This window comes from Verrucomicrobiota bacterium (genome assembly GCA_037139415.1).
In the GTDB taxonomy this organism is placed as follows: domain Bacteria; phylum Verrucomicrobiota; class Verrucomicrobiia; order Limisphaerales; family Fontisphaeraceae; genus JBAXGN01.
This window is the reverse complement of the sequence record JBAXGN010000038.1, coordinates 1-46679: the sequence shown is the minus strand read 5'-3', so window position 1 is coordinate 46679 and position 46679 is coordinate 1. Positions and strand designations below refer to the sequence as shown.

Here is a 46679-nt window from a genome sequence, read left to right as displayed (position 1 = left end):
ACCCGCGTAGCCGCCGCACGTCAGTCGGCGCTGAATCATTTCCCGGTCTTTTCCCCTTTCGCGTGGTCTGCGTGTTTGGCGGTCCAAATTCCCTTGGCTATCGGCGATCAACGATTGGCGATTTTGTATGGTCCCCAAATTTGCATTTTACAATTTTCAATTTGCAATGCTTGGTTTTCTACTCACCCCATCGCTCCCATTCGTCCCATAACTCCTCTGAAATTTGGAATAACTGATGACTGATAACTGATGACTGATAACCGGTTACTTCTGCTTTATACTTTTCCAATGCTGCTCCGCTCCACCATTCGCCGCCACGTCCGCCGCATTATCCGCGTCATCCGCCGGACCGCCGCCAGCACCGCCCAATCCAGCATCACCAAATTGGTTACCTTGCGCGAACGCGCCGAATCCGCCCTCAACCTCCTGCGGGCCAAGCCCCTGCCGCAGGACTTCAACGCCTTGTTCCTCGACCACCTCAAACTTCGCCTCTTGGAATTCATCCTCCAACCTTCACCCTCACCCGCTATGCTCCTCAAATACTTCGAGTTGTGGGCCAAGTACCTGGCCAAGGCTGCCACGCCCGGTTCGCCGCCCGCACCCTTGCCGGTGTTTCCCGATCCTAACGCCGGCATCAAACCGGAAACCCTTGCCTACATTGAGAAAACCCTGAAGTTGATGTGATCATTACCAATTTTTCGGCTTGATCGGTTTGGATACGTCCGAATTCATGGTTCCGTTTGATTCCTCGTTTATGAGTAAAAGTCGATGAAAAAGGTCTCCTTTAACTCGGTTATCAGTGGAAAGCTCAAACCCGCAACTGCACCGCAGTCACGGCACGACCGGTGGGTTGGTGGTTTGCAAACTCACCGTGCCATGGTAATTGGCGTTCAGGAAGCAGCCCAGGCCGGTGCCGCCTGACAATGTCCCACCGGTATAGGATTGCACCACCACGCCCCTGAACAAGACTGTTTTTTTGGTGGGTGGATACAGGAAACTGCCCAGGATCTGGCCGGTTCGGGGTTCCACGTACACGCTCAAGTTGGTCAGCGTTACGGCGCCGGGAATAATCGTGACTTTGTTCCTGGCCACGGTGATTTCCGCTGTGACCGGCGCCAGGTTATCACCCTGAGCCGTCAAAATGCCATTGGTCCATACGGTTACAGTTTGGTTCGAAGCGGGCGCGGTGTAACGGGACACCTGCACCGGCGGATTCATGGAAAATCCGTTGGTTTCCTTGCCATCCACCACTTTTTGCCAATGCACCTCACCAGCACCCGTGGTGGCGCAATGAATTCGTCCCAGCAGCATTCCCTTGCCGCCATACAGGGACTGGTTGAATACCCAATCACCATTGGTATCCAGCCCGGAAACGCTGTTGATAATTGTGCCATCGGTGAGCGTGCCCGAAAGCACCACCACACCCGCTGGTAATACATTGAAACTCAGTACACCCTGGACGTTGGTGATCTCCCCCAATCCGACGTTATAGATGCCTTTATACCCCTCGGTTTTAGTGAGCGAACGCTGACCAGCCCACAGTTCGGCAGTCCAACCGCCGCTTTGGCTCACCGCACCGGTCAGGGCCGCCTCATTGGCCTGAAAGTTCATGGCCAAGCGGAGCGTGGTAGCGGCATCCACCTTGACGGCCACCAAGGCCGCGCCGTTGGTCTCAAACGCGCCGGAGAAGGGACGCGGTTTGCCCTGATACGACAAGAGTCCCGTGAACGTGCCTTTCTCGTTCACAAAAACTTTCGCCGTACCGGAGTTGGTCCAATCCGTTGTGACGATGGCAGCCCCATTCGTATCGTGAGTAATCGGCGGACGAAACAATCCGTTGTACTCGCCCTTAAGCGATTTGAAGTAATTGAGCACGACGGCGCGTGGCGTCACTTGGAGACGCACCCAAGGACTGATCACCGCCCCCACCGCATTACTGACCACGACTGCATAGTAACCGGCGTGGTTGGTGCCAACCATCGGCAGCGTCAGGACTGGCGAGCGCTGGCCCGGAAGGACCGTGCCGGCATACCATGGATAAATCATGGGGTGAATATCATATGTTGGGTCATGGTCCGCATAGCGCCAGTGATACGTGAACGGCGGCGTGCCGCTGACCGCAGTTTTGAACTGCACCGTGGTTCCTGCAATCACGGATTGGTTGGTCGGCTGGACGGTGACGGCGGGCGGTTGTTGGATACGCAGGATGGCAGCGGCACTCGTCGCGGTACCCACCGCGTTGGTAATGCGCACCGAGTAACGCCCCTGATCATTGGTCTGGACGTTGGACAACACAAGCGTATCAGAGGTTTCCCCCACCAAATCCGCGTTATCTTTACGCCACTGGTAAACGAGCGGTGCGGAACCCACCGCTGTGACCGTGAAGGTCGCCGTGTTATTCAGCTCCACGAACTGGTTGCGCGGCGCGAGAATAATCACCGGCTTCACCATGACGCGCAGGCTGGCCACGAAATTGGTGACCACCCCCACCGCGTTGGAAATCACCACGGAATAATTACCCATCTGATTGGTGGTGAGACCGGACAGGAGCAACGTGGAACCGGTTTGCCCCGTCAACTTCCGGCCATTATGCAACCAATAGTACTTCAGGGGCGGTGTGCCATCCGGCTTGATATTCAACTTCAACGTTCCGCCCGCCAGAATGTTGGTGGAGAATGGGGTCACATTGAGCGAAGGGGCATTTTTGACATCCAGGATGGCCGGCGCGCTCTGCAAGGAACCCAACGCATTTTTAATCAGCACGGTGTATCTGCCAAGGTCACTGACATGGATGTTGGTCAGATTTAAAACCGCATTCGTGGCCCCGGGAATCGTCATCCCATTTTTGCTCCACTGAAAGGAAAGGGCGTCACCCGTGGCGGTGACCGTGAAGGTGGCATTGGTACCCAAGGTCACCGTGCTGTTCACCGGCTGACCGGCGATAATGGGACGGAGCAGCGTGGTCAGTTGCGCCACCGTGCTGGTGGTAACCCCAAACAGGTTGCTGATAATGACCGAGTAGTTGCCCAGCAAATTACTGTTGATGGCGGGCAGGTTCAACACCAGCCCGGTCTGACCGGTCAACGGCAAGCCGTTCAACAGCCATTGGAATGCATTGGTTCCGCCAAGCTGAAGTTTCAGCGTGGCGGGATCGCCCAGGTTCACGTTGTAAGCTAACGGCATGACAATGGGCCAATCCACCAATTCAAACGTAGCATCCCCGCCAATGGCAACTGCCCCATCCGCAAACACACCCGTGCCACTGGCTTGGTAGGTGCCAGCGGGGCCATCTACCTGATAGGAGAGCGTCTGCGGCTCGGCATTGCTAAACGGCCCCCACACCAACTTATGGTTGGCATCATCCCAACTGGCCAAAGCATCAGAGGACCAAGCGGTTAACTCAGCCGGGACCACTTCTTCAACCGTATAGGCGGTCACGCCCGGAGCGGGAGTGATTTGAATGGTCACTTCACGATCAAAAATCGTGCGGTACAACCCTGCTTTGCCATCGCAGCTCATCAAGGCGCTGGCCCCGATAATGCTGCTGTTCATGACTGGCTGGTAGAAATCCGGCGTATTCCCAGCTTTGTAAATCGTGACATCCCCACCACCACTCCAATAATCAGAAGCGTCACTCAGGCTTCCATTCAAAAGCCCGCTGCCGCAAGCAGAATAGGTCAGCGTTCGCGATTGTGTGTCGGTGAACGGTCCCCAAGTGATCGTCTGAGTATCGGCATCCCATTGTCCAGCCTGCCCAATGTCTTGCGGGACCACGCCATTCGGCAAATACTCCTGTACCGTATAATTGGTCACCCACGCCCATGGATTGACGGTGATACTGATATTTTTCCCCTGAATCGTGCGGGTGGCAGGGTCAGCATAGACCCAGAGCGATACATTCTGATCTCCCGTCACCGGTGAATTGGTTCCATCCATCACCACCACGCCCTCCACTTGATAAAAACCATTGGTCCCGCTCACCGAATAAAAGAACTGGCCGGCCTGGTCACCGGAAAATGGCCCCCAAGTGATGGTTCGCGCGGTGGCATCCCATTGTCCATTCGTGTCTAAATTGACAGGCGACAACCCATCCGGCAGCGTTTCAATCAGGGAATAGACGTTGGTGGAGAACGGCGGCGTGACCACCACCGTGACATTTGAATCATAGATGTAACGGATTGCCAACGGCACCGGTTCCACATAGAAGGAAATGGTGCTGTCGCCGGCGATGGCCACCGTGCCATCCGAAAAAATGCCGCTGCCGCTGACCGCATACGTGCCGGAAGGACCATCCACACCATAACTTAACGTCTGCGGCACATCATTGGTAAACGGCCCCCAAGTCAAGGTGCGCGTACCGGCGTCCCACTGAACCGTCTGGTCATAATATGCAGGACTCAGGCCGTCTGGCAGCACCTCGACAACCGTGTAGCCAGTTGCGCCCGGAATGGGCGTGACCTGAATGGTGATATAACGATCGAAAATGCTGCGGAACAGTCCGGCCTTGCCGTCGCAGCCAACCAGCGCCGTGGCACCGACGGTCATCGCGTTATATCCCGGCCAATAAGCGATGCATCGTTCCGGCTTGCTTACCACGTTTACCACCGAGGTAGCAACGCAGCCACCGGGAAGAATGGAACTATTCGCACTCAGACCCGTCATGGTCCGATACATGGGAAGGTTGGTCGTCCCATTGTAAGGCATGATAATGGGACCACCCCAGCCGTAGCCACCGTTTTGACTTTGTATCGTCCCACTCACCAACCCGCTGCCACAAGCGCTATAATTAAGCGTGCGCGGCTGATCATCCACAAAAGGCCCCCATTGAATCGTCTGGCTGGCGGCATCCCAGACACCACCCTGATCCAGATTTTGCGGGGTGACACCCACCGGCAGGATTTCCTGCACCACATAGTTGGTGCTGCCAGTTGGCGGCGTCACCTTCACCGAGACATTGGTGCCTTGAATCACGCGCTCCGCCGAGAAAAACACCGGCCACGGCATAATGTTTGTGCTGATGATCGAAAGGTCATTAACCGTCGGCGGCGTTATCCTCCCGGGCATGGCAGTCCCACCCGAGGACATCCCCCCCATGATTTGCCGCACAGGCTTACGCGCCGCAGGCGCTGCGAGCAGACTGGCTTGGAGCATTGAAAGAAGGAAGATAGCCATCCAGAAACCAGACCGGCTTCCTGTGGAAACAGGCAGTGTTTTCATAAGCAAAATAAGTTCGTTTGTTGTCGCAAACTAAACCACGAAAATGATCGGTCACGGATCACTTTTTCAGGCACAGGGCTTTTCGTCCCTGAACCTACCGAAATATATACCTCCTTTGTGAGATTTTGCAAGTAAAAGAACGTTAAAGTGCGGGCTCAGGACCCCCAAGAAAACGGCTGGCGCAAATCCACCGGAGCTGCTACGTTTATGCTTCGTTGTTATGCAGGATTTTTTGGATAACTGGGTGTACGGATCGCTGCGCGGGTTGGGCCGGATTGCCCTCCTGGCGTTTGAGTGTTGCCGTGCCTTGGTGAAGCAGCGGCCCAATCGGCGCGATGTGACGTACCACATGTATCACATCGGGGTCAAATCGCTCTCGGTGGTGCTGATCACCGGCGCCTTCACCGGCATGGTGCTTTGCGCTCAAACGTTTTTTCAATTCCATCGGGTGAAGATTGACACGGCGACCTTGGCGGTCGTCAGCGTCTCCATGTGTACGGAGCTTGGGCCGGTGCTGGCCGGACTGATGCTGGCCGGGCGCGTGGGGGCCTCCATGGCGGCGGAGCTGGGCACCATGAAAGTCACCGAGCAAATTGACGCCTTGCGGTCCATGGCGACGCATCCGGTGGATTATCTGGTGGTGCCGCGCGTGCTGGCCTCGGTGGTGACAATGCCGCTGCTCACGATCGGCTCGATCACCCTGGGCATTGTGGCCGCGTATTTGCTGGGCGTGTGCCTGCTGGGCATTGACCCGGCATACGGCTGGTACAACATGGTACGGTACACCACTCCCCAGGATGTCCTGATGGGGCTGTGCAAGTCGTTTTGTTTTGGCATCATGGTGTCGTTAATCGGTTGTTACAAGGGCATGTATTGCCGCGAGGGGGCGGAGGGCGTGGGCCGGGCCACCACCGAAGCGGTGGTCTATGCTTCGATCAGCATTCTCATCAGTAACTTTTTCCTGACGCTGCTGCTGCAAAAGGTGCTCAAGTAATCCAGGATGATCATGATCGAAGTGCGCGACATTTACAAAAGCTTCGGCCCCCAACGGGTGCTGGATGGAGTGAGCCTGCGGATCGCGCCGGGCGAGGCGGTGGTGATCATCGGGCGCAGCGGCGGCGGCAAAAGCATCCTGCTCAAACATCTCATCGGCCTCATTCAGCCGGATCGCGGCCAGGTGCTCATCGAGGGACAAGATATTTCTCACCTGACCGAGCGCCAGTTGCTGGTGGTGCGGCACCGGTTCGGCATGGTATTTCAGGGGGCGGCCCTGTTTGACTCGATGACGGTGGCCGAGAATATTGCGTTCCCCCTGCGGCGCGAAAATAAATGGAGCGAGAAGGAAATTGCGGAAAAGGTGGAGGAAGCGCTGGCGATGGTGGACCTGCCCGGGGCGGGGGTGAAAAAGCCATCGCAACTTTCGGGCGGAATGCGCAAGCGGGCCGGGCTGGCGCGGGCGATTGTGTACCGCCCCGAAATCGTGCTGTATGACGAGCCGACCACCGGGCTGGACCCGATTGTCTCCGACAGCATTGACCAGTTGATTGTGCGCGTGTGCGACCGCCTGAAGGTGACCTCGGTGGTGGTCACGCACGATATGCACAGCGTCCGGACGGTGGGGCACCGGGTGTTGATGCTGCACCAGGGCAAGATTCACGCGTCCGGCACGCCGGAGGAAATTTTTAAATCCGAGGATCCGATTGTCCATCGGTTTGTGAATGGGATATCGGACCCGAAAGCAATGGAATTTTGATATGAACGATTCAAAGCTGACCACGCGAGTGGGTGTGTTTGTGTTCATCAGCCTGGTGCTGTGCGCGGTGCTGATGCTGGTTTTCAGCAAGGGCGGTTCGCTGACCAAGCCGGGCTACACGCTGCTGATGCAAACGCCCAACGTCGGCGGCATCCGCCCCGGCGCGAGCGTCATGATGGCGGGTGTGCCGATCGGTTACGTGCGAGACTCGGACCTGATGCCGGACGGCAAATTGGTGGTGGTAACGCTGCGAATTTACGCCCGGTATCCCATCCGGCGGGATGCCAAGTTTTCCATCGAACAGGCGGGGTTTCTGGGGGATCAATACGTTTCCATCGAACCCCAGTCAAACCAGGGGGCGCTCCTGATTGAGGGGGACAAGGTGGGCTGTGACGCGCCCTTCAACATGCAGGAGACCGCGCGAGAAGCGGGGATTGTCTTGGAGAAGGTGAGCCAGGCGGTGGAAAAGATCAACGGCGGGGTCAGCAACGTCAGCAGCATCCTGCTGAATCCCGCCATGCTGGCGACGCTCTCAAACAACCTGTCCACCAGCATGCGCAATATTGAGTCCATCTCCGCCAACGCCCGCAGCAATATTGCGGTCACACTGACCAACCTGAGCGAAATGTCGGATCGCGCCCGGTTGACGGTGGGGGACCTGCAATTGCTGGTGCAGGGCCAGACCAATACGGTGGCGTTGGTGGTATCCAACTTCAACCTGACCTCGAGTAATCTCACCCAATTCTCGGATAACCTGCGAAACGCCAGCGCCGGCATCAATGTCCTGGTGGCCACCAACGGCTCGAATATCGCCAACGTCATTGGCAATGTTCAGACCGCCACACGGCAAATCACGAATTCACTTGCGAGCTTGCAGACGGACCTTGATGAGGGTAAAGGGTTGTTGGGCAGTCTGCTGAAGGACGAGCAAATGAAGCGGAAAACGGATTTATTGATGGGTAACCTGCTGGATGTAAGCGCCAATCTGGAAGTGGCCACCAGCAATTTAAACCGGAACGGCATCTGGTGGATGCTCTGGAAACAGAAGTTGCCGAAGACGAACCAGACCGGCTCGAACAGCGGCAGAAAAACTACCGATAACTAATATTACTATGTCATTTTGGGCCATCCGGATTTTGTTTTTGCTCCTGTGCATCAGCGGGGGCGTCATGGTGAGCTTGGTGCGCGAGGAATTCATCGCGCACTGGTATCTGGGCGCCATAATCGGCTTTGGTTTTGGCGGGCTGTTGATTGCGGTGGATGAGATGCTCAAAGGCTTCTCGTTACGCGCCTTTTCGGCATCCACCTTCGGCCTGCTGCTGGGGTTCTTCATCGCCTGGCTGGTGGACAAGTCCGGCCTGTTCATCTACGTGGAAGAGCGTCTGCTCTGGCTCATCCGCCTGTGCCTGTTCATCGGGTTCGGTTATCTGGGCATGGTTCTGGCCATGCGCAGCAACAAGGAGGATTTCTCCCTGATTATTCCCTATGTGCGCTTCACGCGCCAGAATGAGCTGCAGAACCTGGTGTTGCTGGATACCAGCGCCATCGTGGACGGGCGCGTGGCGGATTTGATCGAGCACAAGTATGTCGAGGGCATTATCATTGTGCCCCGTTTTGTGCTGCGCGAGCTGCAACAAGTAGCGGATTCCAGCGATGCCATCAAACGCGGACGTGGACGCCGCGGCCTCGAAATGCTCAACCGTATTCGCCGCAACGCCGTGTGCGAGGTGAAAATCCACGAGGCGGATTTCCCCGAGGAAAAAGAGGTGGATGCCAAGCTGGTGCTGCTGGCCAAATCGTTGAACGCGCGGCTCTACACCACGGATTATAACCTCGGCAAGGTGGCCGAGTTGCAGGCCGTCAAATACCTCAACCTCCAGGAACTCAGCAATCTGCTGAAGACGGTGATTTTGCCGGGCGAAAATTTCAACTTGCGCATTGTGCGCGAGGGGAAGGACAAAGGCCAAGGCGTCGGGTACTTGAACGACGGCACCATGGTGGTTGTCAACCAAGGGCACTCATTGATTGGCCAGCAGGTGCAGGTGCAGGTGCAAAGCTTGCTGCAAACCGGCGCGGGCGTCATTGTCTTCGCCGATGTCAAGAGCAACAACCCTGCCTGATTAGACCATTACTTATGTTTGCAGATCCCATTACCGTTTATCGCGCGTTGAATATCGCCGATGCTGAACTGGTCCGCGCCCGCTTGGAGGCGGCGGGTTTTATGGCGTCGGTCAGCCACGAGCTGGCCGCGTTAAGCATGGAAGGCTACGCCCAGAGCACAGGGGGCGTGCGCGTGGAAGTCCCCGGAGACGAAGCCGAGGATGCCCGTGAATTTCTCGCCGCCCCCCCTGAATCCTCTCAATCTGATTCATGAAGGCTGTTTCAAAAACTCAATACCGGCAGTTGCAACGGCTCCTGCCGAAGGACGAACTCACCCTGGACCCCGCCGTCATGGCCAATTATGCCGGGGATAAATGGTTTGCCTCGCGCCAGCCTGATGCCGTGGTGCTGGCACGTGACACCGCCACGGTTTCCCGCACGCTGGCGTTCGCCCATAAACACGGCATCCCGGTAACGCCGCGCGGCGCGGGGCATGGGTATGTGGGCGGCTGTGTGCCGCAATTGGGGGGCGTGGTGCTCTCGCTCGAACGCATGAACCGCATCAAAGAAGTTCACGAAACCGATTTCGTGGCCGTGGTCGAGCCGGGCGTCATCACTGCCCAACTTCAGGACGCAGTGGAAAAATGCGGCCTTTTCTATCCGCCGGACCCCGCCAGCCGCAAGGATTGCAGCCTCGGCGGCAATATTGTCTCCAATGCCGGCGGCCCGCGCTGTTTGAAATACGGCGTCACACGCGACTATGTGATGGGCGTTGAAGCGGTGCGTGCGGACGGCACGGTGTTGCGCTTGGGCAGCCGCACCCACAAAAACAAGACCGGGTTTGACCTCAGCCGTCTTTTTGTCGGCAGTGAGGGCATGTTGGGGGTCATCACGGAAGCCACCTTGAAGCTGTTGCCGCTGCCGCCGCATCGCGCCCTGTTGGTGGTGGGTTTTGATTCCATGCGGGCGGCCGCGCAGGCCATCCGCGCCATCTTTGCCGCCGGTTTCCTGCCGTGCGCGCTGGAAGTAGCTGATGAATTCACGCTGGCCGCCGCCCGTAAACGCACCGGGAGCCGCCGCCTGGATGGGTGTCGCGCCTTGATTTTTGTCGAACTCGATGGCCGCACACGCGCCGTCAACGCCGATTTGGCGGATCTTTCCCGGTTGTTGCGGCAACGTAAACCGCTGTTCATTGATCGCGCCATCGGGGCGGATGCCTGTGAAAAACTATGGCAGTTGCGGCGCGAATTTTCCTATGCGCTGCGCGATACCGGCCTGACCAAACTCAACGAAGATATCGTGGTACCGCGCGGACGGTTGGAGGACTTGTTCCGGTTCACCGCCGGGTTGCAAAAGAAATACGAACTGGCGGTGGCCTGCTTCGGCCATGCTGGCGACGGCAATATCCACGTCAACATCATGGTGGATTTCAATCTCCCAGGCGTCAAAGCCCGGAGTGAAGCCGCCTTGGACGAACTGTTCCAACAGATCATCGCCTGGCAGGGTGTCATCACCGGCGAGCACGGCATTGGCCTTGCCAAGAAACGCTGGTGGCCGTTGGCTGTGTCCCCCGAGGTGCGCCAGTTCCACTTGGATATCAAGCACGCATTGGACCCCAAAGGAATTTTGAATCCAGGCAAGTTTTTGTCCTGAGAGTGACATTTTCCGTGGGGTTATAAACCATGAAAATAACCGCCATGAAAAGATTCTATCTGCTTGCTGCCATCGCCGCACTGGCGCTGCCTGTGCCTAATCAGGCGGCTGACACGCCGAGGAAACCCAACATTCTCTTCGTGCTCTCCGATGACCATAGTTATCCCTTCCTGGGTTGCTACGGCACCGCTGAGATGAAGACGCCTAACCTGGACCGGTTCGCGGCTGAAGGCATCAAGTTCCATCGCATGTTCACCACTGCCCCGCAGTGCGTGCCCTCCCGGGCTTCGATCATGACCGGTCGGTCTCCGGTGGCCTGCCGCATCACACGGTTTAGTTCGCCGTTGCCACGCGAGGAAGTCACGTTCCCGGAACTCCTCAAGAAGGATGCCGGTTACTTTGTCGGGGTCCTGGGGCGCACGCATCATCTCGACGGTTCGGGCAACGGGCCCGAGGTCAGCGAACGCGTCTTCCAGGAAAATCGCATGCACACCTTCAAGACTCGTTTCGACTACGTGGATGTTTCAAACCAGCAGATGGTGCCGCAACGCATGAAAGAGTTTTTTGATGTGCGGCCCAAGGACAAACCGTACTTCCTGTGGGTAAACTTCAATGATCCGCATCATCCTTGGAATACCGGCAAACACCCGCCGGACCCGGCCACGCTTAAAGTGCCGGGTTACCTGCCTGACCTGCCCGGGGTGCGGAAGGATCTCTCCCTTTACCTGGGTGAAATCGAGCATGCCGACGAAGACTTTCAAACGGTGCTCGACATTGTGAAAGACCGGGCGGGTTTGGAAAACACGCTGGTGTTCTTCATGGGTGACAACGGGTTGGCGTTTCCCAGCGGCAAAGGTTGCCTGCATGATCCGGGCTTGAATGTTCCGCTGCTGGCCTGGTGGCCTGGCGTGATCAAGCCGGGCGGTGATTCCCGGGTTATTCTTTCCGGGGAGGACATTGCACCAACCTGCCTGCAAGCCGCTGGTCTATCCGTGCCGCCTTTTATGAGCGGGGTGAGCTTCCTGGCGGAACTGAAAGGCGAAGTCTTTACTCCCCGGTCATTTATTTTTGCCGAACGCGGTCCCCATGGCGGTGCCGCCTTCACTGAAAAAACCGCTGCCAATGCTGTGGACTACAGCCGCTGTGCGCGCAGCGACCATTACAAGCTGATCTATAACGTCACACCCAACCTCCGTTATCTCCCGGTGGATAGCGCTGGCGACTCCGGCTGGCAGGAGATCACCAAGGCGCACGAAGAACTGCGGCTCGCCACGGAATTCGAGACCCTGTATTTCACCAGTCCCCGTCCGGTGTACGAGCTTTATGACCTGCAAAACGACCCGAACGAACTGCATAACCTCGCCGGGCGCGAGGAACTTGCTGCCGTCGAGCGCGAATTGAAAGAGGCCTTGCAGAAAAAGATGATCCTGGATTTCGACTACCTGCCTTTACCCATCCCCAACGACCGGAAGCCTGGCGCCGCCAAAGCCAACGCGAACCGGCAAAATAACGCATCGCGCGAAGCACTCTTTGAAAAATTGGATGCCAACCATGATGGCAAGCTCAGCTTCGAGGAATTTTCGGCGAACCGCGATCGCGCCGAGGCCGAGGCATGGTTCAAGGCCCGCGATACCAACAGCGATGGTGTTTTGGACAAGGAGGAATTTTTGCGCGCCACGCTGCCCAATGCCCCCTTGCGGCAACGCAACAAGTGACTATAGCCCCGTTGGATAATCAATAAACTGCCAGGGGATTTTGAATTTTTGGGAGAGTTCCGCCGCCAGTGCCTTGACTCCGAACGTCTCCGTGGCGTAGTGGCCACCGTAAAAAACATTCAGGCCCAGCTCCTCCGCCAGTGCATAGGTCCAGTGCGGTCCTTCGCCGGTGATAAAGGTATCCACGCCTTCTTTGGCGGCAAGTTTCAACTGGCTGCCTGCCCCGCCGGTGACGATGCCGATGCTGCGGCAAAGCTCCGGGCCACCGGGTAATAGGATGGGCGGATGCCCAAGCACGGCAGATAATCTGTTTCCCAACTCGGCACGTGAAATCCGGGTGGTTGCCTTGAAGCCCAGGTACTGACCTTTCTCAAAGAAAAACGGTTGGCGTTTTTTCAAACCCAGCGCGTCGCATAACTGTGCGTTGTTGCCCAGTTTTGGGTGGGCATCCAATGGCAAATGCGAGCTGTACACGGCCACGTTGTTGGTGATCAACAATTCCATCAACTCCCGCCGTCGCCCGGTCCAGGGATGGGTGGGGCTCCAGAATAGTCCGTGATGCACCAGCACCAGATCCGCTTTGGCGGCGACCGCCAGCTTGAGGGTGGCCAGGCTGGCATCCACCAGCGCCACGATGCGGCTGACCTGCCCGTTATTTTCCACCTGTAACCCGTTGACCGCTCCCTCGTAATCCTGGATTTCCGAGGTGCGCAACCGGCGATCACAATATTGCACCACTGTTTTGAGCGGGACCGTTTTCATCCAGGCACTCTAGTGTGGCTATGAATAAAAAGCGAGTACTTTGGAATAATCGCTGAGCGGATGCATACATCGAGCCAAACTACGGTTTGACGCCATCTTCCGTATTTCACTCAGTTGTTTACCTTGTGCTACAACCGCAGGTGCGATACTTTTAACGAGCTGCATGGAATCATTAAAACCAAATGAACAGCTCATCGGAAAGCAAGTCGGCCAGCGCCGACGCATGACTGAAGGCTTGTCCCCCCAAAACAGTTCCAAGGCCAACGCAACTGCCTGGCGCCAGGCTTTTGGGGGAGTACATGTTCCCAAAGGAGTATTTCGCTTTCGTTCCCACGAAGAGGCTGATGAATGGCTATGGAAAATGATCACTCGCCCGCGCCAGAGCTAGAGCCTTGCGAACCTACGGTGGAAGACTTGGCCGGTCTGTGTCGCGAACTGAACCGGCTGGAGGCTCGCTATGTCATCATTGGCGGATTTGCCATTCGGGCCGCTGGGTTCGTCCGCCAAACGATGGATATTGAACTGATAGAATTTTCAGATATGATCTGCGGCAAATTCGACGCCTAATTGTACCAATCCATTTTTGCGCCATTTCCCGCGGCGGGCCATCTTCAAAATCAAAGGTTTTTCAATTTTTTTGCCAGCTAATTTTTTTGCCATGGTCCGTTCCGTTTTTCGCCTCTCAAAATCAGCATGTTTATGCTGCATGTTTATGCTTGCGTGGGGCGGGTTGGGTTTGGTAGCGTCCTCACAGATTATATTTTGAAGTGGGCGGGCTCCTGTTGGCGGGATGGCGCGTGGACGCGTTAAAAAAGACGAAACGTGACAGGGGACGCTTGATGGTTTTTAACCGGCGGCGATTTAATTGAATATGAAAAAATTGACTTTAGCTCTGGGTCTCATGGCCTGCATGGCGGTTTCAGTGGTGGCTGATCCAGGGTATTTTCTTTTCCAAAATTCTGTGGGAACAAATAAGATATTCAATGTAAACGAAGTCGCATCTCTCACGGGTACATCTACAATCAAATCCAATGCGACTTATGGCAGTTTAAGATTGGCCATCTACTACAGCACCAATGCTATCGCCACCAATCTAACGGATCGGCGTGCTTATACTTGGCCCGACAACGCCAGTAGTGGCATCACCGGGACCGCACTGTACACGAATACCAGTGGCATTATTGGGTTTAATTCATTATTCGATGGTCGCTTTACTGCTGGGAATGCGTCGAATACGGCTTACAAGGTGGAGGCGGCGGTCACCAATCATTTTCAAGTGCGGGTATGGAACAGCACGTACGGGGCTACTTGGGAAGCGTTCAAAACCAACATGGATGCCGGAAACGTACCAGTTGGCACATTATATGGGTTATCGCCGTTATTTAGTTTTCTACCGCCAGACGTGTTAAAAGTTCCTGCAATTATTCCTCCAACTTTGGGTTCTGGAGGAATGCCTTACTGGAACTTGACCGCCTACAGTCCGCCAAGCCCCCCCGCTCCCGCCATCACCACGCAACCGCAGAGCATCACCAATTTGTTGGGCTCCAATGCGACGTTTACGGTATCGGTTTATAGCACCAATGCGTTTGTCTATGCGTGGTACTTTAATGCCACCAATGTGATTGCGGGGGCCACCAATGCGTCCCTTGCCTTAACGAATATCCAGACTGCTGCCGCTGGCAACTATCAAGTGGTGGTGGGCAATATTTACGGTTCAGCCACCAGTGATGTTGCGACGCTTACTGTGCTGGTGCCGGCGATGATCACCGCATCCCCTACCAACCAGGCTGTGGCGACGGGTGACACCGCCACGTTTGCGGTTTCCGTAGCGGGTACCGCGCCGCTGTCGTATCAATGGTATTTTAACGGGACGAACGTGCTGGCGGGCATGACGAATGGCACCTTGATTCTGACCAATGTCCAGGTGACGCAGGCCGGTAGTTACCAGGTCATCGTCACCAATGCGTATGGCAGCGCTACCAGTGCGGTGGCGCTGTTGGCCGCCAACCTGGCGCCAGCCATTGTGGCCAACCCGGCGGACCAGTCCGCGTTGGCCGGCAGTATGGCCTCGTTTACGGTCAATGCCATGGGGACGGCGCTGTCGTACCAATGGTTTGTGAACAGCACGGTTCTGGCTGGCGCGGTCAATGCGAGCTTAACCGTGACCAATGTGCAGGCTTCTGCCAGTTACTATGTGGTAATCACCAACCAATACGGCGCGGTGACCAGCACGGTGGCAGCGTTGACATTGGTGCAACCGCTGACGATTACGCTGAATCCCATCGGCCAATCGGTGGTCGTGGGTGGGACGGTTCATTTCAGCGTGGCCACCACGGGCACGGCGCCGAACTATCAATGGTTTAGATCAGTTATCAGTAATCAGTTATCAGTTATCAGTGGGGCCACGAACAGCCAATACGCCATTACCAACAGCCAAGCGGGGGACGCCGGGAATTATTTTGTGGTGGTGACCAATCTGTACAGTTCTGTCACCAGTGCGGTAGCCACCCTGACCGTGCTCCTGCCGCCGACCATTACTGTCAACCTGACCAACCAAAGTGTGCTGGCTGGGAACACCGCCGCATTCGTGATCGTTGCGTCGGGTCCGGTGCCTTTCACGTATCAATGGTTTAGATCAGCTATCAGTAATCAGTTATCCGTAATCAGTGGGGCCACGAACAGCCAATACACGATTGCCAACAGCCAAGCGGCGGATGCCGGTAACTATCAGGTGGTGGTCGCCAATGCGTACGGTTCGGTAACCAGTGCGGTGGCGGTATTGACCATCCTGGAGTCGCCCCTCATCGCCTCGAGCCCCACCAATCAAACCGTGTATGTTGGGGGTACGGCCCAATTCGCTGTGACCGCGACTGGTACCACGCCGTTCACCTATCAGTGGTATGGCCTTGGTTCCTTGCTGACGGGGGCCACCAATGCGGCGCTGACCCTGACGAACGTGCAAAAAGTCGGTGAAGGCAGTTATTATGCCGTGGTGGCCAATGCTTACGGATCGGCGACCAGTGCGGTGGCCGTGCTGACCGTGTTGCAGACGCCGGCGATTTCGGCGCAACCAACCGATACTTCCGTGTCCCTGGCTGGGAGTGCTTCATTTACGGTGGGTGTGCTGGGCGAACCGCCGTTTGCTTATCAATGGTACAAATCAGTTATCAGTAATCAGTTATCAGTTATCAGTGAGGCTACGAACAGCCAATACAGCATTACCAACAGCCAAGCGGGGGATGCTGGGGATTATGTTGTCGTGGTGACCAATCTGTACGGTTCCGCCACCAGTCTCGTCGCCAAGCTTCAGGTGTTCGATGCCCCCGGTATTACCGCACAACCGAAGGATACCAACGCGCTTGTCGGCGGCAGTGCGTCTTTCACGGTTACCGCTCTGGGGGCGGCGACGCTGTCGTATCAATGGGTCTTTAATGGTACGAATCTGTTGGGTAATGAAACCAATGCCACGTTGTGGTTGACGAATGTGTCTGCCGCCCAGGTTGGCAGCTATCAGGTCGTGGTGACCAACGCCTCGGGTTCGGTGACCAGCGCCGTGGCGGCATTCAGTTTGTTGTTCAAGCCGGGCATCACCCTCCATCCAGTTGACCAGGCGATTTTGGTGGGTGGCTCGGTCAGTTTCACCGTGGATGGTTCAGGCACGGCTCCGCTCACTTACCAATGGTACAAGGGTGTCACGCCCATTCTGGCTGCGACCAATCTCACATTACAATTGACCAATCTGCAGGCGGCGGATGCAGACGGTTACTTGGCGGTGGCGTCGAATCCTTATGGCTCGGCCACGAGTTCGGTGGCCGTGCTGACCGTGTTGTTGCCGCCCGCCATCACGCTTAATCCCACCAACCAGTCGGTGGTGCAGGGGGGGGCCACCAGTTTGGCTTCTGCCGCGTCCGGCACGGCTCCGTTGGCGTATCAATGGTTTAGATCAGTGATTGGTAATCAGTTATCCGTTATCAGTGGGGCCACGAACAGCCAATACGCCATTACCAACAGCCAAGCGGGGGACGCCGGGAATTATGTTGTCGTGGTGACCAATCTGTACGGTTCCGCCACCAGTGCGGTCGCCACCCTGACTGTGCTCCTGCCGCCCACCATTACGTTAAACCCGACCAATCAATCGGCGGTTTTGGGTGGCAATGTCAGCTTCGTCGCGGCGGTTTCGGGTACGGCTCCGTTTGCCTATCAGTGGTATAAGTCAGTGATCAGTAATCCGTTATCCGTTATCAGTGGGGCCACCAATTCAGCCTACAGCCTGCCGACGGCAGCTGCGTTGGATGCCGGGGATTATCAGTTGGTGGTGACCAATCTGTATGGTGCGGCCACCAGTTCCGTCGCCACGTTGACGGTGTTGTTACCGCCGGGGATCGCGCTGAATCCGACCAACCAGGCGGTCGTGTTGGGCGGAAACGGCAGTTTCACTGTGGCTGCCTCGGGTACCGCGCCTTTTGCGTATCAGTGGTACAAGGCAGTGACTAGTTATCAGTTATCAGTCATCAGTGGGGCCACGAACAGCCAATTCAGCATTGCTAACAGCCAAGCAGGGGATGCTGGCGATTACCTGGTGGTCGTGAGCAATCCTTATGGCTCGGCCACGAGTTCGGTGGCCACGCTGACGATCTTGTTGCCGCCTTCGATTACGCTCAGTCCCGCCAGTCAATCGGTGGGGTTGCATGGTAATTTCACCCTGACGGTGGGGGTGTCCGCCACCGCTCCGTTCCACTATCAATGGTTTAGATCAGTGAACAGTAATCCGTTATCAGTGATCAGTGGGGCCACGAACAGCCAATACACCATTGCCAACAGCCAAGCGACAGATGCCGGGAATTACCTGGTGGTGGTGACGAATGCGTACGGCGCCGCAACCAGCTCGGTCGCCACGTTGACGGTGTTGTTGCCACCTGCGATCACCGCGCAGCCAGTCGCCGCCACCGCACGCGTGGGCGGTTTGGCTGGCTTTGATGTTACCGCCAGTGGTGCGGCACCCCTGTTCTATCAATGGTTCCATAATACCCTGCGGATCGCCGGGGCATTGGATGTCCACCTGTCCCTGACCAATGTGCTGCCGACCGATGGGGGTTATTATTCTGTGGTGGTCACCAATGCGCAAGGCGCCGCCACCAGTTCGGTGGTGTTGCTGACGGTGCAGCAACCGCCAGTGATCACGGTTAACCCGACCAATGTGATTGTGCCGGTGGGTGGTGGGACCTCCAACTTGGTGGTGGGTGCCGCCGGTGGCACACCGCTGTCGTTCCAATGGTACCATGACGGGTTGTTGGTTCCAGGGGCCACCAGCGACGTGTTGACGTTGACCAAGTTGACGAACACCGTGTCTGCCCGGGGTGGTTACTATGCGGTGGTGACCAATGCGTACGGCTCGGCCACCAGTGCGGTCGGTTTCCTTTCCTTTGTGGGCGGGCCAACCATTAGCAAACAGCCGACCAACAAAGTGGTCGCCTTTGGTGCGTTGGCCCCGTTCAGTGTGACGGCTACCAGCAAACTACCGATCAAGTATCAGTGGCTCTCGAACAGCGTTCCGATCAAGGGGCAGATCAGTTCCCTCTTGAGTGTCACGGCGAACAATGTCAACAAGGCGGCGGCCTATTCCGTGGTGCTGAGTAATGCCTATGGCATTGTCACCAGCGCGGTGGCCAACCTGACCATCGAGTTCAAGCCCGTGCTCGTATCCAAACTGCAGAACCTCTATGTGCCGGTGGGTACCACCGCCAATGTGAGTGTGACGGTAACTGGGTCGCCTGCGATGACCTACCAATGGTTTAAGTCGACCGTGAAAGTGCCGGGGGCGACCGATTCCACGCTTACGTTGACCAATGCGCAACTGGCCAATAGCGGCGCGTATTATGTTGGGGTAACCAATCGGGTGGGTTCCTTCCGCCTGCTGGCGGCCAATATTTTTGTTCAGAACCCGCCGGTGATTACCAGTCAGCCGCTGAGCACGAACGTGGTTCAGAAAAAGACGGTGGTCTTGAAGGTGTTGGCGACCGGTACCGCAACGTTGAAATACCAATGGTTGTCCAACGGGATACCGATCCGTGGCCAGGTGTTGCCCACGTTGACGCTGGCGGCGGTGACCCCCAATCGCAGTGCGGGGTACTCGGTAGTCATCAGCAACATGGTGGGGGTCGTAACCAGCCAGGTGGCCCAGGTGACGGTTATCGTTCCGCAGGTAATGATGGTGCGTCTGGCGCCCAAGCTGGCTGGTCCGCTGGTAGCCGCCAAGCCGACCGGACCTGCTGCGGCTGCGCTCGCGGCCGGTCTGGACCAGGAAAATCTGGTCAGCTTCTCCTTCGCGGTCGAGCCGGGCAAGACCTATCAGGTTCAGTGCAAGGACGGCTTGAATCAGGACTGGCAGGCGGCGGGTGAACCGCTGGTGGCGACCGAAAACGTCCTGACCATCCAAGATGACAAAGCCGCCCGCACCCTGCGCTTCTACCGCGTCGTCCCGGTGGAATAAGCCCTGATTTTGCAGAAAAATGAACCGGCAGAAAAATGAAAAACAGATATGTTTTGCCGCGAGTGATGGAAGATGCTCGGCTTTCTTGAAGGTAGGGCAATCATCGCAGGGCAATGAACAGCCGGATTTTGCAGAAAAATGAACCGGCAGAAAAATAAAGAATAGATAATTTTTGCCAGAAGTGGTGGAAGACGGTTGGGTTTTGTGAATGCAGGGTTATTACTGCAGGGCAATGAACCAGCCTGATTTTGCAGAAAAATGAAGAACAAATATGCTTTGCCATAAGTGATGGAAGACGCTTGGCCTTCCGTTTTTCTGCAAGCTTCCCCGCATGAAATAATAATTAAAAATATTTTTCTGCCCGTTCATTTTTCTGCAATAAATTCCCCCAATTTTCTCAATTTCCATGAATATTTCCCTTATTTTGGCGCATCCCACGTTGGGCAGTTTTAACCATGCTTTGGCGGACACAGTGCGTTCCGCCTTGACGGCTGCCGGGCACACGGTTGCCTTCCACGATCTCTATGCGGAGCAGTTTGATCCGGTCATGCGCAGTGAGGAACTTGCGCGCGGGGCCGCGCTGCCGTCGCACATTGAGGCTTACGCGGCGGAAATGGAGCGGGCGATGGGGCTGGTGGTGGTCCATCCCAATTGGTGGAGCCAGCCGCCGGCGATTCTGAAAGGCTGGGTGGATCGCGTGTTTCGACCGGGGCGGGCCTATAACTTTGTGCCGGATGGCAAGGGTGGCGCGCGCTCCCAAGGGTTGCTTCCGCTTCAGCGGGCGCTGGTGGTCACCACGGCCAACAACCCGCAGGACAAGGAAATCGAGATGTACGGCGATCCGCTCGAGGTGTTTTGGAAAACGGTGGTATTCCGCAACCTGGGCGTGCCGTTGGTGGAGCGGTTGGTATTCGCCCCGGTAATCGCCAGCACGCCGGAGCAACGTCGTACCTGGCTGGACCAGACCCGCGCTACCGCCGCCCGGATTTTTGCAGAAAAATAAACCGGCAGAAAAATGGAAAACCAGACATGGCAAAAAAATTATCTGGCAAAAAGATGAAGATATTTTGATTGGCCAGATACTCTATGCCCATTGTTCGTAAGATCGCATTGCGCCGACTGGAGCAACCCGAATTTGGGCGGATTGCTTATGAGGTGATGGAGTGCGTGTTCAAAATGCACAGGGAATTGGGGCGGCTGTTCGATGAGGTGGTTTATAAACACGAATTGGCAGAGCGTTTACCCAATGTTTTGTTGGAGGTGCCGGTGGTGGTCGGGCACGAATCGTTTAACAAGACCTACTATTTCGATGCAGTGGTCAATCAAGGGGCTTTGTTTGAGTTCAAGGCCGTTGAATTCCTGACGCCGCTCCACCGCATGCAGTTGCTGAATTATTTGCTGTTGGCGGATTTAGCCCATGCTAAACTGGTTAATCTCCGAACCGACAAAGTCGAACATGAATTCATTAACACGAGTTTACGATTGGCGGATCGGCGAAAATTTGAGTTAGTGGTAACTGATTATGCCAAAGATGCAGTAAGTCGCGAGTTTGAAGAACGATTGGTGGCGCTGGTAAAGGACTGGGGTACCGGGTTGGAACTACCGTTGTACGAGGAGGCCATGGTGCATTTTCTCGGCGGTGAACAGCAGGTGATCAGGGATGTGGACGTGATCATTTCAGGGCGCAAAACCGGTATAAAGAAGATGCGGTTGGCGGCGCCAGGCATGGCGTTCAAACTTACCGCGCTGGAGGAGGATGCGGGCGCATTTGAACAGCACGCCCGGCGGTTGCTGCAACACACGCGATTGGATGCCATCCTTTGGGTGAATATAGCTCGCGCCCAACTCACCTTTAAAACACTGAAAAACAACCTGTAATAAATCATTTTGTGAATGTGTCCTCTATATTTCTGCCGGTTCATTTTTCTGCAAAATCCCCGTCGAAAGCTGGGCAATTCAACCACGATGAGAAACATCCCGGCCATTGGAAACGAGTTTCCGCGAAATTCAAATAAAATTATATTTCTGCCAGTTCATCTTTCTGCAAAATTCCCATCGAAAGTTGTGCAATTCAACCACGATAAGAAACATCCCGGCCATTGGGAACGAGCTTCCGAAAAATTTAAATTAAATTATATTTCTGCCGGCTCATCTTTCTGCAAAATTCCCAACCATTTTATGAATTCAAAACATATTTCTGCCGGTTCATCTTTCTGCAAAATCCCGAAAACGATGCGGGCAGTCGTGTATCGTGGGCCTAACGATCTGCGGCTGGAAACGCTTCCGGTTCCGCGCATCCTTGCCGGTGAATTGCTGGTTCGCGTGGCCGCCTGCGGCGTTTGCCCCACCGACATCAAAAAAATCCAGTACGGCACGGTGCCGCCGCCGCGCGTGTTCGGCCATGAAACCGCCGGGGTCATTGTCCGGGTGGGTGCGCGGGTCCAGGGCTTTCACGTTGGGGAGCGCGTCGCCCTGCATCACCATGTGCCGTGCCTGAAATGCCATGCCTGTCGGCACCGCGCCTTTGCGCAGTGCGCCACGTATAAGCGCACTGGCATCACGGCCGGCTTCGAGCCGGCTGGGGGCGGCTATGCCGAATATGTGCGGGTCATGTCGTTTGTGTTGCCGGGCGTGGTGAAGATCCCGGCGAAAAACAGCTTTGTGGAAGGGGCGATGCTGGAGCCAGTGAACACCATTCTGAAGGCCATCCTGCGGTTGAGCCTGTTGCCAGGGGATGTGGTGCTGGTGGCGGGGCAGGGGCCCATCGGCCTCATGTTCACGCGCCTCCTCACCCTGCGCGGCATGAAGGTGATCGCGACGGACCTGCTTCCCGCGCGACATCGGCTGGCCCGCCGTTTTGGAGCCGTCCATGCCGGTGCGCCGGACGCAATAGTCCTTCATAAAATAGTCAAGTCTAAAACCAAAGGCCGGGGACTCGACGCGGCGGTCATAGCGGTACCGTCGAACGCGGCGGTGAGCCAAGCGCGGGAACTGTTGCGGGGCGGTGGACAGTTGATGTTGTTTGCGCATACCAAGCGGGGCGATGTGGCTGAGGTGGATTTTTCGGCAATCTGCGTGGATGAGAAGGATATGCTGGGCAGCTATTCCTCCGATGTCACCCTGCAACCGGAGGTGGCGCGGCTCGTTTTCGCGCGAAAACTGGATGTTCGACCGCTGATCAGCCACGTTTTTTCGCTCGAAAACACGGCGGAAGCCGTGAATGTGGCCGCAAACCCGTCCGAAACATCTTTAAAAGTAGTTGTATTGCAGCAAGATACAGAAAAACACACGTGCGAATCGGGAGGTTTAAAAAATAGTGCAAAAAAAATAAAAAAACCCGTTGACAGTGATTGAAAAGTCTGCGAAGTTAGTCGTGCACACAATAACAATAGAATAGAGTTTAGAAGATGAAAACAAAAACAATGTTAATGACGGCGGCGGTCGGAATCGGCACTGCAATCAGCGCCCTCGCGGCCGGTGAAGTTTACTCAGTCAACGTCGTGGGGTATGCCACCGTGACGAATTTACCTTCCAAATTCAACCTGATTGCTCCTCCGTTAAAGAACGGTAGTAATATTTTGAATCAGATTTTCACAAATTTGCCACCCTACTCCGCTGTCTATCTCTGGCAGGATGGCTGGACATACTTCAGTTATGATCCGGATTACGGCTTGAATGATGGTGCGGTAGTGGCTGATTATATTGGGTTGAATCCAGGGCAATGCTGTTTCTTTTATTATGATCAAGCAACAACCAATTTTCCGCTGACGTTTGTGGGTGAAGTGGTGCAGGGAGTCATTAGTAATAACATTCCGGAAAATAAGTTGACGTTCATGTCGATGCCAATTCCTGTGACCACATCACTGACGAATGCCGCATTAAATTTCCCGAGTGCGCCTTACGATACTATTTATAAATGGGATCCGAATGTTGGTTGGGCTGTTTTTAGTTATGACCCCGATTATGGTTGGAATGACGGAGCACAGCAGATCGATATGAATTTTCAAATTGGTGAAGGTTTTCTTTATATTCGAGGTGCTGGCAACGGGGATGCACATTGGCAGTTTACCTATACGGTGCAATAGCACGCTGGTAATTTGAAAAAAATTGAACTAACGATAATTGGAGTCATCAAATGAAAAAATCAATATTAACTTTAGCGCTGTTGGTTCTGGGTACTTTGGCAACGTACGCGCAAGGTTATTTCTTTTTTGCAAATAATTCGTACTCGACGAATAAGATTTATGCGTATGAGGATACCGCTAATGGTGTTGCTACTTCAAGTCTTAAGAGTAACACCGTAGCCCATCCGTATGGTTCAAGTTTGAGGATCTCCATTTATTATGGATCAGGGGGCGGTACCAATGCACCGATTTATAACGACTCCAGGGATGTCCGTGCATGGAATTGGAATGGTGCTAACAGTGGTTCTTTGGGAATTACTGGTACGAGCCTTCTAGCTGAAACATCAAAAGGCATTATTGGTTTTAATAGTACCTTAGCTGGTGGATTGTTTACCGCCGGTGGCACAGCTAATCTCGCATATCGAACTGATAGTTTGCAAACATCAGTTAAGATGCAGGTGCGTGTATGGGACAGCAGTGCGTATGGTGGCTGTCCGACATGGGAATCGTTCAAGGCGAAGATGGATCAAGGGTTCGTCACCGCACAGTGGGGTATGTCAACAGTTTGGGATCAAAAATTAACGGACCCCAACGCGACGCCGACTGTCCCAGCAGAAAAATTGACAATGCCGTATTTTCAATTAGTGCCAGAGCCATCCAGTTATGCATTGACGGTGTTGGGCATGGGTTCCATGTGGTTCCTGCGCCGCAAGAAACAAGTTTCCTAAACCTATTGTTAGTGTGCATTCAAAAAAGGCGCCCGGAAACGGGCGCTTTTTTCATTTTAACATCCTAATTTTATAACCTGAGCAATATGAAAAACTGGATTCACTTGGCCATTCTTTTTGCGATAAGCGTTTCGGTTCATTGCGGTAGCGTGACCGGTGCCGAAATAGCGCCAAAGTTGGTGATCACTGCGCCCAAGCCGGTCAGGCTAATCGCTACCAACGGAATCATGGAGGTGGTTGGGACCACGAGCAGTACGATTACGGTGACAAACGTGTATTGCCAAGTGAATGATACCAATTGGCTTGCGACCAGTTCGAGTAACCAATTCAAAAACTGGAAGCTTACGATGCCGGTGACCCCAGGTACCAATGTGTTGCGAGCGTATGCGATCAGCAGTACCGGCAAATGTTCCACCACCAATGCCGTAACTTTTTTCAAAATCATAAAAGCTAGTTTGATCCTGGTCACCAATGGCAACGGTACGATTACCAAAGTAGATTTTGCCGGGAACCCGTTGGAAATTGGACGCGCGTATTCCGTGAAGGCGAATTCGGGTGCAGGCTATGTATTTGAGTCGTGGACCGGGATTTATGCCAACCGCACCAATACGTCTGCCAACCCTTCCATGATGTTTATGATGGAATCCAACTTGGTGATTCAGGCTAATTTTGTCACTAATCCGTTCCCATCGTACGTGGGGGATTACTCTGGGCTATTCAGACCTGAGTGGGACAATGTCAGGACCGAAAACTCAGGGCGGTTTAATGTCGCCGTGACCGTCAAAGGCACTTATAGCGGAAAGTTAATTTTACAAGGTGAGACTTATAGTTTCAGTGGTTTTTTTCAACCTGTAATTGGCGATTCATCTCAGGCAGGTTTTACCCAGACCGTAGCCGTAAGCGGCAAGAAAAGCATTTTCATCCAGTTCTGGCCGCAGCCGTTGAGCAAGACCATTTATGGATGGGTGTATGACCAGAGCGGACAGCTTGCGGCCGTGATTTGGGCGTTTTGGGTCAATAATAGTAACGGGAATCACTTTGCGGGCAATTACACGATGAACATCCAAGGATCAATTTACGATGCATTCCCTGACCCAGCGGCATTGCCAACGGGAGAGGGCAGCGCAGCCATCAGCGTCAGCAGTACCGGCGTGGCCAGTATCCGAGGTATATTGGCGGATGGCACGGCTTTTACGCAAACCACGCCGATACAACGCCAAGGGGACTTTCCCATATACGCATCGTTATACGGTGGGAAAGGCCTTTTAATGCAATGGAGTTCTTTTTCAAACCAGGTATATTTACAAACCAGCGAAGTGGCCTTACCGGGTGGCGGAACGGTGACGAATGTGACCACAAATATGAACTACCGAATTGTGACATGGGCTAAAATGCAAGGTGCGGTAGGGAAAAATTTTACCGGGGGATTCGATGATTATCGGGCGATGGCACTCTCCCGGTATGTGCCTCCGGCAACGGGGAAAGCCCCGGTCGAGTGGGCCAACGGCGTGTTGGTGGTCGGGGATGGCAATTTGCCGGCACGTTATACCAATACGCTGTATGTCACTAATGGACTGTTGAAAGTCGGTGCGGGTGGATTGACCAATGTGACGCTGACAGTCGCACGGGATGGGACGTTCAAAGGGAGCTTTAAAGTCCCGGGGCTCAAGACTTTGAATTCGTTCAGTGGCGCGCTGATACAGAACTGTCCCACCAACATGCAGACCTTCGGCGGCGGGTATTTTATGGGGACGAACCAGAGCGGCTATGTAAAAATCCTGCCGCGATAATAGCAGAACTTCAATTTTGCAGAAAAATAAACTGGCAGAAAAATCGAAACTCAGAAAACTATTCAAATACCGCGCGATCATCCGAAGTAAAAATAAATTTCAGCGTCTTATTTTTCTGCCAATAAATGTTTCTGCAAAATCTTATTCCGGGTTCTGGTGATACGCTTGATTTTGGCGGTAGGTTTGGAGTAGTAATTGATTTGTTTCGGCTAATGTAGTTTCTCCTCGGGTGCGGGCCAGGGCGATGGCTTTTTCGGCGGTGGCCACTGCGTTCGAGAACTGCCCGGCTTCCGCATACGCGGCGGCCAGGGTTCCCACGATTACCGTCTGCTTGAAGCCCGTCAGCGTGACCGCTTTTTCCGCCAGTCGGACTGCTTCAGTGCCATTACGCAAATCGGTTTGCGGGCAGGTGGCTAAAAACCAGGCGAGATCACTTAACACGGGCGGATTCGTTGGGTTGTTCTCCAGCGCCGCGCGATAGTGCGGTAATGCCCCGCCATAATCATGCGTCATCCCCAGGAGTTGGGCTTGTACGTGGTGCAGCGTAACATCGCGCGGCAGCATTTGCAACGCGGTGCGATTTGACTCGATGGCCTCTGGAACCCGGCCCAATCGAAATAGAACGCGGCTGAGTCTTTTTTGAGTTTTGGCGTTGGATTGAGCCTGTAAGGATTTACGATAATAATCTACCGCCGAATCCAGTTCGCCCATGGTTTCCGAAATCATGCCAAAGTTGTTCAGTGATTCATAATCTTCAGGCAGGATTCGCGAAGCTTCCAGGAACTGTTGTTTGGCCGCAGCAAGTTGGCCCATATGGTGTAGTGCGTGACCATAATTGGTATGCGACACCCAGTTTTTACGGGTAACCATAAAGGTGTGTTCCCATAGGGTTAGGCTGTTTTTCCAATACCCCAGTTGCCGGGAGGCAAGGGCCGTGCAGGCCAGAATGGGGACGATCCCAAGGGTGAGGCGGCCCCAGAGAGGCCAGCGGTGGGCGGTAATCCACCCGCCCCCCCCCCAGACGATCCCGATGGCTACTCCGATGAGGGGGACATACGCAAAACGGTCGGCCATGGCCTGCATGCCCGCCTGAACCACCCCGATGGCCGGCACCAGTAATCCGAGGAACCAGAACCAACCCACGGCCAGATAAGGTGACTGCTTGAATTGCCATACCACCATCCCAGTAATGAGCAACAAGAGCAAGATGCTGAACAGCACGGCGGTGATGGCAATTTGGTCGGGATAAGGGTAAAATACGGCCAGATTGATCGGACAAAATAGTTTTCCCAGGTAGCTGGCATAGGAAACCACCGCGTTTTCCAAGCGCAGTGTGAGAGGCAGGGCAATGGAACTGCCCAGGTTTCGGTGTCCCACGATGATCACCATACTGATTGCCAAGGAGAGCACCAAGAGCGGCACTTTCTCCAGGACTAATTTTGTAGCCGTCGAGGTAAGGAGACGGAACTCAGGGAATGCGGATTGCGGATTGCGGATTGCGGAATCACTGAATTCGGAGTGCGGAGTGCGGAGTGCGAAACCATCGAATGCGGAATTCGGAATTCGGAATTCGGAATTTCCCCCCCAGCGCTTGAGTGGCCAGTAGTCCAGCAGCAACAGCGCGCAGGGCAGGGGAGCCAGGGCAGGCTTGCACATCAGGCAGAGGGCGAACCAGAGGAGGAGGGGCAGGTAGCGTTTCAGGGAGGGCTTTTCCACATAGCTGGCATAGGCCCAGAGCGTGAGCAAGCCGAATAGGGTGGTGAGCAGGTTTTTACGCTCGGTGATCCAGGCGACGGTATCCACCTGCAAGGGATGCAAGGCGAAGAGGGCGGCGACGATGGCGCTGCGCCATACAGCGCCGGTGAGGCGTTTGAGCACCAGGAAAAGCAACCCGGCGTTAAGGGCGTGGAACAGGACATTGACGAGGTGATGCCAACCCGCGTTCAAGCCGAAGAGCTGGCAATCCAGCATGTGCGAGAGCCAAGTGATGGGATGCCAGTAGGTTTGTTCCCCGTGCAGGTTGCCGAAGGCCCAGGCCACTCCCTTGGGGGTCAGCCCGGCTTGGACCCAGGTGTTCTGGGTTACATAGGCTGGGTCGTCATAATTGATGAAGTCGAAGTAAATGACCGGGGAATAGAGGAGGAAAACTGAAACGATGAGGGCGGCCAGAATGAGCCGGATACCGAATTTTTCAGAAAAATTGGAGGAAAATGAGGAGCCCAACATGGCAAAAATATTATCTGGCAAAAAAATTGGAAACTATTAAATCAATTTTCACGATCATTTTTTGTAAATTCGGTTCTCAATATTTCTGCCGATAAATGTTTCTGCCATGCTCCGGTCTTTTTGCGTTCCAATACGGAGCCGACATGGCAAAAATATTAGCTGGCAAAAAAATTGGAAACCATTAAATCAAATTTTCACTGATCATTTTTTTATAAATTCGGGTCCCAATATTTCTGCCAACAAATTTTTTTGCCATGTTCCGGCCTTCTGCGTTCACGGCAACAGCAGCCGGGCATTTACGGAGAAGCCATTTTCGAGCTTTTGCCAATGGGCGGTGCCGTTTGGATTCGGGTTTGCCAAACTCAGGTAGCCCAGCCATAGCCCCTTGCCGACATATAAGGTTTGGTACAGCACCACTTCGTGCTTGGTGGTCAGCGGCAGCGATCCGGTCAATTTGGTGCCGTCGGCCAGGGTGCCCGTTAGGGTGACGAGGCCGGAGGGTTGCACGCTCAAATTCAGGGTGCCCACATTGGTACCAGTCGGATCAAGGACTACTGCCACCGAGTAACTGGTCTTCACTTGGGCCTGTTTTAAAACCAAGCCTGCCCGCAACGCCGAGGACCAATTCGTGCCTTGGTTGATGGTTCCAGTCATGCCGCCGCCAGCGTTCAGGTCCAGGTTCAGCCATACCTGCAATGCCGGGTCGTTCCCCCGGGCGATATTCGCGGTGGCCACGCCGCTGACATCAAACGCGCCAGCTAACGGATACACTTTGCCTTGATAGGTCAATTGGCCGCTAAAAGCCCCTTTGTCCGTCATAGTCAATTTTACGGCACCACTATTGGTCCAGTCGGCTTGGAATACGTCGTTACTCGGACAGAACAGCCCCGCATAATCGCCTTTGCGTGCCAGGAAGGCGTTGGGCACAAAGTTCGCGGTCAAGGTCAGGTTGGAGCGCATGGTGAAGAGGAGGCTGGGATTGTTCGTCAACACCGAGCCATTCCCCACCCAATTGGAGAAGAGGAAGCCAGTCCCTGGCAAGGACTTCATGGAATAGGGGGAGCCAAGCGTCAGCACCTTGCCGTTTAGGTCCGGGGACAAGGTGCCGTTGCCAACGCGAGTCACAGTCAAGGTATCGGTGGCCAGTTTCACAAATTTGACGCGGTTGGTTTTCGAGTAGTTACCCGAGGCATCCACCGCGTAGGCCGCCAGGGTGTTGGTGCCGAGCGTGGGCACCAGTTGGATGCTCCATTTGTTCGCGCCACTGGCCAGCATCCAAGGACCATCGTTCTGCTGGCACCAGACTTCCACCACGCCTTTGGCATCCGAGGCTGTGCCGGAGACCATGACCAAATTGGAATAGGTTGGGCTGGCGGGTTGGCTGATCATCACGGTGGGGAGGCCGGAATCCGTCGGTACAAAGTTGATATAGAACAGGTTGGTACTGCGATTGCCCAAGGCATCTGCGGCCAGGACGTACCCATAGTTCATCCCTGGCTGTAACGTGAGGACCTGGCTCCAAGGTGCGACGGCGTCGTCAACGGCGCTCACATTGGTGACTGCCAAGCCGTTGACCCAGAGGTTTCGTACCCCATGGTTTCCCCGTCCGGCATCGGTTACGACACCGCTGAGGGAGTAGAGCCGTTGGTTGACAGTCTGTCCAAGGGTGCCGTTGACCGTGATGAGCGGTCCCAGGTTATCCACTACGGTCAAGGTGGCCACGAGGCTGGTCACGCTGCCAAAACTGTTGGCAACTACCACCTGGTAATCCCCCGCGTCCCCCAAGGCTAAAGGCGGAAGGCTAAAGGCCGAATTCGTGGCCCCACTGATTACTGATAACTGATCACTGATAACTGATCTAAACCATTGGTACGTCAACGGCCCGGTGCCGTCGGCAACCACGTTAAACCTGGCAACAGCCCCCAACCCATTCGTCACGCTTTGCGGTTGGGTGGTAATGATGGGCGCGGATAGTACCGTCAGGGTCGCCATCCGGCTGGTCGCCACGCCATAGGCATTACTGACCACGCAGTAATAGTTCCCCGCGTGTCCCAAGGCTAAAGGCTGAAGGCTAAAGGCTGAATTCGTGGCCCCACTGGTGACTGATAACTGATTCTGATTACTGGTTACTGATCTAAACCATTGGTACGCCAACGGGGCCGTGCCAGCGGCAGTCACGTTGAAACTGACGGTGGTCCCCTGCACGTTCATCTGGCTTTGCGGTTGGGTGGTAATGGTCGGCGGGCACAGCACGGTCAGGGTGGCCACCGCACTGGTGGCCATGCCGTAACCGTTACGGACCACGCAGTAATAGCTCCCCGCGTGAACCAAGGCTAAAGGCTGAAGGCTAAAGGCTGAATTCGTGGCCCCACTGATGACTGATGACTGATGACTGGTTACTGATCTAAACCACTGATACGCCAACGGGGCGGTGCCGACGCCGGTTACGCTGAAGCTGGCGGCGGTTCCCAATACGTTCGTTTGGTTTTGCGGTTGGCCAGTGATGACGGGGGAATACGCCAAGGTTAGTGTGGCGACCGCACTGGTGGCCATCCCATACGCATTGCTGACCACGCAGTAGTAGCTCCCCACGTCCCCCAAGGCTAAAGGCTGAAGGCTGAATTCGTGGCTCCACTGACCACTGACCACTGACCACTGACCACTGACCACTGGTGACTGATTACTACTAGTCACTGCCTTGTACCACTGATAGCCGAGTGGCTCGAAGCCAGCGGCGGTCACCTTGAAATAGGCGGGCGCTCCCAACGGGGCCAGTTGGTGGTCAGGCTGGGTGAGGATGGCTGGGGCGTAGAGCAACGTCAGGCTGGCCACGGCACTGGTCGCCATGCCGTAAACATTACTCACGACGCAGTAATACGATCCAGCATCGAGGGCGGCGACCGCCGTGAGACGATAGACCGAATTCGTGGCCCCACTGATAACTGGTGACTGATTACTAGTCACTGCCTTGTACCACTGGTAGGCCAGCGGTGAAGTGCCGACGGCGACACTCGTGAAACTTACTGGCGCTCCCAGCGGGTTAGATTGGCTTTGGGGCTGGACGGTGATGACCGGCGGGGAGAGCACGGTGAGCGTTGCCAGTTTGCTCACGACCCGTCCATCCGCAGTACTCACCACACAGTAATAGCTTCCGGCGTCCGTGGCTTGGACCATAGGGATGGTGAGTTGGCTGGTGGTGGCGATGGGGAATGAGGCGCCAACCCGCATCCATTGGTAGGACAAAGGGATAAGGCTGCTGGCCGTCACGTTGAATAGGGCCGTGGTTCCCAATCGGTTCGTCTGGTTTTGCGGTTGGCCAGTGATGACCGGCGGGTACACCAGCAACGTCAGGCTGGCCACGCTGCTGGTGGCGGCCCCATACGCATTGCTGACCACACAGTAATAGCTCCCCGCGTCTCCCAAGGCTAAAGGTTGAAGGCTAAAGGCTGAATTTGTGGCTCCACTGATCACTGCTGACTGCTGACTGATTACTGATTTGTACCATTGATACGCCAGCGGGGCCGTACCGGTGGCGGTCACATTGAAGCTGGCCATGGTGCCTGCGGCGCAGGTCTGGCTTTGTGGTTGGCCGGTGATGGCGGGGGGATACACCACCGTCAGGGTGGCTACGGTACTGGTGACCGTCCCGGCGGTGTTGCTCACGATCACCTGGTAGTAGCCAGCGTTAACACTTTGCACATTGTTCAGCGTCAATGTACTGTTGGTGGCCCAAACGAGATTGGTATTGTTGAACCGCCAGCGGTAGCCGAGCGGCGCAGTGCCGGTAGCCGCCACGCTGAAACTGGCCGTGGTTCCCGGCACGCGCACTTGGCTTTGTGGCTGGGTGGTAATGACCGGGGACAGTACAACAACATTGGTCAGATTCCAGAAGGGCATTACATCAATCGGAGATGGTGGATTAGGAATAGGAGTTTGAGCACTATCTGAAGGCTGTAGGTAAAACAGAGGGGATAACCCGTACAAGATGCCAGCGGGCACATTCCCGACATCCATATTGGATTTAAACGCTTCCCAAGTGGCTCCGTACGTGTTGTCCCAGATACGTACCTGAAACTGATTTGTGATCGCCATTTCTACTTTATAGGCGGTGTTCGAAGTGCTGCCACCGCTGAAGCGGCCATTAAATGCGGGATTCGAATTGAACCCAATAATACCGCTGGTATTTGTGAATAAAGCATATCCCGTGATGCCGCCGTTGGTGTTGTTGGGCCAGACGTGGGCGCGCCGATCCGTTAAATTGGTGGCAATGGTGTTGGTGCTATAGTAGATGGCGATTCTTAAACTGGGGTAGGCATTCGAGGTGAGCGAAGAATTGTTCGTCGCGGAGGCCATTTCATTGGTATTGAATATTTTGTCACCGCTAAGATTCAAGAAAAGAAAATACCCCGGATTCGCCTTCACCGAAACAGCCATGAGAGCCATCAGGCCCACCGTAAAAGTCAATTTTTTCATATTGTATGCCATGGGAATTACGTTGTTAACATGTCCACTTCTAATCCCACTTTGAACATGGATAACAATCTACGCGATTAGGGGAAGAAAGTAAAGCGTGATCGAAGCAAAATATCGGGGAGCCCGACATGGCAAAAACGGGAGACCTTGCAGAAAAATAGGGAGCCCGACATGGCAAAAAAATTGGAAACTATTAAATCAATTTTCACTGATCATTTTTTGTAAATTCGGTTCCCAATATTTCTGCCAATAAATGTTTCTGCCAGGTTCCGGTCTTCCGCGATGAATGAGGAGCCCGACATGGCAAAAAGATTATCTGGCAAAAAAAATTAAGAACTATTAAATCAATTTTTCACTGATCATTTTTTTATAAATTCGGCTCCCAATTTTTATGCCAATAAATTTTTCTGCCATGGTCCGGTCTTTTCTTCGTTGAATGCGGAGCCCGACATGGCAAAAAGATTATCTGGCAAAAAAATTGGAAACTATAAAATCAAATTTCAATTGATCATTTTTTATAATTCGGTTTCCAATTTTTCTGCCGGTTCATTTTTCTGCAAACAGTCCTGGATTTTTACTCCGGGCTCTGACGATGCGGACGATTTTGACGATATTCTTGAAGCAGACGACGGTTGGTTTCCACGAGGGCGGTTTGCCCTTGGGCCTGGGCCATGGCGATCGCCTTTTCGGCGGTGGCTACCGCTTTTGGGAATTGCCCGGCTTCCGCATACGCGGCGGCCAATGTCCCCACGATTAGTATTTGCCGGTACCCCGTTGCCTGGGCGGCGGCCTCGGCCAGTCGGACGGCCTCGGCACCGTTGCGGAGGTTGGGTTGGGGAGCGGTGGCCAGCAACCAGGCGAGGTCGTTTTGAGCGGGCGTCGAGTCGGGATTTAATTTGAGAGCTTCCTGGTAGTGGGAGATGGCCCCCGAGTAATCGCGCGTGGCCATCAGCAACTGGGCGTGGAACAGGTGCAGCAGGTCATCGGGAGGCAGGCTTTTGATGGCCTGAAGATTGGCGGCGATGGCGGCGTCAAGCCGTCCGGTCCGCATATAAAGGTTGACCAGGGATTTATGCATTTTTGAAATGCCCGAACGCTGGGCAACGGCCTTTTTGTAATATTCGGCAGCGCCAGACAAGTCCCCCTGGCTTTCCAAAACGCAACCCATGTTATAGAGGACGGAAAACGATTCGGGAGAAATATCCAAGGCAATCTGCAGTTGCCTTTTGGCCGCTTCAAACTGGCCATTGGCCATGAGCGCGCAGCCGTATCCGCTATAGGCGATCCAGTCACTATGGCGATGACCGTTGTTTTTGATGGTAGCCATCACGCGTTCCCATAACGTAATACTGTTCTGCCAATGGTGTAGCTGGCGAGCGGAGGTAAAACCAAAGGCAAGACAGGCCAGAACGGCGGGCAGGGCCCGCGCCCAGATTGGGCAGCGAACCTTTGCGAGCAGGTCGGCGATGAGCCAGGTAAGGGCGATGAATAATCCCACCAGAGGCAGGTACACGAAGCGATCCGCCATCGCCTGCGCGCCAACCTGAATCAGGCCGATGGCGGGGACCAACAGGCCCAGGAACCAGAACCAACCCACGGCCAAGCTGGGTAATTGCTTGTGCAGCCACAGGGCCAATCCCGTGAGTACCAACAGGAAGATGCTGCTGCCCAGAACGAGGCTCATGGGCCAGGCACCGGGGTGCGGATAGAATGCGGCCAGGTCAAATGGCCAGCACAACTTGCGCACATACGCGGCATAGGAAACGAAGGCGTTTTCCGCGCGGAGCAGCGGGGTCAGGGCCATTTCCGCATTGGGTCGGCAGACGGTTTCATGCGCGAGCATCGTCATGACACTGATCCCTACGGACAGCGCCAAGAGGGGCACTTTCTCCAGGATTAATCTGGCCAGGCAGCCACTGAATGCGGAACCATCGAATGCGGATTGCGGATTGCGGATTGCGGAATTTCCCCCCCAGCGCCCTAGTGGCCAGTAGTCCAGCAGCAACAGCGCGCAGGGGAGGGGAGCCAGGGCGGGCTTGCACATCAGGCAGAGGGCGAACCAGAGGAGGAGGGGCAGGTAACGTTTCAGCGAGGGTTTTTCCACGTAGCTGGCATAGGCCCAGAGCGTGAGCAAGCCGAACAGGGTGGTGAGCAGGTTTTTGCGCTCCGTGATCCAGGCGACGGTATCCACCTGCAAGGGATGCAGGGCGAAGAGGGCGGCGACGATGGCGCTGCGCCATACCGCGCCGGTGAGGCGCTTGAGCACCAGGAAAAGCAGACCGACGTTAAGGGCGTGGAATAATACATTAACGAGGTGATGCGCGCCTGCGTTTAAACCAAAGAGTTGGCAATCGAGCATGTGCGAGAGCCAGGTGAGGGGATGCCAGTAGGTTTGTTCACCATGCAGGCTGCCGAAGGCCCAGGCGATACTCCGGACGGTCAGTCCGGCCTGAACCCATGGGTTTTGAGTGACATAATCCGGATCATCGTAATTGACGAAGTCGAAGTACCAGACCGGGGAATAGAGGAGGAAAACTGAAACGATGAGGGCGGCCAGAATGAGCCGGACACCGAATTTTTCAGAACAATTTGAGAAAAATGAGGAACCCAACATGGCAAAAAAATTGAAAACTATTTAATCAAATTTTTATAAATTCGGCTCCCAATTTTTATGCCAATAAATTTTTCTGCCATGGTTGCCGTTCCGGTTTCCATCACTTCCCCTTTTCCGCCAGCAGCGCCTGTTCGGCTTCGGCGTATTCGGCCTGGATTTGGGTGAGGAGTTGCGAGGCGTTGGCGAGATTGCCCTCCCGGGATTGCTGCTCGAGCAGGTCGCAGGTTTGAGCCAGGCGCAGCACGCCCATGTTGCGGGCGCTGCCTTTCAAGCTGTGGGCGGCGAGTTTCATGGCTTTGGCGTCCTGGTTGGCCAGGGCCGCCTGCATTTGCTTCATGTGCCGCGGCATATCGTGCAGGAACAGGTCAATCAATTCGGCCATTGGGTCGGTCTCGCCGGGTTGTCGCAGGGCGCGCAATTTATCCAATACCGCCTGATCCAGCAGCCCTTGGTGGTCGGCCGGCGTGGTGCCCGCCACCGGTGCGGGCGCGGGCGAAGCGAGGCTCAGCCCGGCGCGGCCCAAAGCGGCGATCAATTCCCCGGGTTCGAGCGGTTTGCTGAGGTAATCATCCATGCCCGAGGCAAGGCAGCGCTCGCGCTCGCCGGGCAGCACGTTGGCGGTGAGGGCGATGATAAACGGCTTGGACTTGAGTGGCGGCGCGCTGCCGGGGTCGCGCCAGAGTTTTTGAATTTCCTGAGCGGCCGTATACCCATCCATTTCGGGCATGTGACAATCCAGGAAGATAATGTCATAGGGGATGCGGGTGAGCGCCTCGAGCACTTCAAACCCGTTGGCGACGACATCGGCATGGAGGCCGATTTTTTGAAGCAGGCGGAGCCCGACTTTTTGATTCACCGGGTTATCCTCGGCCAGAAGCACCCGGATATTGCGCGTCATGGTTTCCGAGAGGGTCAGACTGCCCTCATTGGTGGGATGCCAGCGTTCCAGCCTGCCAGCGGCCAGCCCGACGAGGCATTCAAGCAGGCGCAGGGGTTTCACCGGTTTGAACAGCCAGGCGCGGATCTCGCCGCTTTCCAGCAGTTCCCATTCATGATGCCGCCCCATGATTTCCAGCAGGATGATTTTGGCGGAACCGGCCAGGGCGCCCGCTTTCAGGTGGCGGGCCAGGGCCAGCCCGGTGGTGTCGCCCAGCCGGGAATCCAGAATGATAAAATCGAACGATTTACCGGCGGCTTTGCGCTCGGCCAACCGTTGAATGGTCTCGGACTGGTTGGTGGCAAATTCCACCCCCAAATGCCAGCGGTGAAGAATCTGTTCCAACACGCGCCGACTGGTGGGGTGGTCGTCCACCACCAGCGCCTGCATCCCTTCCAGCGGTTGGGGATTGGGGGTCAGCCGGGCCGGAATTTGCTCCGCCGGGGTGACCTCCAACAGGATGGTGAACCAAAAGACGGAGCCCTGCCCCGGCGTGCTTTCCAGGTCAATATGACCGCCCATGAGTTCAACCAGTTGCTTGCAGATGGACAACCCCAGGCCGGTGCCGCCGTAGCGGCGGGTGGTCGAGCCGTCGGCTTGGACAAACGATTGGAAGATGCGCGGGCGCACTTCCGGAGAAATGCCAATGCCGGTGTCCGTAACCGCGAACCGTAGCAGAACCTGGTCGGCCTGCCGCGCCTGTTGCGAGAGGTGGACACAGACCTCGCCCCGGTCGGTGAATTTTACCGCGTTGGCCACGAGATTGAGCAAGATTTGGCGGATGCGGCCCGGGTCGCCGGTGACGAACTCCGGCACTTGGTCCTCCACCTGCCAGACTAATTCCAGGTTCTTGGCCTGGGCGCGCTCGGCCACCAAGTCAACGGTGGATTCCACGCTGTCCCGAATATTGAAGGGGATTTTTTCAAGTTCGAGTTTGCCCGCCTCGACCTTGGAGAAATCCAGGAGATTATTGATCAGTTCCAGCAGGGTGCTGGCGCTGTTGCGAATGGTGTCGGCGTATTCGCGTTGTTCGCCATCCAGGCGCGTCTTCAGCAGCAGCCCGGTCATGCTGATGACCCCGTTCATCGGGGTGCGGATTTCGTGGCTGACGTTGGCGAGAAACTGGGCCTTGGCATTGGCGGATTCCAACGCGGCCTGCCGGGCGCGTTCCCGCTCGAACTCGGCCTGCTTGCGAACGGTGATTTCCTCGACCGACCCTTCATAGTACAGGACGTTACCCTGCGAATCGGTGACGGTCCGCGCGTTTTCCGAAATCCAGATGGTGCTGCGGTCTTTGCGGAACACCTCGGATTCAAACGCGCTGACGGTGCCGTGTTCGCGCATGAGCCGGATAAATTCATCGCGGCGGCTGGCATCCACATAGAGCTGATGTTCGATGTCGGTCAGGGCGGCCAGCAAATCCTCGACCGAGTCATAGCCATAGAAGCGCGCCAGGGCGGGGTTCGCGCTGAGGAAGTGGCCATCCGGGGTCGTCTGGAAAATACCCTCGACGGCGCGCTCAAAGATCGTGCGATATTTTTCCTCGGCCTCGCGCAATTTTTGCTCCGCCGCCATCAATTGGGTGATGTTGTGGGAGATGCCGATCAGACCGCGCACGCCGCCGCCGGGGTTGTAGATGGGGACCTTGGTGACCAGCGCCCAGATCTCCCGGCCGTCGAGGTCCAACTGACGTTCCCGCTTGTTGATCAGCGGCTGGCCGGTGAGGATGATGCGCTGTTCATCCTGGAAGAACTCCTCGGCTTTTTCCCGTGGGTGAAAGTCGAAATCGGTTTTGCCGATGGCTTCATTGGGATCCTTCAGCCCCAGGCGTGCGGCCATGGCGTCATTGCACAGCAGGAATCGGGATTCCACGTCCTTGAAGTAAATCCGATCCGGCAGGTTTTGGAGCAGCGTGCGCATCAAGTCGCGTTCCAGCCCGAGCTGTTCCTCGGTGCGCTTGCGTTCGGTGACGTCCCAAAAGATGCCCTGGATGCCGACGACATTCCCGTTGGCGTCCAGGGTGGCCGTCTTGATGGTGTGGACGTATTTTTTCCCCTCTTTGACCTGGTTGGCCTCGATGGTGTCGAGGGTTTCGCGGGTCTCCATCACGCGCAGATCATCCCGCTGATACTTGAGGGCCAATTCGTGGGGGAAGAAATCAAAATCCGTCTTGCCTTTGATTTCATCAAACGGGCGTCCGAGGATGTGGCAGAAGCGCTGGTTGGCGTAGGTGAAGCGGCCCTCGCGGTCTTTGCGGAAGAGATGCTGCGGCAGGCTTTCAACCAGCGAGTGATAAAATGCTTCGGAGTCCGAGAGGGCCTCCCAGGTATGATGATAATCCTGAACGGTTTCAGCCAGCTCATGATTCATGAGTTGGTAATCCAGTTGGGTCATCACCTGGTGGCTCAGAATGCGCAACGCGTCCTGGCGGGCGGGACTCAGTTGGCGCGGCTGATAATCCAGCACGCACAAGGTGCCCAGGCAATATCCCTCACGGTTGATCAGCGGCGCCCCGGCGTAAAACCGAAATTTGGGCCCGCCAATCACGGCCGGATGCTGCGCAAAATCCGGATGGGCGGCGGCGTCCTCAATGACCACCAGCACGCGCTGGTTCACGGCCAGGGCGCAGAAGGAGCCATGCAGCGGCACTTCGTGGTAGTCCAGGCCGACTTTCGATTTGAACCAGACGCGATCCCGGTCGGCAAAGGAGATGAGCGCGATCGGGGTTTCGCAGAGTTGCGCCGCCAGCCGCGTCAACTCGTCAAAATTTTCCTCGGGGGCCGTATCCAGAATATTGTAACTGTGCAAGGCCTCCAGCCGGGCATCTTCATTATGTGTCAGGGGGGGGGGCATGGGCATGGACTTTAGAAGACCGAATTCCGAACGCCGAATTCCGAACGCCAAAACGGACGGTCAATCCGGGATTTTGCAACGTGCTCAGCGCAGGCAAAAACCGCGCCTGGCAGGTCGCGCGCAGCCCCTTCGGAATTCGTTTTTTGGCATTGTTTCGGCATTCGGGATTCGCATTTCGGATTTAAGGATGCTCGCGCTTCAGCATGATCGCGCTCAATGGGGGCAGGGTGAGCATCACGGAGAACGGCTGGTTCTGCACCTGGTAGTTGTCGGCGGTGACGCCGCCCAAGTTGTCCAGGTTCCCGCCGCCGTAGGCGCCGGCGTCGCTATTCAGCACTTCCTTCCAAAAGCCGCCCTGTGGCACGCCGACGCGATAGCCGTGCTGCGGCACGGGGGTGAGGTTTAGCGCCACCAGGATTTGTTGTGCGCCATCGGCGGTCTGCCGCACGAACGAGAGGATGCTGTGTTCGCCATCCGTGCAATCCACCCAGAAGAAACCGGCCAGGTCATAATCGGCTTGCCAGAGCGCGGGTTCGTTCAGGTACAGCTTGTTGAGTTCGGCCACGAACCGTTGCAGGCCGCGGTGATACGGGCCTTGCTCCAAAAGCCACCATTGCAGTTCCGCGTTCTCGTTCCACTCACCGCTCTGCCCGATTTCCCCGCCCATGAACAGCAGTTGTTTGCCGGGGAACGCCCACTGGTAGGCCAGGAGCGCGCGCAGGTTGGCGAACCGTTGCGCGTCGTCGCCCGGCATGCGCCCCAGCAGCGAGCGTTTACCATGCACCACCTCATCATGCGAGAGCGGCAGGATGAAGTTCTCGTTGTGATGATACAGCATCGCGAAGGTAAGATCGTTCTGGTGAAACTTACGGTAGATGGGATCGCGCTTGAAGTAGCGGAGCGTATCGTGCATCCAGCCCATGTTCCACTTGAACGAGAAGCCCAGGCCGCCGAGGTACGGCGGGCGCGTGACCAGCGGCCACGCGGTGGATTCCTCGGCAATGGTGACGACGCCGGGATGCTGCACATGCACCAAGTGGTTGAAATGCTTGAGAAATTCAATCGCTTCCAGGTTTTCCCGCCCGCCGAATTTGTTGGGCACCCACTCCCCTTGTTTACGGGAGTAATCCAGGTAAAGCATCGAGGCGACGGCGTCCACGCGCAAGCCGTCCACATGGAAACGGTCACACCAGAAGAGCGCGTTGGCCGCCAGGAAATTGCGAACCTCGTGGCGGTCAAAGTTGAAAATCAGCGTACCCCAGTCCTGATGCGCGCCTTGGCGGGGGTCTTCGTGTTCGTAGAGCGCGGTGCCGTCGAAGCGGGCGAGTGCCCACTCATCGCGCGGGAAATGGGCGGGCACCCAGTCCACCAGGACGCCGATGCCGGCTTCGTGCAGCGCGTTGACGAGGTATTGGAAGTCGTCTGGCGTGCCAAAACGGCTGGTGGAGGCGTAGAAACCGGTGACCTGGTACCCCCAGGAGGGGTAGTACGCATGTTCGGCGGGCGGCAGGAATTGGACGTGGGTGAACGACATCTGGCGCAGGTACTCAATCAACGGCCCGGCCAGTTCGCGATAGGAATACGATTCATGTGCCGATTTTTTGCGCCAGGAGCCTAGGTGCATTTCGTAAATGCTATGCGGTGAACGCAGCGGGTCTTGCTCGCGCCGGCGTTTCAGCCATGCGTCGTCGGTCCACTTGAACTTGCGGGTGTCCCAGACAATCGCCGCGTTCTTGGGCGCCGTCTCAAAGAAGAATCCGTAGGGATCGGTCTTCAGGACGATGGCCCCTTGGGCGTCGTTAATCTCAAATTTATAATGCGCGCCCGCGCCCACGCCGGGAATGAAAATTTCCCAGACGCCGGAAAGGCCCAGCAGGCGCATGGGATGGCGGCGGCCATCCCATTGATTGAAGTCGCCGACGACGCTGACCCGTTTGGCGTTGGGTGCCCAAGTGGCGAACGCGGTGCCCGGCACCCCGTCAATGACACGCAGTTGGGCCCCGAGCTTTTCGTAGATTCGGTGTTCATTGCCCTGGTTGAACAGGTAGAGATCCACTTCACCCAGGGTGGGTAGAAATGAATACGGATCGCGGGTGCGGCGCAGGTCGCCGCGTTGGTCGGTGATCACCAAGTCATACGCGTAGACACGTTGTGCGGCCTCGGTTACCCCCTCGAATAACCCAGCCTCATGCACCTTTGTCAGGGTGATGCGCGGTCGCTCCTTTTCATGGGTCGGGACGGCTTCGATTTTCAGCGCGCCGGGGTAGAAGGCGCGCACGACCAGCCCGGTGCCGTCACCCAGCGGATGCATACCCAGTAATTGATGCGGTGAACGGTGAAGCACCCGCACCAGACTCTGCAACTCAGCGTCGGTCAGTATCATGGTGGGATAGCATGACATAAATTATGCGCTTTGACAGCGGAAAAGTGAGGCAGCATCAAATATATTTGCGAGCGCAAAAGGTGAATTGAAGTTGGTCAGGATTGACGCGCCAGCCAAATCGTCTATCATCCCTTAAACATGAAAACACGATTATTTCTTTCGGCACTGGCGGGCATCGCCATGGCGTTGCAGGCGGAACCGCAACCACCCATTCCGCTTTGGGCTGACGGTGCCCCGGGGGCGCTCGGCAAAGCGGATCAGGATATTCCCACGATTACGCCGTATCCGGCCCCGGCGGATAAAGCCACGGGCGCGGCGATTGTGATTTGTCCCGGGGGTGGTTACGGCGGCTTGGCGCCGCATGAGGGAGCGGATTACGCGCTGTTTTTGAATCAGCAGGGTATCACGGGTTTCGTTTTAAAATATCGGCTTGGTTCCAAAGGCTATCACCATCCGGCCATGCTTCAGGATGTGCAGCGCGCCATTCGCACGGTTCGCGCCCGGGCTGGGGAGTGGAAATTGGACCCCAAACGCGTCGGGGTGATGGGCAGCAGCGCGGGCGGGCATTTGGCCTCCACGTCAGCCACTCATTTCGATGCTGGCAAGCCGGATGCCGCAGATGTCATCGAACGCCAAAGTTGTCGCCCCGACCTGGCCATCCTGTGTTACGCCGTGATCAGCATGGGCACGAACGGCCACACTGGTTCGCGCAATAACCTGCTGGGCAAAGACCAGAGTCCAGAACTCATCCAGTTTCTATCCAACGAATTGCAGGTTACCCGGGAAACCCCGCCCTGTTTTATCTGGTCCACATGGGAGGACAAAACGGTAAAAGTGGAAAACTCCCTGGAATTTGCCAATGCATTGCAACGCAACGGCGTGCCCTTTGATCTGCATGTCTATCATATGAACGACCCCAAAAAGGGACGGCACGGCATTGGACTTGCGGATAAACCGCCCTTTGAAAACGCGCATGCCTGGGCCCGTAACCTGGTGGATTGGCTGAAAATGCGTGAATTTATCCGATAGGCGCCTTGCTCACCAATTTTTTAACCGCATCAAATAATACCATTTTCATCATGCCATTGCACGATTACAAATCAGCGAGTGGTTATGTCATTCAAGGCAAGCCGACTGGGAAGTCGGCGACACAGCAGGTTTGGAAACCTGCGGTACGATGACAAGGCGTACGCCTGAGCAGTTTGAATGATGCAGTTACAAACTGGAAATGGTATAAAGAAACGGATTTTGTGCGGGTTGGCGAGATGGGTTTAACTCAAAATCTCATCCGCCCTGCAAGGGCGGGTTAAAACCTGTAATAATCATGAGACCACCTGTCTTGTTCAGTCTGCGGGGGCGTCTGCTGTTGCTGATCGCGTTGGCTTTACTGCCGATCTTGAGCTTGCTGTGGTATCACGTTTGGCAGGCCGATCACGCCATGGTCTCTGAGATAGAAATCCACGTATTCAATGAGACGCAGTTCGCTTTGGCGTGTATGGCGGCCGTCGTGGTGCCGCTGCTGGCGGTCGAATTTCTGGTTATCCGTCAAATCAAACGTTTGGTGGCAGCCACGCGCAAGTTGACCGCCGGCTGCTTGGATGCGCGGGTGGGCCGTCATGGTTCATCCGGCGAACTGGTGGAGTTATCCCAATCGATTGATCTTCTGGCCGCCGCGCTGGAAAAACGGCAACAGGAACGCGATCAACTGCTGGCGCAAAACGAACATGACCGACGGATCTTGCAAGCCATGATGGATGCTTCCCTGGAAACCTTGCTATTGGTGAACAGGGAGGGACAGGTCTTGTTTATCAACAAAACCGGCGCTCAACGGGTGGGGCGGACGGCGGATGCTATGATTGGCCACAACATTCGGGAGTTTCTGCCACCTGCCACGGGTAATTTGCGATGCGATTGGGGACAAAAGGTCCTGGAGACCCGGCAGCCGGTCACGTTTGAGGATCAACGGGGAGATTATTGGTTGGAACATCACTTCTGCCCGGTGTTTGACGAGCGCGAAACACTCTTTGCCGTGGCGGCGTTCACGCGGGATGTCACGCAACGACGGCAGGCGGAAGCGGCGGTGCGCCGCTCCGAGGAACGGTACCGGGGGTTGTTTGATTTTGGCGCGGACGGTATCCTGCTGGGCGCCCAGGATGGGACCATTCTGGATGCCAACACGCGGATCTGCGAGTTGAGCGGTTATGCGCGCGCGGAACTGGTGGGAATGCATATCACACGTTTGTTTCCACCGGAGATTTTGCGGCAGACACCCTTGCGCTTCGACCTGTTGCTCAGCGGGCAGACGGTAATCCATGAACGGCGGTTGCGCCGGAAAAACGGCGGTGAAGTACCGGTGGAAATGTCCTCCAAAATGCTGCCGGACGGCACCCTGCAATCGTATTATCGCGATATATCCGAACGCCAGCGCGCCGAGGTTGAACTCGCACATTCCCGCGAGCAAATGCGCGCGCTGGCCGCCCGTACTACCACGGTGCGCGAAGAGGAGCGCACCCGGATTGCCCGGGAAGTACATGACAACCTCGGCCAATTGGTGACCGGCATCAAGATGGATGTGGTTTGGGTGGCCAACCGGTTGAACTTCGACCAGGAGGAACTGCGGCGGAAAATGCGGGATATTGCCGACTTGGCGGATGTTACCGTGGAAATGGTGCGGGAAATTTCACGCGAACTGCGGCCGGGGGTGCTGGATGATTTGGATTTGGCGGCCGCGTTGGAATGGCAGGCCAAGGAATTTGAACGACGTACCGGGGTGGTCTGCGATTTCAATTCCAGTCTGCGCGAGGAAGTCGTGTGGCCCGAGCTGGCCACCACGCTCTTCCGCATCCAGCAGGAGGCGTTGACCAACATTTTGCGCCATGCCAACGCCACGCACGTCGAAGTGACCCTGTCCCAGGAGCAGGGGACGGTATGTATGCGGGTACGGGATGACGGACGCGGGATTACCGCCTCGGAATTGAACGATAAAAGCGCGCTGGGCCTGTTAAGTATGCATGAGCGCGCTTTCGCACTGGGGGGACGGGTGGACATTAGCGGTACTCCCGGCGGTGGCACGGTCGTCGTCGCGGAAATTCCACCGCCTACTTCTTCGTCGTGTTGATGGCCGTGTTGGCTTTGCGCAGCTTGTTGGAAAGGTCGATCGCCACATTGCGCATTACCACCATGCCGAGGTGCGGTTCGCGCTGCACCAGTTCATTGAAGGCCGACCGCTGCACCACCAGCAGGATGCTTGCCTGGCTGGCAATGGCCATCGCGGTGCGGGGTGAACCATCCAGAAACGCCAGTTCCCCAAAAATTTGGCCGTTGTTAATTGTCGCGATAGGCCGGGATTCTTCGTTGAGGCAAATGTCCACCTGTCCGCGCATGACAATGTACGCCTCGTTGCCGGCGTCGCGCACGTTGAACACCCGCTCTCCGGGCCGGTACAATTTCTGCACAAACAAGCGGGCAATCTTGCGCAGTTCACCATCACCCAAACCCTCAAATATTGGCAGCGTGCGGAGCAGGTTGATGATGGCCACGCCCATCCGTTGGTCTTGGAAACTCTGATCCACCACGCGCGCTACGGCCGTCGCCTGGGTGGTCAGGGTCACATTTTCCGGCGTGTAGAGCATGTTCAGCTTGATCAACTTGACCACGTCCGTCGGCTTGTTGTTGACCACGAAGAAGCCCGGAAAATAGGCGATGGGCACGAATCCCAGTTGCTCGGTGCATTTGAGCAGGCGCGGGCAGTTGGCTAGAATATCCACCTCCACATAGGAGGCGCTCAGCAGCTCTTGCGCCGTCCGCACGGCATGATTGAATAACGCGCCCATGCACAGATCATCGGTGGCGAAGCTGTCCAAAATGCGCACGCAGCGGTCCTGCTCATCGTTGAAATAAGCCAAACCGCAGACAATCTTATTGTCCCGCTGTCCAAGAAACGCTCGGAATGGGCCATCGGTTGCCAGCCGCAGAAAGCCTGCACCGCGATTATAGCCGGTGGATACTTCCAGTTGCGGATTGGCGGCGCGTGCTTGTAAACGCCACACTTCAAAATCTTCAAACGTGGCATCGTGCAACTTGATTTCGGTCTGAAGGGGATACCCGGTGGCCCCATCCCGGACGGAGAGCGGATTGGGAATTTTCAGGGATTCAAACGCAAGCGCGGCCAGTTCGCTGATTTGCGGCAGCGATTCCGAGAGGGGTGATCGCATGGCCAACACTGGATTGGCGGTGCGCAGGTAAAAGAGCATCCCCTGCCGTGTGCGCAGGATGTGTTTCAGCGGTTGAAAGCCCACGCACACATAGTTGCACTGTTCAAACAGGATTTGCTGCGGATTATCAGCGGCTGGCACGCGGACCACGATCATCTGGCCGCGGGCGTCCACCAAGTCCGATATTTTTCGGATCAAGGCCTCGGCAGACCCATCCGCGTAGCTTTCCGGGCGGTTCAGGTTGCGGCCCAAATTCGCGACGGGATTATTGGTCGTATCCACCGGGCGGAGGATGGAGATGGTGGATTGAATCTGCCCGCCCACCTCTGAAATCCAGGTTTCATGACCGGAGGCAGAATTAAGCTGGTTGGCGATCCATGCCAGGTTATAAATATCCTTGACAGGATAATCATCCCCCAGCGTGGCTTTGAGCAGTTCAAGCCATTTGGGGGCGTCTCCCGCATTTGCCAAGCGCACAATCGCAGCCATGCTTATATTTGGGCCAAAACCGCCGGTTTCGCACCTGCGCCAACCAGCGGTCCAGCTCGGATTAATTGTTTGGTGCCCACGACAGGACTTGAACCTGTACGATGTTACTCACTAGAACCTGAATCTAGCGCGTCTGCCAATTCCGCCACGTGGGCAAC

At 55.8% G+C, this 46679-nt stretch carries 28 protein-coding genes and 1 tRNA gene; 18 read left to right on the top strand and 11 right to left on the bottom strand.

Going from position 1 to position 46679, the window contains the following annotated elements:
* Both WCO56_08825 and WCO56_08820 read left to right on the top strand, forming a co-directional pair.
* Positions 1 to 243, top strand: a 243-nt coding sequence (locus WCO56_08825; GenBank protein ID MEI7729664.1) for a hypothetical protein, incomplete at its 5' end; no start/stop codon positions are given.
* A 6-nt stretch (positions 244 to 249) separates the two neighbouring features.
* On the top strand, positions 250 to 684 hold the full coding sequence (locus tag WCO56_08820) for a hypothetical protein (GenBank protein ID MEI7729663.1): 435 nt from the start codon (positions 250 to 252) through the stop codon (positions 682 to 684).
* Positions 685 to 831: 147 nt separating this feature from the next.
* Here the strand turns inward: WCO56_08820 and WCO56_08815 are convergent, their stop codons facing one another.
* The gene (locus WCO56_08815) at positions 832 to 5217 is read right to left on the bottom strand and encodes an immunoglobulin domain-containing protein (protein ID MEI7729662.1); all 4386 of its coding nucleotides are present in this window, start codon (positions 5215 to 5217) and stop codon (positions 832 to 834) included.
* 220 nt (positions 5218 to 5437) lie between these two features.
* On the opposite strand from WCO56_08815, the gene WCO56_08810 reads away from it, so the two are divergent.
* The 7 genes from WCO56_08810 to WCO56_08780 are packed head-to-tail and all read left to right on the top strand — an operon-like array spanning position 5438 to position 12438.
* Entirely contained in the window at positions 5438 to 6211 is a 774-nt protein-coding gene (locus WCO56_08810; GenBank protein MEI7729661.1) for an ABC transporter permease, read from the top strand.
* 6 nt (positions 6212 to 6217) lie between these two features.
* On the top strand, positions 6218 to 6970 hold the full coding sequence (locus WCO56_08805) for an ABC transporter ATP-binding protein (GenBank protein MEI7729660.1): 753 nt from the start codon (positions 6218 to 6220) through the stop codon (positions 6968 to 6970).
* Between the two features lies 1 nt (position 6971).
* Positions 6972 to 8075 carry an MlaD family protein gene (locus WCO56_08800; GenBank protein ID MEI7729659.1) on the top strand — a complete coding sequence of 368 codons (1104 nt, stop codon included), beginning with the start codon at positions 6972 to 6974 and terminating at the stop codon, positions 8073 to 8075.
* Between the two features lie 7 nt (positions 8076 to 8082).
* The gene (locus tag WCO56_08795; GenBank protein MEI7729658.1) at positions 8083 to 9090 is read left to right on the top strand and encodes a TRAM domain-containing protein; all 1008 of its coding nucleotides are present in this window, start codon (positions 8083 to 8085) and stop codon (positions 9088 to 9090) included.
* Positions 9091 to 9104: 14 nt separating this feature from the next.
* A complete protein-coding gene (locus WCO56_08790; protein ID MEI7729657.1) occupies positions 9105 to 9344 on the top strand; it encodes a DUF2007 domain-containing protein in 240 nt (79 codons plus the stop codon).
* Positions 9341 to 10723, top strand: a complete 1383-nt coding sequence (locus WCO56_08785) for an FAD-linked oxidase C-terminal domain-containing protein (protein MEI7729656.1) — start codon at positions 9341 to 9343, stop codon at positions 10721 to 10723. Before WCO56_08790 ends, WCO56_08785 begins: the two co-directional genes overlap by 4 nt.
* 44 nt (positions 10724 to 10767) lie before the next feature.
* On the top strand, positions 10768 to 12438 hold the full coding sequence (locus WCO56_08780) for a sulfatase-like hydrolase/transferase (protein ID MEI7729655.1): 1671 nt from the start codon (positions 10768 to 10770) through the stop codon (positions 12436 to 12438).
* On the opposite strand, the gene WCO56_08775 is transcribed toward WCO56_08780, so the two are convergent.
* Positions 12439 to 13200, bottom strand: coding sequence for a Nif3-like dinuclear metal center hexameric protein (locus tag WCO56_08775; protein MEI7729654.1), 762 nt, complete (start codon positions 13198 to 13200; stop codon positions 12439 to 12441).
* 534 nt (positions 13201 to 13734) lie between these two features.
* On the bottom strand, positions 13735 to 13908 hold the full coding sequence (locus WCO56_08770; GenBank protein ID MEI7729653.1) for a hypothetical protein: 174 nt from the start codon (positions 13906 to 13908) through the stop codon (positions 13735 to 13737).
* 163 nt (positions 13909 to 14071) lie between these two features.
* On the opposite strand from WCO56_08770, the gene WCO56_08765 reads away from it, so the two are divergent.
* On the top strand, positions 14072 to 19690 hold the full coding sequence (locus WCO56_08765) for an immunoglobulin domain-containing protein (protein ID MEI7729652.1): 5619 nt from the start codon (positions 14072 to 14074) through the stop codon (positions 19688 to 19690).
* A 219-nt stretch (positions 19691 to 19909) separates the two neighbouring features.
* On the opposite strand, the gene WCO56_08760 is transcribed toward WCO56_08765, so the two are convergent.
* A complete protein-coding gene (locus WCO56_08760; protein ID MEI7729651.1) occupies positions 19910 to 20098 on the bottom strand; it encodes a hypothetical protein in 189 nt (62 codons plus the stop codon).
* On the opposite strand from WCO56_08760, the gene WCO56_08755 reads away from it, so the two are divergent.
* The 6 genes from WCO56_08755 (at position 20097) to WCO56_08730 (ending at position 26332) form a co-directional block, all read left to right on the top strand.
* On the top strand, positions 20097 to 20693 hold the full coding sequence (locus tag WCO56_08755) for an NAD(P)H-dependent oxidoreductase (GenBank protein MEI7729650.1): 597 nt from the start codon (positions 20097 to 20099) through the stop codon (positions 20691 to 20693). The two genes, WCO56_08760 and WCO56_08755, sit on opposite strands and share 2 nt — an antisense overlap.
* Positions 20694 to 20776: 83 nt before the next feature.
* Complete coding sequence (locus WCO56_08750) at positions 20777 to 21568, top strand: GxxExxY protein (GenBank protein ID MEI7729649.1); 792 nt, start codon at positions 20777 to 20779, stop codon at positions 21566 to 21568.
* A gap of 300 nt (positions 21569 to 21868) precedes the next feature.
* Positions 21869 to 23044 carry an alcohol dehydrogenase catalytic domain-containing protein gene (locus tag WCO56_08745; GenBank protein ID MEI7729648.1) on the top strand — a complete coding sequence of 392 codons (1176 nt, stop codon included), beginning with the start codon at positions 21869 to 21871 and terminating at the stop codon, positions 23042 to 23044.
* 53 nt (positions 23045 to 23097) lie between these two features.
* On the top strand, positions 23098 to 23775 hold the full coding sequence (locus tag WCO56_08740) for a hypothetical protein (protein MEI7729647.1): 678 nt from the start codon (positions 23098 to 23100) through the stop codon (positions 23773 to 23775).
* Positions 23776 to 23825: 50 nt separating this feature from the next.
* Positions 23826 to 24542, top strand: coding sequence for a PEP-CTERM sorting domain-containing protein (locus WCO56_08735; GenBank protein ID MEI7729646.1), 717 nt, complete (start codon positions 23826 to 23828; stop codon positions 24540 to 24542).
* A gap of 86 nt (positions 24543 to 24628) precedes the next feature.
* Positions 24629 to 26332, top strand: a complete 1704-nt coding sequence (locus tag WCO56_08730; GenBank protein ID MEI7729645.1) for a hypothetical protein — start codon at positions 24629 to 24631, stop codon at positions 26330 to 26332.
* A gap of 141 nt (positions 26333 to 26473) precedes the next feature.
* On the opposite strand, the gene WCO56_08725 is transcribed toward WCO56_08730, so the two are convergent.
* The 5 genes from WCO56_08725 to glgB form a co-directional block, all read right to left on the bottom strand.
* On the bottom strand, positions 26474 to 28558 hold the full coding sequence (locus WCO56_08725; protein ID MEI7729644.1) for a glycosyltransferase family 39 protein: 2085 nt from the start codon (positions 28556 to 28558) through the stop codon (positions 26474 to 26476).
* A 273-nt stretch (positions 28559 to 28831) separates the two neighbouring features.
* Entirely contained in the window at positions 28832 to 33031 is a 4200-nt protein-coding gene (locus WCO56_08720; protein ID MEI7729643.1) for an immunoglobulin domain-containing protein, read from the bottom strand.
* 574 nt (positions 33032 to 33605) lie between these two features.
* Positions 33606 to 35645 carry a tetratricopeptide repeat protein gene (locus WCO56_08715; protein ID MEI7729642.1) on the bottom strand — a complete coding sequence of 680 codons (2040 nt, stop codon included), beginning with the start codon at positions 35643 to 35645 and terminating at the stop codon, positions 33606 to 33608.
* A gap of 100 nt (positions 35646 to 35745) precedes the next feature.
* Positions 35746 to 39435 (bottom strand): PAS domain S-box protein, encoded by a 3690-nt coding sequence (locus tag WCO56_08710; GenBank protein MEI7729641.1) that lies wholly within the window; start codon positions 39433 to 39435, stop codon positions 35746 to 35748.
* 181 nt (positions 39436 to 39616) lie between these two features.
* Complete coding sequence (glgB, locus tag WCO56_08705; protein MEI7729640.1) at positions 39617 to 41836, bottom strand: 1,4-alpha-glucan branching protein GlgB; 2220 nt, start codon at positions 41834 to 41836, stop codon at positions 39617 to 39619.
* Positions 41837 to 41956: 120 nt separating this feature from the next.
* On the opposite strand from glgB, the gene WCO56_08700 reads away from it, so the two are divergent.
* Positions 41957 to 42847, top strand: a complete 891-nt coding sequence (locus WCO56_08700; GenBank protein ID MEI7729639.1) for an alpha/beta hydrolase — start codon at positions 41957 to 41959, stop codon at positions 42845 to 42847.
* Between the two features lie 295 nt (positions 42848 to 43142).
* Positions 43143 to 44936, top strand: coding sequence for a PAS domain S-box protein (locus WCO56_08695; GenBank protein ID MEI7729638.1), 1794 nt, complete (start codon positions 43143 to 43145; stop codon positions 44934 to 44936).
* Here WCO56_08695 and WCO56_08690 read toward each other — a convergent pair.
* Together WCO56_08690 and WCO56_08685 are read right to left on the bottom strand one after the other, a co-directional pair.
* Positions 44917 to 46521: a cyclic nucleotide-binding domain-containing protein gene (locus WCO56_08690; GenBank protein ID MEI7729637.1), complete on the bottom strand. Its 1605-nt coding sequence runs from the start codon at positions 46519 to 46521 to the stop codon at positions 44917 to 44919. The genes WCO56_08695 and WCO56_08690 overlap by 20 nt on opposite strands.
* Before the next feature lie 70 nt (positions 46522 to 46591).
* Positions 46592 to 46676: transfer RNA gene (locus tag WCO56_08685), tRNA-Leu, on the bottom strand.
* Between the last annotated feature and the right edge of the window lie 3 nt (positions 46677 to 46679).

Excerpts from the sequence above, each read along its gene's own strand:
- WCO56_08760 (MEI7729651.1), bottom strand. The coding sequence starts at position 20,098 with ATGGAAATTGAGAAAATTGGGGGAATTTATTGCAGAAAAATGAACGGG.
- WCO56_08795 (MEI7729658.1), top strand. The coding sequence starts at position 8,083 with ATGTCATTTTGGGCCATCCGGATTTTGTTTTTGCTCCTGTGCATCAGC.
- WCO56_08740 (MEI7729647.1), top strand. The coding sequence starts at position 23,098 with ATGAAAACAAAAACAATGTTAATGACGGCGGCGGTCGGAATCGGCACT.
- WCO56_08695 (MEI7729638.1), top strand. The coding sequence starts at position 43,143 with ATGAGACCACCTGTCTTGTTCAGTCTGCGGGGGCGTCTGCTGTTGCTG.
- WCO56_08810 (MEI7729661.1), top strand. The coding sequence starts at position 5,438 with ATGCAGGATTTTTTGGATAACTGGGTGTACGGATCGCTGCGCGGGTTG.
- WCO56_08700 (MEI7729639.1), top strand. The coding sequence starts at position 41,957 with ATGAAAACACGATTATTTCTTTCGGCACTGGCGGGCATCGCCATGGCG.
- WCO56_08770 (MEI7729653.1), bottom strand. The coding sequence starts at position 13,908 with ATGCAGCATAAACATGCTGATTTTGAGAGGCGAAAAACGGAACGGACC.
- WCO56_08780 (MEI7729655.1), top strand. The coding sequence starts at position 10,768 with ATGAAAAGATTCTATCTGCTTGCTGCCATCGCCGCACTGGCGCTGCCT.
- WCO56_08750 (MEI7729649.1), top strand. The coding sequence starts at position 20,777 with ATGCCCATTGTTCGTAAGATCGCATTGCGCCGACTGGAGCAACCCGAA.
- WCO56_08790 (MEI7729657.1), top strand. The coding sequence starts at position 9,105 with ATGTTTGCAGATCCCATTACCGTTTATCGCGCGTTGAATATCGCCGAT.
- WCO56_08730 (MEI7729645.1), top strand. The coding sequence starts at position 24,629 with ATGAAAAACTGGATTCACTTGGCCATTCTTTTTGCGATAAGCGTTTCG.
- WCO56_08725 (MEI7729644.1), bottom strand. The coding sequence starts at position 28,558 with ATGTTGGGCTCCTCATTTTCCTCCAATTTTTCTGAAAAATTCGGTATC.
- WCO56_08735 (MEI7729646.1), top strand. The coding sequence starts at position 23,826 with ATGAAAAAATCAATATTAACTTTAGCGCTGTTGGTTCTGGGTACTTTG.
- WCO56_08805 (MEI7729660.1), top strand. The coding sequence starts at position 6,218 with ATGATCATGATCGAAGTGCGCGACATTTACAAAAGCTTCGGCCCCCAA.
- WCO56_08755 (MEI7729650.1), top strand. The coding sequence starts at position 20,097 with ATGAATATTTCCCTTATTTTGGCGCATCCCACGTTGGGCAGTTTTAAC.
- WCO56_08720 (MEI7729643.1), bottom strand. The coding sequence starts at position 33,031 with ATGAAAAAATTGACTTTTACGGTGGGCCTGATGGCTCTCATGGCTGTT.
- WCO56_08765 (MEI7729652.1), top strand. The coding sequence starts at position 14,072 with ATGAAAAAATTGACTTTAGCTCTGGGTCTCATGGCCTGCATGGCGGTT.
- WCO56_08690 (MEI7729637.1), bottom strand. The coding sequence starts at position 46,521 with ATGGCTGCGATTGTGCGCTTGGCAAATGCGGGAGACGCCCCCAAATGG.
- WCO56_08820 (MEI7729663.1), top strand. The coding sequence starts at position 250 with ATGACTGATAACCGGTTACTTCTGCTTTATACTTTTCCAATGCTGCTC.
- WCO56_08745 (MEI7729648.1), top strand. The coding sequence starts at position 21,869 with ATGAATTCAAAACATATTTCTGCCGGTTCATCTTTCTGCAAAATCCCG.
- WCO56_08815 (MEI7729662.1), bottom strand. The coding sequence starts at position 5,217 with ATGAAAACACTGCCTGTTTCCACAGGAAGCCGGTCTGGTTTCTGGATG.
- WCO56_08800 (MEI7729659.1), top strand. The coding sequence starts at position 6,972 with ATGAACGATTCAAAGCTGACCACGCGAGTGGGTGTGTTTGTGTTCATC.
- glgB (MEI7729640.1), bottom strand. The coding sequence starts at position 41,836 with ATGTCATGCTATCCCACCATGATACTGACCGACGCTGAGTTGCAGAGT.
- WCO56_08710 (MEI7729641.1), bottom strand. The coding sequence starts at position 39,435 with ATGCCCCCCCCCCTGACACATAATGAAGATGCCCGGCTGGAGGCCTTG.
- WCO56_08785 (MEI7729656.1), top strand. The coding sequence starts at position 9,341 with ATGAAGGCTGTTTCAAAAACTCAATACCGGCAGTTGCAACGGCTCCTG.
- WCO56_08715 (MEI7729642.1), bottom strand. The coding sequence starts at position 35,645 with ATGTTGGGTTCCTCATTTTTCTCAAATTGTTCTGAAAAATTCGGTGTC.
- WCO56_08775 (MEI7729654.1), bottom strand. The coding sequence starts at position 13,200 with ATGAAAACGGTCCCGCTCAAAACAGTGGTGCAATATTGTGATCGCCGG.